Source organism: Lampropedia hyalina DSM 16112 (assembly GCF_900129055.1).
In the GTDB taxonomy this organism is placed as follows: domain Bacteria; phylum Pseudomonadota; class Gammaproteobacteria; order Burkholderiales; family Burkholderiaceae_C; genus Lampropedia; species Lampropedia hyalina.
In genome coordinates, this window is the sequence record NZ_FQUZ01000012.1 from 1 (window position 1) to 57484 (window position 57484).

Genomic DNA, 57484 nt, shown 5'->3' on the forward strand with positions numbered 1-57484 from the left:
GCCCCGGCAGGCCACTCGTCGTTGCCCACCTTGCCCGTATCGACATACGGGCGGCGGCGTGCGCCTAGATTGGCCTGCCGGGGCGCACTGGCGCGGGGGTGAATCTGATGAATGACACGCCCTAGGGAAACGAGACCAGGTCGCCATACAGTTCGCGCAGCTTGGCCTTGACGGCAGGGGCACTCTGGTAGATGGCGATGAAGCGTTGCAGGCGGGCATCGTCGCGCCGGTCGGCACGGGTGACGAACTGGAAGGCGTACAGCGGGTCGTTCTCGAAGATCAGGCCCTTGGAGGGGTCCAGCCCGGCAATCTTGATGAAGGTGGGGTAGGTGGCGGCGGCATCCACGTCGTCCAGCGAGCGGGCGATCTGCGGGCCGTCCAGCGAGACGATGCGCAGGGGCTTGTGGAAGGCGGTCACATCTTCCTGTGTGGCGCGGTGGTCTGCGCCGGGCTTGAGCGTCAGCAGCCCGGCTTTCTGCAACAGCAGCAGGGAGCGGCCGGTGTTCACCACGTCGCCCGAGAAGGCGATGCGGGCGTTGTCGGGCAGGTCTTGCAGCCGCTGGAATTTCTTGGAGTACAGGCCGAACGGGGTGCTGAAGGCCGGGGCGACCGGCACCAGATCGAAGCCGGTTTTTTCGTTGGTGAACTCCAGGTAGGGAATGTGCTGGAACAGGTTGGCATCCACCTCGCCCTGTGCCACCGCGCTGTTGGGGGTGTTCCAGTCGTTGAATTCGATCAGCTCCACTTTCAGCCCTTCGGCGCGGGCCAGTTCGGCAGCGATTTCGGCGGCCTGGTTGGAGATGCTGGTGGCCAGGGCAATCTTGAGTGTGCGCTGGCGGTCGTCCTGCGCCCAGGCCAGTGGTGCGCCGCTTGCTCCCAGCAGTCCCAGGGTGGCCAGTGCGAGCAGATTGCGGCGGCGGGCAGAGGTGGGCAGGGAAGGGGGGTGAGGGGCAGCAGAGTGGATCATGGCAGCAGTCCGGTAGAGATGGCGGGCAATGTAGCACGATCGTTTGCGCAGACCAAGCCATCCAACCAGTGGCAGCAGGGGCATTGGGGCGGCAGGGGGTGAATCACTTCTTGTATTTATCAATATCAATTTATCATTACAATCTGCCGCCTGAACCTTTTTCATTCGCCTGCGCATTTCACAAGGAATTCCCAATGCACGCCCTGTTCCAGCCCTCCCGCCTCACCCGTGTTTCACTGGCCAGCCTGATGGTGCTGGCACTGACTGCCTGCGGTGGCAGCAGCAGCGATGAGGAGGTGATCGAGACCCCCGAAGAAGAGCATGAGCACAGCCATATCGATTCCAGAGGCCGTCTGGTGATTGCCGAATCCGGGGCCACTGCCGTGCATGTGTTCGATCTGGACAGCCAGTCGGTTGCGCAGACTTTTGCAGCCGATCACGCACCATCGGCCATTTACAGCAGCCCGAATCACCGCTACGCGCTGCTGTTTCAGCGCAATGAAAACCAGGTGCAGTTCGTCGATGGCGGCCTGTGGCAGGAAGACCACGGCGACCACCTGCACGATTACCAGGCCGCGCCGCAGTTGCTGGGCACGCGCTGGAGCGGCGCGCGCCCCACGCACTACGAGAGCCACGATGGCTACGGGGCGATCTTCTACGATGGCAGCACCGATGGCACCACCGCCTCGTCGGTGAGCCTGCTCAGCGACAACGCGATTGCCGCTGGCACACCCGTGGCGACGCTGTCCCTGCCGCTGGCCATGCACGGCACGGCCGAGCCGCGTGGCGAATACCTGCTGACCACTTACCGCGCCCCCGATGCCAGCGGCCCCAGCCAGGTGGAGCTGTACAAGCGCGACGGCGCGGGCTTCAACTTCGTGCAGCGTTTCGAGACCACCTGCCCCGGCCTGCACGGCAGCTACTCGAACGCCAATTACATTGCGTTTGGCTGCACGGATGGCGTGCTGGTGGTGCACCAGCAGGGCGACAGCTTCAGTGCCCGCAAGCTGGCCAACCCCGCCGATCTGGGCGCGACGGCCCGCATCGGCACCATCGTTGGGCATGAAGACCTGAACAGCTTTGTCGGCATTGCCTCGCCCGGCCATCTGTTCGCCATCGACCCGGTGGCGGGCGAAATCAAGCGCATCCAGTGGGCCGAAGGCCGCACCCGCCGCGCCCACGCCATTGATGCCGATGGCGACCATTTGCTGGTGCTGGACGACCAAGGCAAGCTGCACATTCTGAAAACCGCAGACTGGAGCAAGCGTGCCACGCTGGATGCCGTGGCCAATATGCCCACCGCCGCCCCCTTCCCGGCACTGACCGCCAGCCATGCCGAAGACCAGGTGTTCCTGTCGGATGTCACCGGCAAGCAGATTTCCGTGATCGATGTCGAAACCGCCAGCATCAAGCTGAAATACCCGCTCAACTTCACCCCCGGCAGCCTGACATGGCTGGGTCTGCCCGAGTACGAGCACAGCCACTGACCCGGTACGCAGCGCACAGGAATCTTTACATGAACCACTCGCCACTGCCGGATGCGCGCCGCGCATCCCTTCCCCCTCGCCACGCCCTCTGGCATGCCTGCCTGGGAGCCTGTCTGGCCACGACCCTGCCGCTGGCTGCATCCGCACAGGCCGCCCACCATGACCACGACCATGCGCACGAGGCTGCTCCTGCTGCCACGCAGTCACTGCCCACGGTGCAGGCCACGGCCTCGCTGCTGGATGTGCCGGTGGACCAGGCCGCCACGCCCGTCGAACTGCTGGGCGCGGACGAGTTGCGCACCCGCCGCGCCGCCACGCTGGGCGCGACGCTGGACGGGCTGGCCGGAGTGCGCAACAACCACTTCGGGGCCGGGGCAGGCCGCCCGGTGATTCGCGGCAGTGACGGCCCGCGCGTGCGCGTGCTCTCCGATGGTGTGGAAGTGCAGGACGCTTCCACCTCCAGCGCAGACCATGCCGTGGCACTGGAGCCGCTGCTGGCCACTGAAATCGAAGTCTCGCGCGGCCCCGCCACGCTGCTGTACGGTGGCGGTGTCACCGGCGGCGTGGTGAATGTGCGCGACGGCAAAATCCCCACCGCCGTGCCCGAGCGCGGTGTGGAGGGTGCGGTGGAAGTGCAGAAGGAATCCAGCGCGCGCGAAGGCGTGGGGCTGTTCTCGCTCACCGGTGGCGCGGGCAATGTGGCCCTGCACGTCGAAGGGCTGAAGCGTTCCGCACAGGACTACGACACCGGCAGCGGCTGGAGCGAGGGCAGCCGGGTGGTCGGCTCGCACAACCGCAGTTGGTACGGCAGCGTGGGCGCATCGTGGCTGCACGAGCGCGGCTACCTGGGGCTGGCCTACAGCAACCTGCGCAGCCGCTACGGCCTGCCGGGGCACAGCCACGAATACGCAGACTGCCACCTGCACGGCAATTCATTGCACTGCGGCAGCCATGACCCCGACCCCACCGCGCCCGAAGGCTGCCACTGGCACGGCACGGAACTGCATTGCACCGAAGAGCATGGCGACGACATCCCGCTGGTGGACATGCGCAGCGAACGCTGGGACGTGCGCGGCGAATGGCGCGAACCTGTCCCCGGCATTGCCCGCGCCCGTTTGCGTGCAGGCATCACCGATTACCGCCATGATGAAATCGAACACGGAGCCATCGGCACCACCTTCACCAACAAGGCACATGATGCCCGGCTGGAACTCGAACACCAGCGCGTCGGCGCACTGCGTGGCCTGGTGGGCGTGCAACTGAACGAACGCAAGTTCGCCGCCACCGGCAACGAAGCCTATGTGGAACCCAGCACCACCCGCCAGACCGCCGTATTCGCGCTGGAGGAATACCAGCTTGGCGAAGCCGTGCGGCTGGAGCTGGGCCTGCGCTACGAATGGCAACGCGCCCGGCTGGAAGGCAGCCGCCGCATCGTCCGCACCCGCCACGACATGGGTTCCGTCTCTGGCGGGGCGAGCTGGAACTTCGCGCCCGGCCATGTGCTGGCCCTGAGCCTGTCGGCATCCGAGCGTGCGCCCACCGCCGAGGAACTGTTCTCCAGCGGCGTGCATCTGGCATCGAGCACCTACGAGCGCGGCAACTCGCGCCTGAAGTCCGAACGCTCCCGCAACTTCGACCTGAGCCTGCGCAAGACCGCAGGGGCCACGCGCTACCAGCTCACCGGCTTCTACAACCGGATTGCCGACTACATCTACGCCGCCACCACCGACCAGCACGAGAACTTCCGCCTGATCGACTACCGCCAGCGCGATGCCACCTTCAAGGGGCTGGAAGCGCGCCTGAGCCACCAGTGGAACCCGCAATGGCGCACCGGTATCTTTGGCGATGTGGTGCGTGCCAGCTTCCAGAATGGCCAGGCCGTGCCGCGCATTCCCGCCCACCGGCTGGGGCTGGATGCCCAGTGGCAGTGGCAGCACTGGACGGCCGGGGCCGAGGTTTATCGCAATTTTGCCCAGAACCGCATTGCCAGCTACGAAACCCGCAGCCCCGCCTACACCATGCTGAACCTGAAGGCGGCCTACCACGGCCATTACGGCCAAGGGCAGGACTGGGAGCTGTACGCCACGCTGGACAACGCGCTGGACAAGCTGGCCTTCAACCACACGTCCTTCGTGAAAACCCAGTCGCCCCTGCGCGGCCGCAGCCTGCGCGTGGGTCTGCGTCTGGGATTCTGAAACAGGCATCTGCCGCTTCGGCGGCAATGCCCCGGTGGATGGAGAGGCGTGTATGGCCCTCCACCCCCTCCATCCTTGCGTCAGCTCCGGTGTGGCAGTGCGTAGATGATCTGGATGCCAAGCCCTATCGCTGCCATGCCCAGCAGCACACTGGCGGTGACATACCCGGCTGCAATCCATGCTTCACCACGCCGCAACAGCGATACAGTCTCCAGACCGAAGGCCGAAAACGTGGTGAAACCGCCCACCAGGCCGGTGAACAGGAAAATCCGCGCCTGGGAGCTGAACGCGCCATGCCTTTCTGCCATGCCGACCAGCAGCCCCATGACGAGACAGCCCAGAACATTGACCCCCAGCGTGCCCAGTGGCCATCTGGACTGCGCCGTCAGTTCCAGCAGCCAGCCGCTCAGCTTGTATCGGGCAATGGAGCCGATGCACCCGCCCAGGCCCACGATCAGGATGTCTTTCATGGTTTCGTCCGTTGGGATGGTTCACAGCGTCCCGTAGCTGTGCAGGCCGGAGAGGTAGAGGTTCACGCCCAGGAAGGCGAACGTGGTGATGGCCAGGCCAATCAGTGCCCACCAGGCGGCCACGGCACCGCGCAGCCCCTTGAGCAGGCGCAGGTGCAGCCAGGCCGCGTAGTTGAGCCAGACGATGAGTGCCCAGGTTTCCTTCGGGTCCCAGCTCCAGTAGCCGCCCCAGGCTTCGGCGGCCCAGAGCGCGCCCAGCACGGTGGCAATCGTGAAGAAGGCAAAGCCCACGGCAATGGCCTTGTACATCACATCGTCCAGCACCTCGAAGGATGGCAGGCGTTGCGCCAGCGGGCGGCGCAGTGCGACGATGGCGGCCACGGCCAGCGCGGCCACGCCCCAGTACAGCATCCAGAAGGCCGCGCCCTCGCTGGCCACACTGCGGCGGAAGGCGACCGGCTCCAGGCACAGGGCCATGCCCAGCAGCCACAGCGGCGCGAGCTTCCACCAGCGGCCCTCATGGGCGTGGTGCTTGAGCAGCCAGGCAAAGGCCACCATCGCGGCAATGGCGAACGTGCCATAGCCGATGAAGTTGGCGGGGACGTGGATTTTCATCCACCAGCTTTGCAGCGCGGGAATCAGTGGCTGGATGACGTGGGCATCCCGCGCCAGGCTGTACCACAGCAGAAAGCCCACGGCGGCACTGACGATGAGCAGGGTGAACGCGCCCAGGCTGCGGCTCTGGTAGCGGCTTTCGTAGTACAGCGAGAACAGCGTGGTCGTCCAGCAGAACAGGATGAAGACTTCGTACAGGTTGCTCACCGGGATGTAGCCCAGGCCGGGGCCGAGCAGGTGACTCTCGTACCAGCGCACCAGGGTGCCGGTCAGGGCCAGCACAGAGGCCAGCCAGGCCAGCTCCGCACCGATCTGCATCATGGCCGGGGGTGTGCCCGTGCCTGTGCTGCCGTCGTGCCGCTTCGGCGCGGAGCCAAGCAGCCCGATCCAGTAGAACACGGTGCTCATGACAAACAGCAGGCACATCCACAGAATCGCGGACTGGCTGGAAAGCGCGTATTTCAGCAGCAGCACGGTTTGCGCCCGCTCGATCTGCCCCGTGCCATCCTGCTGGTACAACGTGACGGCCAGCCCAGCCAGCACTGCCACCCCCAGCATGAAGCCCTGCAAGGGCCGCCAGTGCCAGCCCAGCCACACCAGCGCGGGGGCCGTGCCCAGCAACACGGCGCGGTCGTAGCCATCCATCTGCGCGCCGTGGCGCAACAGGGCGGCTGCCGTGGCCAGCAGCACCAGCAGGGCAAACCCCCAGTCGCGTGGCCGATGGTGGGGGAGGGGCAGGGCGGGTTCGGTGATGGCGTTCATGGGGCAGGGGGCACATGGGGGGCTGGTGGTGCAGCAGAAAACAGCCGCTGGCGCAGTTGCTCGAATTCGCGCCGGGTGTCCAGCGTCTGGCGGTTGCTCGACAGGGCCATGCTGGCATGGGTCAGAGACGGGGCAGCGTGGGCCGATGGTTCCGGCAACCAGACCCACAGCCGCCGCTCGCGCACATACAGCATGGCAAAAATGCCCACGATCAGCAGCACGCAGCCGCCATAGACCACGCCGCGTCCGGGTGATTGGCTCACCTGAAAGGCACTGGCCTGCACCTGCTCGAAGTCTTGCAGGGTGAAGAATACCGGCTCCGGGTAAAAGAAGCCATCGCTGAGGGCGGCGAAGGCCAGCCGGGTGAAGGTCTGGGTGGTGGCATCGTCGGGCAGTGGCGGAAGGTTTTCCTGCGCGCGTGCCAGTTGCAGCAATTCCCGCAGCACCCCATGCAGCATGCGCACCAGCACCTGGGCGGCGCGATCCTGCTCGGCGGGCGGCACTTCGTTTTGCAGAAACTGCGACAGGGCCAGCACGCCCGCAGTCGCCGTGCCCGCTTCGGCACCGGCGAACAGATTCAGTGCCCGCGTGGCCGACTGGCGCAGTGGCTCGCGCAGCGCAGCCTGGGCCTCGGGCAGGGCCTGCTGGACATAGCGGTCGATGGCCTGCTGCCGCAATGCCGGGGTGTGCAGGGCCTGCCACAGGCGCAGAAAGCCGTCGAGCTGGCCGTGTTCATCCTGAGGAATGCGCCAGTAGGTGAATTGCGCGTCACTGGGCGCACGCACGCCCAGCGTGAACACCGGCAGGCCATCGCCCAGATCGATCGGGCGCATGTAGTTGCGAAACTCCACGGCCTGCCCGGCACGGTCACGAATGCGATAGCTCAGGCTGGGGCCGACATCGTGCAGCTTCTGTGGCTGAATGGCCGGGTGGCCCGCGCCCCATTGCGCTTGCAGGCGGTGGCGCAAATCCACGGCCCGCACATCCACTGCCGCACCGCTGGCCGTAGACGAGGCCGCAGCGGCAGCGGCCAGATTCTCCACATTCAGCGTATCCAGTGCCAGCCACTCCACCTGGGCGGCATCCCAGCCCGGAACGCCCGAAATGGGGGCGGAACTGCCGATCACGCCCTGCCACGGCGTGGCCTCCATGCCGGGGCGCAGTGGGCGCGCCAGCACCTGCACCCGCGAGCCACCATCGTCAAAACCAGCCTGAAAAACCTCCACCCCGTGGGTTTTCAATGGGTGATTGACGGCAATGCGGTGCTGCGACACGGCCCCGGTGGCGCGGTCGTGAATGCGCACCTCGCTGGCAAACAGGCGCGGCGTGCCGTTGGCGTGGTACTCCACGTCGAACCGCTCCAGTTCGATGCTGAAGGGCAAATCCTGCAACACCACGCCATCGGCCAGCGTGAGGATGGCGGTGTTGGAGCGTGTGCCCTCGGCCACCATCACATTGCCCCGGTAGGCCAGCGTGCCCACGCCCATGCGGTGCCGGGGGGCTTTGGCGGCTTCCAGCCCATCACCCTCAAAGGCGGTCTTGCCTTCCAGGGCCATCTGCACGCGCATCGGCAACTGGCTGTCCAGCAGGCCGCCCACGCAAATGAGCACAATGGCCGCATGGGCGGCAATGTAGCCCAGCCGGTTCGCGCCGCCCGCCTTGGCCGCCAGCATCCACCCGGCAGGGCGGGCGGTAGTGCGGTGTACCAGCCGCACCTTCCAGCCCAGTGCCTGCAACTGCTGCTGCATCTGTGCCGCCAGCGTCTGCGCTGTGCCGGGCAGGGAGGCTTGGGCGCGGTGGGGCATGGCCTGGAAACTGCCCACCCGCACATGCTCCTTGAAGCGACGCCACTCCGACAGGTACCGCGGCGTATTGCGCACCACGCACAGTCCGGTGCTGACCGCCAGAAACACCAGAATCAGCAGAAACCACCACGCGCTGTACACGGCATGGAGCTGCAACACCATGAACAGCTGTGCCCAGAACGGCCCGAACTGGTCGATGTAGCGCGCCGTGGCCTCATGCTGGGGCAGCACCGTGCCTGCCACCGATGCCAGAGCCAGCAGCACCAGCAGCGCGATGGCAAAGCGCATGGACGAGAGCAGCTCGTACACACGCCGTCCCGTGGACGTGCCCTGGGATGCTGGCGGGGGATAGCGATGGGTTCGTTGCATGGGAAGGAGAGAGCCTGCCAATGGCAGAAAAAATCCCTTTTCCCAACAGTGGAGAAAAGGGATGCTGCGCAGTGCCGGGTGCGGCAGGCGATGCGGTGGGTCAGTCGCCGAACATCTTCTGCTTGAGTTCGCGGCGTTGCTGGGCCTCCAGCGACAGCGTGGCCGTGGGGCGGGCCAGCAGGCGGCGCAGGCCAATGGGTTCGCCGGTTTCCTCGCAGTAGCCGTATTCGCCCGCATCGATGCTGGCAATCGACTGCTCGATCTTCTTGAGCAGCTTGCGCTCGCGGTCGCGGGTGCGCAGCTCCAGCGCGTGTTCTTCCTCGATGGTGGCGCGGTCTGCCGGGTCGGGCACTACCGAGACTTCCTCGCGCAGGTATTCGGTGGTGGCACCGGCCTTGCGCAGCATGTCGTCCCTCAGATCGGACAGTTTCTTGCGGAAGAATGCCAGTTGCTCACTGTTCATGTAATCGTCTTCCGGCATGGCCAGCAGGGCCGCTTCGGTCAGGGTGGCGGAGGTGTCGTCCAGCGCGCCTGCGTCTGCGGATTGCGTCGATTGGGTGGTTTTGTTTGCCATAGTGGTCCAGTCATGCCGCGTGCCTGCGATGGTGTGGGCACGTACATCATCGTCTCTTTTGATTTCATATCGCCCCCGCACCGCGTGGGGCGGGCAGGCGATGCCGGGTGAACAGACTCTGGTAATGTGCCTTGTTCGGGCAGGCATTGTAGCCACAATGTGCAATGGCCGACAGCCATGCCCCTGTGGGCCGATGGAACTCGAAAAATCCACCTGCCCGAGCCAGCCACAGGCCGGCCACCGTCGTCAGATCGCCGTCAGACCTGCGACTGATCCAGCCCCTGCTCCAGAATGTCGCGCGGCAGGTCGATGCCGATGAACACCATCTTGCTCACGCGCTCCTCGCCATCCTTCCAGGCTGGCCCCAGGTCGCTGCCCATGAGCTGATGCACGCCCTGAAAGATCACCTTGCGGTCGGTGCCCTGCATGTCCAGCACGCCCTTGTAGCGCAGCATTTTGGGGCCATAGACGTTCACGATGGCCCCCAGAAAATCCTCCAGCTTCACCGGATCGAACGGCCGCCGGGCGCGGTACACAAAGCTCTTCACATCATCGTCGTGGTGATGGTGGTGCGGATGCTTGCAGTGTTCGCCGTGTTCATGGTCGTGCCCGTGGTCATGTCCGTGGTGCCCATGTTCTTCGTGGTGGCAGTGCCCATGCCCGTGGTCATGGCCGCAATGCTCGTCGTGCACATGGGGTTCTTCCTCGCGCAGAAAATCCGGGTCGATGTCCAGCCGCGCATTCAGGTTGAAGCCGCGCAAGTCCAGCACCCGCTCCAGCGGCACTTCCCCGAAATGCACGGCCTCGATGGGCGCGCGCGGGTTCATGTGCTTGAGGCGGTGAATCAGTGCCTGCACCTGCGCCTCGCTGACCAGATCGGTCTTGGTGAGGAAAATCTGGTCGGCAAAACCCACCTGCCGACGCGCTTCCTGCCGCTCGTCCAGTTGGGTTTGCGCGTGCTTGGCATCCACCACCGTGATGATGGAATCCACCAGAAAGCTCTCGGCCGCTTCCTCGTCCATGAAGAACGTCTGCACCACCGGCCCCGGATCGGCCAGCCCGGTGGTCTCGATGATGACGCGCTCGAAATCCAGTTCGCCGCTGCGGCGTTTCTCGGCCAGATCGTGCAGCGTGGCGCGCAAATCCTCCCGGATCGTGCAGCAGATGCAGCCATTGCTCATCTGCACGATCTGCTCGCGGCCTTCGCTGACCAGAATCTCGTTGTCGATGTTTTCCTCGCCAAACTCATTCTCGATCACCGCAATCTTCTGCCCGTGCGCCTCGTGCAGCACCCGGTTGAGCAGCGTGGTCTTGCCCGCGCCCAGAAAGCCCGTGAGAATGGTGACAGAAATTTGTGCCATGCCAGTGTTCCGTTTCGTGAAGGTGAATTCAGGTCGCACCCAGCGACATCCCCTGCCATACATGCCGTGTGGCAGGGGATGTCGCTGGGTATGGGGCGTTGATGATACGCTTTTATCAGCCTTCTTTCCCGCCCGCCGCATCATTCCCGGCCGCGCCCTTGCGGGTGCCGGTGGTCTTGCTGGCTGTCTTGCGTGTGGCCGTGGCAGAGGTCTTGCGCGGCGCACGCTTGCGGGCCGGGGCTTGCCCCTCTGGCGTGGCAGCGGACGATGCCGTGCGTGCTGTCCTCGCCGTGGTGCCACCGGCTTTCTGGCCTGCCTCGGCAGATTCGCCTGCCACGGGTGACAGCCCTGGAATCGACGCGCTGGCATTCGCAAAATTCTGCGCCATATCATCCAGCGCGTGCGTGGCAATCGTCTGGAACTGCTTGCTCAATGCCCCCCACCACTGCATGGCCTGCGCCTGGACAATGCGCAGGTCTTCGGCGGCCTGCTCCGACAGCAGCCCTTCCTGCTGTTCGTCTTCTGCCGCTTCGGCTTCCTCGGCAGCCGCTTGCTCGGCGGCCTGACGCACCTCTGATTTGGTGGGGGATGCCTTGGCCGCATTCACCCCGGCAGAGGCACTGGCCGCCGCCGTGCTGGCCGCTGCCACCACGCCATCCTGGAACACCTGCGCCACCTGCTGCGCCCCGGAATTCATGCTCTTGAGCGTATCCAGCGTCAGTTTCTGCACTTCCAGAGCCTGAATCGTCGCGCTCAGCGCGCGGCCATTCTGATCGAGCCAGAACTGCACGGTCTTGAGTTCCTCGATGCGCTTTTGCACCTCCTGCGAATCCAGCGTGGGAGCCAGCCAGTTGCTGAACAGATTGTTGGCCGCAGCAGGCGTGCCCGGCGCAGTGGCGGCACCGGGAATCAAGCCCTTGAGAAAATCAAAGCCCGGCACGAACTGGCCGAAATCAAACAGTTTCTTGTCGCTCATTTGTCACCTTTCCTTGTGCTATTGATGCCATCGCGGCAGGCTGGCCAGGCATTCGCCCTGGCCAGCCCCCACAGGCACCAGTGTAAGGTCTGCCGGGGCGCACCGGCACAGGGACTAATCCAGGGAATGACAGGCCCCGTGCCAGCGGGCACAGTATCATTGCCCGCCTGCCCATTCCTCTTGCGGCCCCTGACCGCCTCCATCGCCCATGTCCGCCTCCCTCAACCTCGCCCAAATGCAAGCCATTCACCACACCCACGGCCCCAGTCTGGTGCTGGCCGGGGCGGGTTCGGGCAAAACGCGCGTCATCACCCACAAGATCGCCCACCTCATCCAACAGGGGCTGCTGCCCCAGCGCATTGCCGCCATCACCTTCACCAACAAGGCCGCCGCCGAAATGCGCGAACGCGCCCGCCAACTCATTGGCCGCTCGGCCAAGGACGTGCTCATTGCCACCTTCCACGCGCTGGGCGTGCGGCTGCTGCGCGAAGACGGCCACACGCTGGGCCTGAAACCCCAGTTCAGCATCCTCGACAGCGACGACGTGCTGGGCATCCTCAAGGACTGCGCCAGCACCACCGATACCGCCACCGCCCGCCAGTGGCAATGGGCCATCAGCCTCTGGAAGAACAACGGCTGGAATGCCGCCACCGCCCTGGCACAAGCGCGCGACGACGACGAACAGCTCATGGCCCGCATCATGCAACGCTACGAAGAACGCCTCACCGCCTACCAGAGCGTGGACTTTGATGACCTCGTCGGACTGCCCCTGCAACTGCTGCGCGACCACCCCGACGTGCGCGAACGCTGGCAGCAACGCCTGGGCCATGTGCTGGTGGACGAATACCAGGACACCAACGCCACCCAGTACGAACTGCTCAAACTGCTGGTGGGCGAGCGTGGCCACTTCACTGCCGTTGGCGACGACGACCAGTCCATCTACGGCTGGCGTGGAGCCACCCTCGACAACCTGCGCAAACTCCCCCAGGACTACCCCGATCTGCGCGTCATCAAGCTGGAGCAGAACTACCGCTCCACCAGTGCCATCCTGCGCGCGGCCAACCACGTCATCCAGAGCAACCCGAAACTCTTCCCCAAAACCCTGTTTTCCGAACTGGGCGAAGGCGAACCCGTGCGCATCATCGATGCCGACACCGAAGAACACGAAGCCGAACGCGCCGTCGCCCGCATCCAGAGCCTGCGCGCCGCCAGCAACCCGCCGCCCGCGTGGAAAGACTTCGCCATCCTCTACCGCGCCAACCACCAGGCCAAACCGCTGGAAAAAGCCCTGCGCCGCGCCAATATCCCCTACAAGGTCTCTGGCGGAACCAGCTTCTTCGACCGCAGTGAAATCAAGGATTTGTGCGCCTGGTTCCGCCTCTGGAGCAACCCCGACGACGACCCTGCCTTCCTGCGCGCCATTGCCGCCCCGCGCCGGGGCATCGGCCACCAGAGCCTCGCGCAACTGGGCGAATTCGCCACCCGCCACAAAACCAGCCTCTTTGCCTCCCTCTTCAACCAGATGCTGCCTGCCGCCATCAACGCCCGCGCCCTGGCTGGCCTGCTGGAATTTGGCCGCCAGCTCAACGACCTGCAACACCGCGCCAGCCACACCCAGGGTGCGGACGATGCCGCCCGCTTCCTCAGCGACTGGCTGGCCGAAATCGGCTACGAAGCCTTTCTGCGCGACCAATCCGACACCGACGCACAGGCCAATGCCCGCTGGAACAACGTCCTGGAATTCTGCGACTGGATGGCCGAACGCGCCGGAGGCCGCCCCGACCCGGCCATCGCCCACCTCATCAGCGAACGCAAAAGCCTGCTCGAAGTCGCCCAGACCATCGCCCTGCTCTCCACCATCTCGGAACGCGAAAAAGAACAGGACATGGTCACCCTCTCCACCCTGCACGCATCCAAGGGACTGGAGTGGCCCCACGTCATCCTCGCCAGCGTCACCGAAGGCGTGCTTCCCTTCCAGCCCGGCAGTGCCGACAGCCCCCTGGACGAAGCCGACGACCCCGAAGCCGCCGCCCGCATCCACGAAGAACGCCGCCTCATGTACGTCGGCATCACCCGCGCCCAGCGCACCTTGGCGGTGAGCTGGACAAAACGCCGCAAAAAAGGCCGCGACATCATCACCGCCCGCCCCAGCCGCTTCATCGCCGAAATGCAGCTGGACACCCAAACCGCCAAGGAAAACCCCCGAGACAAACTCCGCGCCCTGCGCGAAGAATTCGCCCGCAAGGCCCAGCAGGCAGCGGGGTAGGGCAGCATTTTTCATGAAAGAAAATGAACCGCAGCCCCCAGTCCATATACGCTTGCCCGGTACAAATAGAATGGTGCTGGAGTGGGATGGCAGCACCGTACTTGATTGAGCCAACGCACAGGTTTGGTAGCCACCGGCGACAAAGATGCTCGTTGTTTCATCCGCAAAATTTTAGGTGGTCTGAATTTCTGGCGGCCAATGTCTTTTGCTATGTACGACGTTTACAAAAGGTTTTTCAGGCTGTGTTGATGGGCTAAGATTGTGCTGTCTAAATCTAATTCAGCAAAAAGCACATGACAAGCTCCCGTGCGGATGCAAGATTTATCAGGAGCCACAAATAAGCGATGGCACGCATACTTTTGATTATGACGATTGTTCTAGGTTTTCTTGGATGCAACCAAGCCAGAGCTTCAGCAACTGGGCAATATCTTGCTGATCTCAGGCCTTCTGATATGCTCTATTTACAACTGATCCAAGTGGGCCAAGATATCCAAGGATCCATGCTCTTTGTGTCTGCAAAGAAGCGTGGAGAAATTGAGTCTGCGCAGTTAGGAGTTAGAGGAATCATTGACGCAGACATGATGACTCTAACCTTGTCTCCATCGGGAAGCATTCTGCAAGGACGCAAGAAAGGGCGTAGCATTTCAATCGATTTTCCTTCGGATGGACAGATAGTAACATTGTTATTTACTCCAACAGATGCCAAATTTTATTCGGAACTTGTAGCCGCTTGGAAAAATGAGCACAGGATATCCTATCAGCGGCAAGAGGCTATTCGTTCGAGTAGAGCCGCTATGGAGAATACGATACAAAAAATCAAGGAAACTGGACTGCCATCAGCAACCGAAAGCTTAAACAAATCTTTTGATAATCTTGAAAAATATGTGGTGGATATACAAAAAATTGGCACTTCCGTTATCACAAGAGCAGAAAGGGCCGCCATCTCTTGCGACGAGGTTTATGGGCAGCTCAAAGATATGTTTTACGATTCACTTCATCATGGCATTTACTATGGCCCTTTTTCTGATTCGGTTCGGGAGTACGGGCGTGCTTCACAGGAAATCTCGGTACGAGTAAAGAACAGTCAGGAAATCATAGAGCAACTCTCAATGGAATATCAAGCATGGCGTAATAGCCTAGAAAAGGCTGGCTCTACACCAGATGGGCCGTCGATAAGTGACATTGAAGTTGTTATCTCAAACTATAAAAAGAAGATCGAGGCCGCAAATTCTGCGCGCGAAACGTCTATTAAAACCGCCAGGAATCTCCACGCCGAAGGAGATGAAATATATCAGCGAGCACGCAGCAGTTATGAGCGAGCAACAAGAACTTGCAGATAGAATAGGTGGGCGGCTTTTACCGCCACGTCGCCCAACAAAGTGCTCCAGCCGACAGCCTCGCCTTTGGCGAGTCTGCGGCTTGGCTTGAATGTTAGATTTCATAGGTACAAATATGTGCGAATCTGAAAACACAGAAAAAATCTCAGCAATTAGAAAATTCGATATCGCATTGCGAATGCGAGATTTTGAGATTACTCAACTCGCACAGCGGAATAATTTCTTTATGATTTTTCAAGGTGTATTGTTTGCTGGTCTTGTTCAGTCTAGCCATACAAAGCCTATTGTTAGTTTCATGGTTTGTATGGTCGGCTTCCTTGTTTCTATCTTTCAAGTGGGGATGGCAAGTGGTGCAAAATTCTGGCAGGAATATTGGGAGCAAAAGCTCTCAGATTATGAAGCTTTGGCGAGTTCCGCCGAATCCGCTGAGCTATTCCATGATGACGTCAATAAATACAAAAAAACTGTCGAAGACCGAATGGACAAACGTGGGGTATGTGGACTGCTAAAAGATTTGATTATGTATCGTTTTTCTGTAAGCCGTATCCCAATTTACGTTGGCATAGCGTTATCAATGATATGGGGATTGCTCGTAATTTGCGCACTTCGCGGATACCCGCCTTTTTCAATTCCAAGCTTTATTGTTGGGTTTTGAAATCTAACCCAGCCATAAGGAGGTCCCCGTCAAGGATTGGCGCATGATGTCTTTGCCTTAGTGCTGGCAATACGCCTGTCATTGTTTCCAAAGGGCATGCGCGCTGCCAGTTGGCGTATCCACTGTTGCTCTGCACAGGCTTTGCTGGGTTCCATGTTCATGGCTCTTTTTCGGCCATCCCGCCTTATGCCAATGGGGCACTGCATCGGGGTTTTCCGCGCCCCTGCCACGCGATTGCAGCCCCATCCGGCGCAATAATGGCGTTTTCCTGTCCAAACCATTTTTGTTGCGAGAAGGGGGATTCCATGCGCCGTCGATTCAATTTGTCTGTGGGGTCGCGCAAGCTGCTGGCGGGGCTGGCCTGCTGTGCCAGTTGGCTGGGGCTGGCGGCTGCGCCTGCACTGGCGCAGGAGGCTTCGGGTTTTCCGCAGCGCACCATCACGCTGATCGTCAATGGTGGGGCGGGCAGTTTGCCTGATATTTTTGCCCGTCCGCTGGCCGAGCAGTTGCAGCAGTCGCTGGGGCAGACGGTGGTGGTGGACAACCGCCCTGGCGCGGGGGGCATGGTGGCCTTGCAGCAGCTCAAGGGCAGTGATGGCAGTGGCCACACGCTGGCGATCGTGACGAATGCCCATGCGGTGTGGAGTCCATACATTTTCCCCAAGCTGACCTATGACCCGGCGGTGGACCTGAAGCCGGTCAGCCCGATTGCGGTGCTGCCGATGGCCCTGGTGGTGAACCCCAAGGTGCAGGCGAAGAACCTGAAGGAGTTGTTCGCGCTGGCGAAGGCGCAGCCGGGGGTGCTGAACTATGCGTCGTCGGGCAATGGCAGTCCGCCGCATGTGCTGTTCGAGGTGTTGCTGAGCCAGGCGGGCAAGCCGGACATTGTGCACATTCCGTTCAAGACCGGGCCGGACGCGCTGATGTCCACGGTGGCCGGGGACACGCAGATTTATTTTGCCGGTTCCGCGCTGGTGGAGCCGATGCTCAAGGATGGCCGCCTGCGGGCACTGGCGGTGAGTCCGGCGGTGCAGAGCGAGGGCTTCGCGCAGGTTCCCACGCTGGAGCAGGAAGGCCATGCCGGGTTTGAGAGTGCGGTCTGGATCGGGCTGGTGGCGCACAAGGATACGCCCGATGCCGTGGTGGCGGTGCTCAACCGCGCCGTGACCCAGGCCTTGCAGGCCCCCGCCTATCTGGCCACGATGCAGGCCAATGGCTCGATTCCGTACCCGGACAGCGCGGCCGGTTTTGCACAGCGCATTGCCAGGGAGCGCAGCGAATGGGCACCGCAACTGGAGCGGCTGGGCATCCGGCCCAATTGACGAGGTTTTTCCAGGCCGTGCCAGCCCCTACAATCGTGCGATTATGACCATGACCGATTCTTCTCTCGCAACGTCCGGCACGGCTTCGGTGGCGGACGATTCCACGGCGCGTGCCGGTAATTTTCTGCGTGCTGCCATTGACGATGATTTGCAAAAGGGCACTTATGCCCATCGCCGCTGGGGCGGCAGTCCGGGTGACGGCGCGCACCATGGGGCCGGTGTGCCCGACCCGGCCCGCATCCGCACGCGCTTTCCGCCCGAACCCAATGGCTACCTGCATCTGGGCCATGCCAAGAGCATCTGGCTGAACTTCTCGTCGGCGCAGGAGTATGGCGGTGTCTGCCATCTGCGCTTCGACGATACGAACCCGGAGAAGGAGGAGCAGGAGTACGTCGATTCCATCCGTGACGTGGTGCGCTGGCTGGGCTACGATAGCCGCTTTGCCGATGTGCCGGGCCAGCCCGGTGCGGTGCAGGATCATGTCTATTACGCCAGCGATTATTTCGATTTCATGTACCGTGCCGCCGAGTATCTGGTGGAATCGGGCCATGCCTATGTCGATGAGCAAACGCCGGACGAGATGCGTGCCAACCGGGGTGACTTCAACACGCCCGGCACCGACAGCCCTTTCCGCAGCCGCAGCCCTGCCGATAATCTGGCGCGTTTGCGTGCCATGCGCGATGGCCAACTGGCCGATGGCGCAGCGGTGTTGCGGGCGAAGATCGACATGGCCAGCCCTAACATCAACTTGCGCGACCCGGCCATCTACCGCATCCGCCGCGCCACCCACCACAACACGGGCGACAAGTGGTGCATCTACCCGATGTACACGTTTGCGCACCCCATCGAGGACGCGCTGGAACAGATCACCCACAGCTTCTGCACGCTGGAGTTCGAGGACCAGCGGCCTTTCTACGACTGGCTGCTGGAACGCCTGACCGAAGGCGGCCTGCTGCACAGCCCGCCACCGCGCCAGTATGAGTTTGCGCGGCTCAATGTCACCCACGTCATCACCAGCAAACGCCGCCTGCGGCAACTCGTGGAGCAAGGGCATGTGGATGGCTGGGACGACCCGCGCATGCCCACGCTGGCCGGTCTGCGCCGCCGTGGCTATACGCCGGATGCACTGCGGCTGTTCTGCGAACGCTCGGGTGTGAGCAAATCGGGTGGCTGGATCGACTATGCCGCGCTGGAAGGCGCGTTGCGTGACGTGCTCGACCCGGTGGCCCCGCGCGCGCTGGCGGTGCTCGACCCCGTCAGGCTGGAGCTGACCAACTGGGACAGCGTGTTCGGCCTGGGGCATCTGGAAGTCTGCCACGCCCCACTGAACCCGCACGACCCGGAAGCCGGGCAACGCGCCTTCACGCTGGGCCGGGAGAGCTGGGTCGAGCGCGAGGACTTCATGGCCGTGCCCGGCAAGGGCTATCGCCGCCTCTACCCGCCCCATACCGGTGGCGACGGCCAGCCCAAGGAGGGCAACAAGGTGCGCCTGAAGTACGGCTATGTGGTGCAATGCACCGGCTTCGAGCAAGATGCCGATGGCCGCGTCACCAAGGTGCTGGCCGAGATCATCCCCGATACCAAGAGCGGCACCCCCGGCGCGGACAGCGTCAAGGTCAAGGGCGTGATCGGCTGGGTGGGCGCACACGAGGCGACACCGGCAGAGTTCCGGCTCTACGAACGCCTGTTCCGTGCCGAGCACCCCGGTCAGGCCGAGCTGGAAGATGAACTCAACCCCGACAGCCTGCAAGTCATGCACGGCTATGTGGAAGCGGGGCTGTTGCAGAACCTGTACAGCGAAGAGCACGCGCCCCAACCGTGGCAGTTCGAGCGGCTGGGTTATTTCATCCGCGACTGCAACGCGCCGGTTTCGGACACCCAGGTGGTCTTCAACCGTGCCAGCGGCCTGAAAGACGGCTGGAAGTAAGGGGCAGACGCCATGCCATTGCCCGCCCGTGTCCGCCTGGTTGAAGTCGGCCCGCGCGACGGCTTGCAGAACGAGCCGCAGCCGGTGCCCACCGCCGTCAAGATCGAACTCGTGCACCGCTTGCAGGCCGCCGGTGCGCGGGACATCGAGGTGACCAGCTTTGTCTCGCCGCACTGGGTGCCGCAGATGGCGGACAACGCGCAGGTCATGGCCGGTATGGAGCGACCGGCGGGGGTGCGCCATGCCGTGCTGATTCCGAATCTGCGCGGCTTTGAGCGTGCCCTGCCGTATCGGCCCGATGAGGTGGTGGTGTTTGGCGCGGCCAGCGAGACCTTCAGCCAGAAAAACATCAATTGTTCCGTGGCGCAGAGCATCGAGCGTTTCGCCCCCGTGGTGCAGGCCGCGCGGGCCGAAGGCATTGCGGTGCGCGGGGCCATCTCGTGCGCACTGGGTTGCCCGTATGAAGGTGCCATCGACCCGGCCCAGGTGGGCGAAGTGGCAGGCCGGATGAAGGCCATTGGCGTGCAGCATGTGGGCGTGGCCGACACCATCGGCGTGGGCACGCCCCGCGCAGTGCAGCGGGCACTGGAAGCGGCCTTGCGGCACTTCGACCTGGACGATGTATCCGGGCATTTTCATGATACCTATGGGCAGGCCCTGGCGAATACCTACGCGGCCCTGGAAATGGGTATCTGGCAGTTCGATGCTGCCGTGGCCGGGCTGGGGGGCTGTCCTTATGCCAAGGGCGCGACCGGCAATGTGGCCACCGAAGACCTGGTTTATATGCTGCACGGGTTGGGCATCGACACCGGCATCGATCTGGACGCGCTGGTGGATGCGGGCCTGTACATCAGCCAGTGCCTGGGGCGACCCTCACAGTCGCGTGCGGGTACGGCCATTGCCCGCAAGCGGACATGAGCCAGATGCCGATGCCGGTTTCGCCCCCACTGCCAAGCGCGTCAGTGCAGCGCGTGGCGGCGGCCTTGCAGCAGTTGCAGCACCCCCACGCGCCACAGTGGCTGGCGCAGGAGGCCCGCACCGCCGAAGCAGCGGCGCAAGTGCTGGGAGTGCAAATGGGGCAGATTGCCAAGAGCGTGATTTTTCAGCGGCTGGCCGACCAGACGGCGGTGCTGGTGGTGACGGCGGGCGACCGGCGCGTGGACGTGAACCGGGTGAATGCCTTGCTGGGCACGGTGGGGCCTGCCAGAGCCGCGTTTGTGAAGGCGCAGACCGGTTTTGCGATTGGCGGTGTCAGCCCGGTGGCCCATGCCCGGCCACTGCTGTGCCTGCTGGACGCATCGTTGCAACGCTTCGATACCCTGTGGGCGGCAGCAGGCCATCCGCGTGCCGTGTTTTGTTTGCAACCCGATGATCTGGAACGCATTACCGGCGCGCCCTGGGCCGAGGTGGCGGCATCGGAGGTACCAGCGTGAACCGCGCGGATGCGCCTGCCCCTTCGCGGGCGTTGCTGCGTCTGGCGGCTCTGGCGCGGCAGCGGATCGGGCTGGCCGCTGCTGCACCTGCGGGGCACTCGGTGCCGATGTTGCCGTCTCCCTGTGTGGGCGTGTGCCGTCTGGCCGAATCACCCGCCACGGAACCCGTGGAGTCGCCCCTGTGCGTGGGCTGCTGGCGCAGTCTCGATGAAATCATGGCGTGGCGCGATGCGCCCGAAGCAGAGAAACAGCGTATCTGGCAGGCGATTGCGCAACGTGCTGGCATCCCGCCGATGTTTTGATGCTTTGCAGACCTTTCTTCAAGGTCTGGAATGGGCAGACTCAAATGACACGACCTCGGCCCATGCGGCCTCCAGCGCGTCCTGGGCCTCGGGTGCCTGCACACCCAGTCGCACCCAGCCCGGCAGTCCGAACGAGCTGCAATCGCGCAGCTTGATGCCTGCCTTGCGCAAGCGCAGCAGTGCCTGCGGCAGATCGGCCACAGGCGGTCTGGCCAGCAGGTAGTTGGCCAGACTGCCGTCCATCACTTCCCAGCCCATGCGTGCGCACAGGGCCTGCTGCCAGTGCCGGTACTGCGTCAGGCGAATGCGGCTGGCATCCAGCCAGCGTTGGCAGTCATCCTCCACCCACGCCATCAGCATGGCCACGCCGTGGCTGCCCAACGGCCAGGAGGGAGCCAGTGCGTTCAGTTGCGCTACCATTGCCTGCACGATGGCCGTGCCACGGGAGTCGGGCAGTGGCGCAATCGCATACGCCGCACGCACACCCGTCAGGCCCAATGCCTTGTTGGGGCTGTACATTTGCCAGCACGATGGCTGCATATTCCGCCCCCGGTGCAGCCAATCGCGGGCGGTTCTGCTGTCCAGTCTCAGGGGCAGATAGGCGCAGTCGCACACGCGCCATAGGGCATTTTCTGTGGCGTTCGGCTCTGCCAGCCAGCAGGCCAGTGCAGCGTCGCTCTGGCCGGTGGGGCTGGCGGGTTCACAGGCCCATTGCAACACCGTGCCCTCATGCCTTGGGAAGGTCTGCACACGCCGCACGGCATCCATGCCTCGTGCCTGTGCCGCGTGCGCATACTCGCCATAGCTGTGGAGCGGCAACAGCACCCGCTGGCTGCCCTGCGATTGCGCCCAGGCGGTCAGACGCTGAATCAGTTCGCTGGCACTGGCTCCCAGCACCACCCGCCACGCGGCCACCCCGTGCCAATCGGCCAACTGCTGGCGCAAGTGCGTGTACTCTGGGTCGGGGTAGTGGCAGGCATCGGCCTGGCGCACCGCCTCCAGGGCCGCAGGGCAGGGGCCTGTGGCATTGCTGTTGGTGGAAAAGTCGTACAGAGGCACGCCCTGACCATCGGCACCGCCGTGAATGCGCGTGGGCACTACCACCATCTAAGACCTCCCGCCACAGCCGCCATAGCCGTCACGGCCAGCGCAGCCCCTGCGATGGCCGCCAGCAGCCACACCGCACGCTGGCCCGCTTGGCAGGCACGCGCAATGTCTGCTGGTGCGGGGAGCTTGCCTGTGGCATTGAGTGTGTAAACCACTGGTTTAGCCAGACGCAAGCCCAGCAGCAATGCCATCGCCGCCATCGGCCAGCCGCCATTGGGCGAAGGCGTGTGCCGTGCTTCCGTGCGCAGACTGCGCCAGTGTGTGCCGATGCGGGCATGGGCTGCCAGCAGCAAAACCGCCGTCAGGCGTGCCGGAACCCACGACAGCACATCATCGGTCCGCGCGGCCCATTTGCCCGCCCACAGCCAGTCGCGCCCGCCACGCTCTCCTGTATAGCCCCACATGGCATCGGCCGTGTTGGCCATGCGGTACAGGGCAGCCCCCGGCAGGCCCAGCAGCACAAACCAGAACAGCGGGGCCACCACCGAATCATTCAGGTTCTCTGCCAGGGTTTCCATCGCCGCCTCGCACACCTGCGGTTCATCCAGCGTGTGCACATCCCGGCTGACCAGCCGTGCCAACTGTGTTCTGCCAGCGGTCAGGGACTGTTGCAGGCTTATCTGCACGGCCAGCACCTCGTCGTGCAGCATGCGCCAGGCCATCATGGGCTTGAGCAGCAAGGCCAGCCCCACAGACTGCCACAGCAGGGCCATCACCCCATCCGTGCCCGGCAGCAGCCTGCCCATCGAAACCAGAGCTGCCTGTAACACAACCGCAGTGCCCACCACCAGCAAGGCCAGCAGCCACCATGCCGCCGCCCCCAGCCAGAACGTGCGCCACGGGTTTGGCAGACCTTCCCTGGCCTCACACCGTGGTGCTATGCGCTGGCCCAGGCGATGCAGGGCCTTGCCCATCCACACCACCGGATGCACGGCCGCTGGCGGCTCACCGCGCCACCAGTCCCACCCCAATGCCAGCAGCAACGCAGGGATGGCGGCGGGCCAGGCCAGGCCGAAACCCAGCGAAAAATCAAGCGACTGTGCCCCATTCATCTGGTTCTATCGGGTTCTGCGAGATGGTCAGGCCGATGGATAGTGCACCGACAGAATGCTCAGGTACTGCACGCCAGCCGGGGTGCGCAGTGCCACTTCATCGTCCACGCGGGCCTTGAGCAGGGCGCGTGCCACGGGGGAAATCCAGCTGATGCGCTGGCGCAGCGAATCGGCCTCGTCTACGCCCACGATGGTGATGGTCTGCATCTCGCCGTGCTGGTTTTCGTAGGTGACGGTCGCGCCGAAGAAAATCTGGTCTTTGCCTGCATGAATGCGGGCATCCACGACTTCGGCGATTTCCAGCCGTTTGGTCAGGAAGCGCACGCGCCGGTCAATCTCGCGCAGGCGTTTCTTGCCATACAGGTAGTCGCCGTTTTCCGAGCGGTCGCCGTTCTTGGCTGCCCAGTGCACGGTTTCCACAATCTGCGGGCGTTCCACTTCCAGCAACTGGCGCAGTTCGGCGTGCAGGCGTGCGTGGCCTTCGGGCGAAATGTAGTTCTTCGTGCCACGCGGCAGGGCGACGGCATCGGGCGGCAGATCGTCGTCGTCGCCCTGGGTATCTTCTTTGGTGAAAGCCTTGTTCATGCCGCCCAGTGTAGGGCCTGTGCCGACCACCGGGAACGTTAGGGTGGGTTGTGCCAGAATGGCAAGGCATTGACATACTCGAACGTGTTTACGATCTCGGCGCGAAGCTGTATGGCTACGCCATACCCTATGGGTTGCACCTCAAGAGGCGCATCTGCGGCGTTGAAAATCCTCGCCGGGCCACCAGCCCGTCTGCGGTTTTCGCCTTGCAGCTACGCCTCTTAAGGCACAACAGCACTCGCGCCGAGATCGCAAACACGTTCTTAGACGGAGACATACCCCATGCACTTTTTTGACGAGGCCATGGCATTGCGCCCATTGGATGATGGCAGCCTGGAGGGCACAACCTCACCCGCCTACTGGAACATGGTCGGCCCGTATGGCGGCATCACGGCGGCCGTGCTGTTGCAGGCCGTCTGGCAGCACCCGCAGCGACTGGGCGAGCCGCTGAGCATCACCATCAACTATGCGGTGGCAGTGGCCGAGGGCCGGTTCCGCATCCGCGCCACGCCGGTGCAGACCAACCGCTCCACCCAGCACTGGATTGTGGTGCAGGAGAGCACCAATGCCCAGGGCGACACCGTGGTGGCAACCACGGCCACCGTCATAACCGCTGTGCGCCGCAATACCTGGTCGGCCAGCGGCTCTGCGGTGGCTCCCGTTGCGGCGGCTCCGCAACCACCGCAAACCCAGCCGGTCATGGCGGCATTGTTTGCCGACATGCAGTGGCGCAGGCAGTACGAAACCATCTTGCTCGAAGGCCATCTGCCGCTGCATTGGGAAGGGCAGGAATCCGCCGAAGATCGCAGCCTGCTGTGGGTGCGGGACGTACCACCACGGCCCCTGGACTTTCCGGCCCTGCTGGCCATGTGCGATGTATTCTTTCCGAGTATTTTGCTGCGCCGCGCCACGCTGGCCGCATTCGGCACCGTGACCCTGACCGTCTATTTCCATGCCGATGCCACCCAGTTGGCCGCAGTGGGCAGCGATTACCTGCTGGGCCAGTCGCAGGGGCGCGAATACCGCAACAATTACGCCGACGACGAGGCCCGCCTGTGGAGCCGCGACGGCGTACTGCTGGCCACCGCCAGCCAGATGCTGTATTACAAGCAGTGACGCCGTTCTTTCAACCTTTTGTTCTTTTGCCATGACACACGACATTCTTTCGCACCAGGAGGGCGCGGTACTGACGCTGACGCTGCACCGCCCCGAGAAGAAAAACGCCTTCACCCAGGCCATGTACCAAAGCCTGACCGAACGGCTGCGGCAGGCCGCGCAGGATGCCAGCGTGCGGGTGCTGGTCATCCAGGGGCAGATCCACTGCTTCAGCGCGGGCAACGACATTGCCGACTTCGTGGCCAGCACCGAGCAGCCCGGCAGTGGCCTGCCCGATGCCACGTTTGCCTTCATGAAGGAGCTTGCGCAGTTTCCCAAGCCGCTGGTGGCCATTGTGTGCGGCCCGTGCGTGGGCATTGGCACCACGCTGCTGCTGCATTGCGATCTGGTCGTTGCCGGGGACAACGCCGTGTTTGCCCTGCCATTCGTGAACATCGGGCTGTGCCTGGAAGCAGGCTCCAGCCTGTTGCTGCCCGCGCTGATGGGCTACCACCGCGCGGCCGAGGCCCTGCTGCTGGGCGAGCCATTCTTTGCCGAGGCGGCCATGGATGCCGGGCTGGTGAACCGCATCGTGCCGCCCGACGAAGCCAACGGCATCGGTCAGGCACTGGCGCAGAAAATCGCGGCCAAGCCGCTGGAGCCGCTGCTGGCCACCAAACGCCTGCTCAAGGCCGACCAGTTGCCCGAAGTGTTGCGGCGCATCGATGCCGAGGCCGAGGAACTGGTACGGCTGCTGCAACAGCCTGCCGCCAAGGAGGCATTCCGCGCATTCCTGGAAAAGCGCAAGCCGGATTTCTCCGGCCTGTGACCATGCTCTGCAAGAAACGGCAAGCATGATTCAAAACATTCAGTCCCTGCGCTTTCTGGCAGCGGCTCTGGTGCTGCTGCACCACATGTACAACCCCTGGGTTCCCGAACCGCTGGCGCGCATGGGGTTTGCCGGGGTCGATATTTTCTTTGTCATCAGCGGCTACATCATGGCCGAGACCACGCGCAGCACAGAGCCTGGTGCAGGCAATGCACTGCGGTTCCTGTTCAAACGCTTTTCGCGCATCTACAGCGGCTGGTGGCCTTTTTTCCTGGTGTATCTGGTACTGGCCTACCTCTCCGGGGGGGTGGAAGACCGGGTCAGCCTGCCCGGCTCGTTCTTTCTGGTGCCACAGGACTTGCCCCAGAATCTCGAAGGCATCACCTGGACGCTGAGTTTCGAGCTGTATTTCTATCTGCTCACGGGTATTTTGCTGGCGTTCACGCGCAAGTGGATGCCGCATTGCTTCGCCATGGCCGGTGTATTGCTGATCGCCCTGAATGTGTACCACTACGGCATCGGCCTCTACCAGCCCGAGAACGCCCACATTGCCAAGCAGAACATGTGGGTGCCGTTCTATACCTCGCCGCTGATTCTGGAGTTCATTGCCGGATTCCTGTTTGCCGAATGGTTTGCCCGCAGGCGCGAAGCCACGGTGCTGCCCTGGGTGGTGACGGCGGGGGTGTCGCTGGCGGCCTGCTATGCCTTGCAGGAGCATTTCGGCGTGGAGTTTGCCGGATTCTTCAAGGTCAGTGAACGGGTGGTGCTGTATGGCTCTTTCGCCCTGTCGTTGATTGCGATTGCCGTCAATCTGGAAAAAATGGGCATCACGCCGCTGCGCATGGTGCAGAAGATGGGCGATGCGTCCTATAGCATCTACCTGTCCCATCCGGCCATCATCGCGGTCATGGGCCATGGCTTTCACCATTGGGGCATCGCTGGCAAGGTGTCACTGGAGCTTTGGATGAGCCTGTGCGCGGTGCTGGTGGTGGTCTTTTCGGTGCTCAACTACCGCTGGGTGGAGCGGCCACTCTACCGGCTGTTTCTGGGCCTGGCAGGCCGGAGAAAGCCGGTGGGATGAGTGCTCTGGGGCATTGCCCGCAGCGGATTGCAAAAGCCAGCGGCTTGCGGCTTTTGCCGCAGTGACGTACTGCGGGGAATGTGCTGGCGCAAACGGGACGGACCATGCACTGATCCGGTTCCCGTGGCTGTGCTCCCGGAGCCGAAGAATCAGGCTGGTCAGGCCGCTTTCTTCTGCGAGTCGATCTGGGCGACCCACTCGCGTGGGGCCATCGGGAAGCCCAGGCGTTCGCGGCTGTCGTAGTAGCTGCGGGCGACGCTGCGGGCCAGGTTGCGGATGCGGCCAATGTAGGCGGCGCGTTCCGTCACCGAGATGGCACCGCGCGCATCCAGCAGGTTGAAGGTGTGTGCGGCCTTGAGCACCTGCTCGTAGGCGGGCAGTGCCAGGGCTTTGTCCATCAGCAACTGGGCTTCCTTTTCGTAGGCGTTGAAGGCCAGGAACAGGAATTCAGCGTCCGAGTATTCGAAGTTGTAGGTCGATTGCTCCACCTCGTTCTGGTGGAACACGTCGCCGTAGCTCACGCCTTCCGAGTAGGTCAGGTCATAGACGTTTTCCACGCCTTGCAGGTACATGGCCAGACGCTCCAGCCCATAGGTGATTTCGCCGGTGATGGGGCGGCAGTCGATGCCGCCGACCTGCTGGAAGTAGGTGAACTGCGTCACCTCCATGCCATTGAGCCAGACCTCCCAGCCCAGTCCCCACGCGCCCAGGGTGGGGTTCTCCCAGTCGTCTTCGACAAAGCGGATGTCGTTCTTCTTCAGGTCGAACCCCAGGGCTTGCAGACTGCCCAGGTAGAGATCGAGGATGTTGGCCGGGGCGGGCTTGAGCACGACCTGGTACTGGTAGTAGTGTTGCAGGCGGTTGGGGTTGTTGCCATAGCGGCCATCCTTGGGGCGGCGGCTGGGCTGCACATAGGCGGCCTTCCAGGGTTCCGGGCCGATGGCGCGCAGGAACGTGGCCGTGTGGCTGGTGCCCGCGCCGACTTCCATGTCGTAGGGCTGCAACAGGGTGCAGCCCTGCTGGTCCCAGTAGTTTTGCAGGGTGAGGATGATTTGCTGAAAGGTGAGCATGGTGGTTCAGGAATGGGGCAGGCAGCACCTGTTGGCGAAAGGCCGATGCGGATGAAAACCCCGGATGGTGCTGCGCAAAAAATGCCGGTTCATTCTAAGCCAAAGCCAGTGCCTGCCATGGCAAGGGCTTGTCAGGTTGCTGACTGTTGAATGGAGCCTCTTGCGCATGTCTTTCATCAGGGTTTGCAGCCAGCAAACGAAGGCTGCGTCCATGACTGTTTGTAGTCATGCCGTCCACAATCCTTTACCGAGACATCATCGACCCAAGCCCCAAACAGGGTATTGGTGGAAATGAGAGACAGGGAAGCAAATAGGTTTGAACCATTGCATGGCAATGATTCAGGGGGGAGTTTTATTGCTTGCTACGGTGGGGAAGCCCTTGTAGCCTGAATTAAGCTGTGTCGCGAAGCGGTGTCGGCTTTAATGAATTGTTCGCCCTCTTGTTTCCGTGTTTTGCAATCAGGAGCATCCTAGAATCCGTTTTACAGCTACATCCAGTTCTTCACCGGAGGGTAGATTTGGACCAGAGATGAAGCGTTGTGAAAATTCGTCCAACGAAACGCGAATTTTTCGCTTATTGACAAGAATACGCTGCTGACCATGATTCGCAGGTGGAGATAAATCGTAAGTATGGATAGTCAGGACATTCGCACCCTTGGTGGTAACAAGCGGAATGTCTGCACCAATAATGTCCTCGAACTTGCGATACACAATATCGGGAAGCACGAAATACAAGCCAGCCTTAACCAATTTGGAGTTGGAATACACGACACCTTTTCGGATGATTTGTGGAATTAGTCGTTTATGAACATTTGCCCAATTCATACCGTGCTCAGATGATGGGATTGTCTTGGTATTTGGAGTCAAGTTTTTATAGGCGTACCACGCATCGCGGTAGTTGTTTGTGATGTCAATACTTTGAACTTCAATTCCGACGTATTCAATCAATTGGTTGTTTTCAATCTTTGCCAGCACCCAGTCCATTGAAAGGCTGCGACCAATCTTCACCTCCTTGCCAGATTTTTGTCCCAGAGCGACGACGAAAATACCGCTTTCGTCTCGATGTCTGATGTATTCATCAAATAAAACAAACCGCGCCATCTTTCCAAATGCATCTTCTGCGACTGCACGTAGCGTTGCATAGTCTTTTTCATAAAGCCGATTCGGGCAGATGATGCAATCACCATAAGCTGTGGTGACACTACATGTTCCATAAACGACGGAAGAGTCATGGTTAGACTTGCTGCACGCCTTATTGATGAAAGGACACGCACCCAGATTCCATAAACTACGAACGGATTGCGTCAAATCATCTGGAGCGTAACCGAATATTTCCACAAGATCTTTGTTCGTTGGGCGTACGAGTGACATCATAGGTTACCCAGGAGTTTCGCAATCTCGTCGCCGACAGCCTTTCCAAGCAGAGGTGGAACTGCATTGCCAACCTGCTCGTATTGCTGCGTGATGCTGCCAGAAAATTGATAGCTATCAGGAAAGGATTGAATTCGCGCAGCTTCGCGAACAGATATAACACGGTCTTGCGTTGGATGAAAAAAACTACCCCAATGTGGGTCACACTTAGTCAGCACGGTAGAGCAAAGCGCGTCTGGGTGGAGTCGACCATAGCGTTTGGTGTGATCGCTTCGACGCGCACGCTTCAATCCAGCCGGAAGCAAATCAAACGGAATGTCACGCCAACTCCCCCCCTGCGGAATAAACTTGAGTCGATCTAAATTTACTTGTGCCACTCTTGCAGAATAATGTCCGGTTAGTCTAGCGCATCCGTCTCTCAAATATTCTTGATATACATTTTGTGGTGGCAGAACATAGCTCTCGGGGCTGATTGACGCACCATTATCAATGGCTGGCAAATCAGACATCGCATCCCAAACCGTCGTATGTGGCTTAAGTTCCTGTGCGAATAGAGGAGGCACAGAAAGGCACAACTCGCGTGCGCCAGTAAAATTTGCTATCGCTTTGGCATTATATTGAGGGTCAGGAAAAGAAATTTCATGTTTGAAGTTGCGGATGCCGATGAAAACCGTGCGAAATCGCATTTGTGGAACACCGTGATGCCCGGCGAACAAAATGCGATGCTTGACGGTGTAACCCATTGCTTGCAGTTCTTTGTAGATTTGCTCAACCACAGTGCCGCGCCCTAGCGAAACGATGCCAGGAACATTTTCAATCAGCACGGCTTTGGGTTTAATGGACGATACAACACGCAAGAAATCCTTGAATAGATGGTTGCGTTCATCATCCAATGTCCGTATCGGTGCATTGATGGAAAAACCTTGACAAGGTGGGCCTCCAGCAACCAAATCTACCTCTCCGCTAGATACCCCAAGTTTGTGCTTCAAATCCGTTTCGCTAACTTCTCGCACATCACCCACGACGACTTTCGTTTCTGGGTGATTGAGTTTGTAGGTTTCGGCAAATTGAGGAATCCACTCATTTGCCAACAAGGGCGAAAAACCAGCTTGCTTGAGGCCACAGGATAATCCCCCCGCCCCGGCGAATAGATCAATGCTCTTCATGTCGTGAAAAATCTCCGATTTCTGTATACCTCATATGCTGCATTATGTTCGCTGAGCTTATTCGTTAGCGCGTACTTTGACCGGTGCCATTGATGACCGACGCTACGGAAGACACCATCTGCTGGATCGTGTTCGTTTTCGAATCAATCGCTAGCTTGTCGGCAAGCGACGGACTGTACCGAAGAATGTCGTCTTTCGTAATTTCGTGCCAAATCGGAAGAATTACCTTCTCGCCGATCATCTGACGCGCGGTGAGGCCTTCAAGTTCGTACTGAGGCCAGTTCTTGGAAAAGAACGCGCGCGAGAGTACTACGATGCCATATGACGAATTGGCAAGGCCGTGGTCTATTGACTTGCTAAGACTGTCACCCACCTTCAACTCAAACTCGTCGTACCAAACTTTGAAACCATGTTGGGCGAGCGCGGCGGCCAAGGGCCGAACAAGAGCCTCTTTGTCTTCACTCGCATGAGACACAAACACATCAAACGCTGTCTTTCGCCCACCCATTCGAAGCGAATTTATATCTGCCTTCTCAAGCCATCGGATGGCATTTTTGCGCCAATTTTCATCGTTCTCAATTTCCAAGGTGATGATCACTGAGTGGACTGACTCATTCTGGTATCCACGTAGAAGAGGATCCATTCGCTTCAAAAAGTCCTGCTCGATAGCGTCTCGGTCGGCTTCAATTTGCGCGTAGTGCGCGGAAGGCAATCTCAGAGTAACCGTATAGCCGTATGTACCACCATTCCAGTTATCGTAGTCTGTTTGCTCAACTTCAGATTTTGATTTGGCGAGTACAGCGACCTCTCTTCTTGCTCCTTGCATAGCGTAGATCTGAGCGAGCGTTCGAAGAATTCCTTCCATGTCGCTGGGAATTTTTGCCACAAGGCCTCCATTAGTGAACTGCGCACGCTAACGCAGAGGTAAGCAGCGCAGGCAAGCGCAGCTTGCCGGAGTCGGCTTGACCGCCGGGTTAGGCGTCTGAAAGGGTGAAAGATGAAGCTATATCACGCAACAACTCAGAAGAAAGCGAAGCAGTACAGGCAGACCGGAGCCATATTGGCACCTGTGCGCGGATTTACAACCATGCAGGCAGCAATGGCCTGGGCGATGAAGGTGGGGCGAGGCTTGGTGGAACGACGGTAACGTGACAGATTGGCGCTGCGTTTTCTCAGCCATTGGCGCTGCATAACTACATTTAGACGCACAACCATAGCCCACCAGCACGGTCTAAAAAACTTTTTGTAAACGTTGCCCATAGCAAAAAATATTGGCAATCTGAAATTTAGACCGCCTAAAATTTTGCAGATGGAACAACGACCACCTTCGTCACTGGTGGCTGCCAAACCTGTGCATTGGCTCGATCAGGTACGGTCGGCCATTGCACTCCAGCATCATTCTATTTCGTACTGGGCAGGCGTATATGAAATAGGGCATGTCATCCTGCATATCGATGAGCTGCTGTGCCTGCCGATGTCGCGCTGCTGTGGGAGGCCGCCGCATCCCTGGTGAGCCAGAGTGCGTTTTTCCGGCGGGTGCAGCAGCCATAGACGGCATGCCTATAATGGCCGTTCGGTGCGCATGGCATCTGCGGCATCGCAACGTTATCAAGCAATCAAGGGGTTATTGTGGTCAGGCTTCTGATGATCGACAACTACGACAGCTTCACCTACAACATCGTGCAGTATTTCGGGGAACTGGGCGCGGATGTGCAGGTGTTTCGCAACGATGAAATCACGCTCGAAGGCATCGAGGCCCTTGCGCCCGAGCGGCTGGTGATTTCACCGGGGCCATGCTCTCCTGCCGAGGCGGGCATTTCGATTGCGGCCATCCGGCACTTTGCGGGCAAGCTGCCGATTCTGGGCGTGTGCCTGGGGCACCAGAGCATTGGCGCGGCATTCGGTGGCCGCATCGTGCGCGCCAGGGAATTGATGCACGGCAAGACCAGCACCATCACCACCACCCAGCAGGGCGTGTTTGCCGGGCTGCCGCGCCAGTTCACCGTGAACCGCTACCACTCGCTGGCCATCGAACCGGCCAGCCTGCCCGCAGAGCTGGAAGTGACGGCCTGGACGGACGATGGCGAGATTCAGGGCATTCGCCACAGAACCCTGGACATCGAAGGCGTGCAGTTCCACCCGGAAAGCATTCTCACCGAGCATGGCCATGCCATGTTGAACAACTTCCTGGTGCGTTCTGCACCGGCCCCGATGGCGGCCTGAGGTGCGGCCGGTCCGCCTGCACCGGGCGGTGGCAGGGCAGGGGGCATCTGTTGCCCGGATGGATGGGCCTTCCAGCGGCATGGTCTGGGTGTGATGACGCACCCAGACCATGCCGCTTTTTCTTTCACCGATACCGTGCCTGCAAAGTTGGCGCGATTTTTGTATGCAATCCGTGCATCTGGCGGGATACCGCCTGGCTTGCCGATGGTGCAGTCGCGCAGGCCACGACATGGTTTGCAGCAGCTTCTGTGAAAGGAATACATCGTGAAAATCATCATCATCGGCGCGGGCATGGGTGGCCTGACGGCGGGCATCGCGCTCCAGCGTGCTGGCCATGAGGTCGAGGTCTTCGAGAGAGTGCAGGAAATCCGGCCTGTGGGGGCGGCCATTTCGCTGTGGTCGAATGGGGTCAAGTGCCTGAACTACCTGGGGCTGGAGCAGCAGGTGGCTGCGCTGGGCGGACGCATGGATTTCATGGCCTATGTGCAAGGCCACAGCGGCAAGACGATGACGCGCTTCAGCCTGGAGCCGCTGGTGCAGCAGGTGGGGCAGCGGCCCTATCCGGTGGTGCGGGCGGCCTTGCAGGAGATGCTGCTGCAAGCCTGTGGCCGGGACAGGGTGCACCTGGGCCGGGCACTGGTGGCCATCGAGGAGCAGGGCGACGAGGTGGTGGCCGTGTTCGCCGATGGCAGCCGCGCGACGGGCGACCTGCTGATTGGTGCGGATGGCACGCACTCCATCGTGCGCAGCCATGTGCTGGAGCACCCGCCGCAACGCCGCTATGCCGGTTATGTGAACTGGAATGGTCTGGTGCAAGCATCGGCGGACATGGCCCCGGCCGACCAGTGGACGACCTTTGTGGGCGAGGGCAAGCGCGTCTCCGTCATGCCGGTGGCGGGCGGGCGTTTCTATTTCTTCTTCGACGTGCCATTGCCGGGTGGTTTGCCGTATGAACGTGCCGATGCCCAGCGGCTTCTGCGCGGTTACTTTGACGGCTGGGCGCAGCCGGTGCAGACCTTGATCGACCGCATCGACCCCCAGACCACCAACCGCGTGGAAATCCACGACATCGAGCCGTTCATGACCTGGACGCGGGGGCGCGTGGCCCTGCTGGGCGATGCCGCGCACAGCACCACGCCCGACATTGGCCAGGGGGGCTGTGCGGCGATGGAAGACGCGGTGGTGCTGGCCATGTCCTTGCAGACGCACACGCTGGGCGTGCCGGATGCACTGCGGCGTTACCAGAACCGCCGCAACCAGCGCGCGGCCGATCTGGTGCTGCGCGCGCGCAAGCGGTGCGACATCACCCACGGCAGCGATCCGGCCCTCACGCAGGCCTGGTACGACAGCCTCTGGCAGGAGGATGGCAGCGGCATCATCCGGGGAATCGTCGCCAATATCGAAGGCAATCCGCTGGGGTGACAGGGATGGGCGGGCGTTGCAGGTGTGCTGTTTTTTGCAACGGATGATGAAAATATCTCTGATGGACTGCAACATGGAAACCCCCTACAGTGAACGCCAGAACCCACTGAACCAGAGCCTGGAGCGACCATGAACATGCCATCCACTACCGCCACGATCATCCCGATGAAACGCGCCGCCACACTGCCGCCGCACTGCACCTTCGAGCCGGAGGACTGGCGGCGGCTGGCCCGGCACTGGTATCCGGTGGCCCTGGCCAGCGAGGTGGGCGAGGCTCCCTGCAAGCTCACGCTGCTTGACGAGAATCTGGTGGCCTACCGCAGCCACGGCACGCTGGTGGTGGCGCGGGATGTCTGTCCGCACCGGGGCGTGCCGCTGACGATGGGCCACCACGATGGCGAAGGCGTGGTCTGCCCCTACCACGGCCTGCGCTTCGGGGCGGGTGGACGCTGCAACCGCATTCCCGCCAGCCCGCACCAGCCGATTCCGGCCAAGCTGCACCTGATGACCTTTCCGGCGGTGGAACGCTATGGGCTGGTGTGGACTTGCCTCGACCCGCAGGAAGGGGCCGATGCGCCGCAGATTCCAAACCTGCCGCACTGGGATGACCCGGATTTCGTGCAGGTGGTCTGCCAGCCTTTCGACATTGCCGGTTTTGCCGGGCGGCAGATCGAGGGTTTTCTGGACGTGGCGCACTTTGCCTGGGTGCATACCGAGACCTTTGCCGATCCCGACAACCAGGAAGTGCCCGATTACCGCACCCACGAAACGCCCACCGGCTTCGTTGCCGACTACTACAGCAGCATGTCCAACTACGCCAAGGACGCGGGCATCCCCGAGCCGGAGGGTTTTGTCTGGCTGCGCCACTTCGAGGCGCATCTGCCGTTCACGGCCACGCTGACCATCCATTTCCCCGATGACCGGCGGCAGGTCATCATGAATGCCGCCTCGCCCGTGTCGGCACGCAAGACCCGGCTGTTCGTGCCGATTGTGCGCAACGTGAACAAGCACATTCCAGCCGGGGAGATCCAGGCGTTCAACCGGCGCGTGTTCGATGAAGACCGCATCATGGTGGAGGCCCAGAAGCCCGAACGCCTGCCACTCGATCTGACGCTGGAAGCGCACATTCCGGCCGACCGCAGCTCCATTGCCTATCGGCGCGGCCTTCAGCGCATGGGTTTTGGCGATTTCTTTCTGGTCTGAAAGGAGGGTGCTTCAGATGACTCCCACATTGGCTCACATGGATGTCGTGGTCGATGCCCTGATCGCCCAGGGACAGGGCAATCTGGCCGTGCGGCTGGTGGCCGCCGAAGGCCAGCCGGCATTGCCTTCTTTCGAGGCCGGGGCGCACATCGATCTGCACCTTCCCGGTGCATTGGTGCGCCAGTATTCGATTGCCAGTGCGCCAGAACAGCGCAGCCACTACCTGCTGTGCGTGCGCCGCGAGGCCGCATCGCGTGGTGGCTCTGCGTATGTGCACGAGCGTCTGCGCGTGGGCGAGAGGTTGCGCATCGGCACGCCGCGCAACCTGTTTCGGCTGCACACGGCGCGGCACAGCATTCTGCTGGCAGGCGGCATTGGCATCACGCCGCTGCTGAGCATGGCGCAGGGGCTGGATGCGGCAGGCCAGTCCTTCGAGCTGCACTACTATGTGCGCCACCGCCGCGATGCCGCCTTCGCCCGGCAACTGCAAAAAGGCTTTCGCCACGGCACGGTGCATCTGCATTGCAGCGCGGAAGGCGACAGTGCCCGCCACGGCCTGCCGCAAAGCCTGCACACACCGGATGTCGCCAGCCACATCTACACCTGTGGTTCGCACGGCTTCATGGCGCATGTGCAGGAGACGGCGCAACGCCAGGGCTGGCCTGCCGCCCAGTTGCACCAGGAGGCCTTTGCCCCGGCCCCAGCCAGCGAACCGGCAGGCGGGGCGCAACAGGAGCAGGCGTTCGAGGTGGAGCTGGGTTCCAGCGGGCAGGTGTACACGATTCCCGTCGGGCGCAGCATTGCTGCCGTGCTGCTGGATGCCGGGGTACCGGTGCCGCTGTCCTGCGAAATGGGCATTTGCGGAGCCTGCCTGACCCCGGTGACAGCAGGCCAGCCCGACCACCGCGACAGCGTGCAGAGCGAGGCCGAGAAGGCCGCCGCCGTGCCCTGCATGGCACTGTGCTGCTCGCGCAGCCATTCGCCCCGGCTGGTGCTGGGCCTGTGAGCCGCAGACCTTTGTTGCAGAGCAGGGGGTTACGACCCCCGGTAGGTGGAATAGGCCCAGGGGCTGACCAGCAGCGGCACATGGTAGTGCTGCTCGGGCTGCGCAATGCCGAAGTCCAGCCGCACCGTGTCCAGGAACGGTGGCGCGTCCTGTGGTGTGCCCTGTGACCGGAAGTAGGCGGCCACCTCGAATGCCAGTTGGTAACAGCCTGCCTGCAACTGCCCGTCCTCGAACAGTGGCCGGTCGGTGCGGCCGTCGCCATTGAGCACATACCGGCCCAGCAGCGTGGCAGTGCCTGCATTGGTGCGGTACAGGGCCACGGCCATGCCTGCGGCAGGGCGGCCATTGGCGGTGTCCAGAACGTGTGTGCTCAATCCCATGAGAGGGCCTTTCGTGGTGCGTGGCAGTGACGGGGGTGTGTACTGGCGCAGCAGTATCCGTGCCAGGGCGGCACGGCAATTGCTTGCAGGAAGGTTGCGGGAAAAGTGTATACATTTTTTCCAGAAACCCCCGACCGAGCCAATGCCCCCCATGCCGACTTCTCCCCTGCACACTTCCTCGACCAGTGCCATCGTCCTCTCGCTGACGCAAGCGATTGTGGAGCACCGCCTGCTGCCCGGCACCAAGCTCACCGAGCAGAAGCTGGGGGCCGAGTTCGGCGTGTCGCGCACGCTGGTGCGGCAGGCCCTGCTGCAACTGGCGCAACAGAAGCTGGTGACGCTGGAGCCTGCACGCGGGGCCTTCGTGGCCAGCCCTTCGGTGCAGGAGGCGCGCGAGGTGTTTGCCGTGCGCCGCATGCTGGAGGTGGAGATGGTGCGCCAGTTCGCCCGGCAGGTCACGGCCACGCAGCTTCGCGCCCTGCGCCAGCACGTCAGGCGTGAACAGGCGGCCGTGCAGCAGCACAACATCCACGGGCGCACCGAGCTGCTGGGCGACTTTCATGTGCGCATGGCCGAGTTGATGGGCAACCAGGTGCTGGCGCAGATGCTGGGCGAGCTGATTTCGCGTTGCGACCTCATCACGCTGATGTACCAGAGCAGCAGTGCCGCCGCCCATTCGCACGACGAGCACGCGCAGATCGTGCAGGCTCTGGCCGCACGCGATGCCGAACGCGCCGCGCAGCTCACGCACGATCACCTGCTCCATGTGGAAGCCAATCTCGGTCTGGAGCTGCCCCGCCGTTCCCGCAAGACCCGCCACACCCCCGCCCAGCCATGAACCACCTCTACCGCGCCACCGACCCCTATCCCCGTGACCTGATCGGCCATGGCCGTCACCCGCCGCAGGCGCAGTGGCCGGGGCAGGCCCGCATTGCCGTGCAGTTCGTCCTCAACTACGAGGAAGGCGGCGAGAGTGCCACCCTGCATGGCGATGCCGGCTCCGAGCAGTTTCTCTCCGAGATGTTCAACCCGCCCAGCTACCCGCAGCGGCACCTGAGCATGGAATCCATCTACGAATACGGCGCGCGGGTGGGCGTGTGGCGCATTCTGCGCGAGTTCGAGCGACGCGGCCTGCCGCTGACCGTGTTCGGTGTCGGCATGGCCCTGCAACGCCACCCCGAAGTGGCGCAGGCGTGTGTGGAGCTGGGCCATGAAATTGCCTGCCACGGCTGGCGTTGGATTCAGTACCAGACGCTGGACGAGGCCACCGAGCGCGAGCATTTCCGGCTGGGTATGCAGGCCATCGAGCGGCTCACCGGCCAGCGGCCACTGGGCTGGTACACCGGGCGCGACAGCCCCAACACCCGGCGCATCGTGGTGGACGATGGCGGCCTCGAATACGACAGCGACTACTACGGCGACGACCTGCCGTTCTGGATGCAGGTGGCACGCAGCGATGGCCAGACCGTGCCGCATCTGATCGTGCCCTACACGCTGGATACCAACGACATGCGTTTTGCACTGCCGCAGGGCTTTGCCCAGGCCGAGGATTTTTTCTGCTACCTGCGCGACAGCTTCGACGCGCTGTATGCCGAAGGGGCCGAAACCCCGCGCATGCTCAGCATCGGCATGCACTGCCGCCTGCTGGGGCGGCCGGGGCGCATCGTGGCCTTGCAGAAGTTTCTCGACCATCTGGCCCGGCACGACCGCGTCTGGGTGTGCCGCCGCATCGACATTGCCCACCACTGGAAAACCGTGCATCCCTATCAGGAACCCGCCCCATGACGACCTCTCCTTCCCGCTCCGTCCTGACCCTGTCGCAACTCAACACCGCCACCCTGCCGCAGGCCGTGCAGATGCTGGGTGGCATTTACGAGCATTCCCCCTGGGTGGGCGAACGCGCCCTGTCGGCCCGCCCGTTCCGCACGCTGGCACAGCTCAAGTACACGCTGGCGCAGACCGTGGAGCAGGCCGGGCGGGATGAGCAACTGGCACTCATCCGCGCCCACCCGGAACTGGCGGGGAAGGCCATGCAGGAGCACAGCCTGACCGCCGAATCCAGCCACGAACAGGGCAGGGCGGGCCTGACGCAATGCACACCCGCAGAGCTGGCCCTGATTCGGCAACTGAACGCCGACTATTCGCACCGCTTCGGCTTTCCGTTTGTGCTGGCCGTGCGCGGGCCGCGTGGCACGGGGCTGTCACGGCAGGCCATCATCGGGACATTCCAGCGGCGGTTGCAGCATCCGCCGGAGTTCGAGCGTGCCGAAGCCCTGCGCAACATCCACCGCATTGCCGAAATCCGCCTGAATGAGCGGTTCGGCTGGGAGCCGCTGCTGGGCAACCGCTGCTGGGACGCGCTGGAGTTGCTGGCGCAGTTCACCGACGCACCCTGTGCCGACACCGGCCCACTCACCGTCACCTACCTGACCGATGCACACCGCGCCTGCGCCCGCCAGATTGCACAGCAGATGCGCGACAGTGGCTTCGACCAGGTGCAAATCGATGCCGTGGGCAATGTGGTGGGCCGCTACCTCAGCCCCGATGCCCATGCCCGCACCCTGCTGACCGGCTCCCACTACGACACCGTGCGCAACGGGGGCAAGTACGACGGGCGGCTGGGCATATGCATTCCCATCACCTGGGTGGCGGAACTGGCGCGGCAGGGCCAACGCCTGCCCTTTCATCTGGAAGTCGTGGCGTTCTCGGAGGAGGAAGGCCAGCGTTACCGGGCCACCTTCATCGGCTCCAGCGCGCTGGCCGGGCGTTTTCAGCCCGACTGGCTGGACTTGCAGGATGCCGATGGCATTCCCCTGCGCCAGGCCATGCAGCAGGCCGGGCTGAACCCCGATGCGATTGCCAGCCTGCGGCGCGACCCGGCGCAGTATCTGGGCTATGTGGAAATCCACATCGAACAAGGCCCGGTGCTGGGCGAACTGAACCTGCCGCTGGGCGTGGTCAGCTCCATCAACGGCAGCGCGCGCTTTGTGGGCACAGTCACCGGCATGGCCAGCCATGCGGGCACCACGCCCATGAACCGCCGCCACGATGCCGCCACCGCCGTGGCCGAACTCATGGTCTATCTGGAGCAACGTGCCGCAGAGGATTGCGACTCGGTCGCCACCGTCGGCATGCTGCATGTGCCCGATGGCTCGCCCAACGTCATTGCTGCGCAGTGCCGCTTCACGCTGGACGTGCGCGCTCCCCACGATGCCCAGCGCGATGCCCTGGTGGCGGACATCACGGCGCAACTGGCCCGCATTGCCCACCAGCGCGGCGTGGGCTACACGCTGGAAGAAACCCTGCGTGCGTCGGCTGCGCCCAGCGCGCCCGACTGGCAGCACCGCTGGGAACGTGCCGTGGCCCACCTGGGCCTGCCCGCACACACCCTGCCCAGCGGGGCCGGGCACGATGCCATGATGCTGCACACCATCCTGCCCCAGGCCATGCTGTTCGTGCGCGGCGAGAACGCGGGCATCAGCCACAACCCGCTGGAGAGCAGCACCAGCGACGACATGCAATTGGCCATCGATGCCTTCGCCCGGCTGCTGGCCGAACTGGCCGCTGAGTGCCATGCCTGACCTTGACCCACCGACACCCCCACCACGCCATGACCCTTCCACAGCCTACCGCCCCCGATCTTCACGCACGGCTCGATGCCTGGGTGGATGCCCATTTCGACGAAGAAATCGCCTTCTTGCAGCAACTCATCCGCGTGCCCACCGATACCCCGCCCGGTGACAATGCGCCCCATGCCGAGAAAACCGCCGCATTGCTGGCGCAATGGGGGCTGGAGGCCCAGCCACTGCCCGTGCCGCCGCCCATCGTGCGGGCCGGTGGCATGCAGTCCATCACCAACCTCATCGTGCGCCGGGCATACGGCCAGCCGGGAGCCGATGGCCAGGCGCATCCGGTGATCGCGCTGAACGCGCATGGCGACGTGGTTCCGCCCGGCGAAGGCTGGACGCACGACCCCTATGGCGGCGAATGCGTGGGTGGCCGCATCTATGGCCGCGCGGCGGCAGTCAGCAAAAGCGACTTTGCCACCTACACGTTTGCCCTGCGCGCGCTCGAAGCCGTGGCCCGTCCCGGCCGGGGCCAACTGGAACTGCACTTCACCTACGACGAGGAATTCGGCGGGGAACTGGGGCCGGGCTGGCTGCTGCAACAGGGCCACACCCGCCCCGACTGGCTTGTGGCCGCAGGCTTTGCCCACGAAGTCGTCACCGCCCACAATGGCTGCCTGCAACTGGAAGTGACCGTGCACGGCAAGATGGCGCACGCGGCCATTCCCGACACGGGCGTGGACGCACTGCAAGCCGCCCACCGGCTGCTGGCGCAGTTGTACGCACAGAACGCGCAGTACCGCGCCATTCGTTCCGAGGTGGACGGCATCGGCCACCCCTACCTGAATGTGGGCCGCATCGAAGGCGGCACCCACACCAACGTCGTGCCCGGCAAGGTGGTGTTCCGGCTGGATCGCCGCATGATTCCCGAGGAAGACCCCACAACCGTCGAAGCCGACATTCGTGGCCTCATCACCGCCACCGCTGCCAGCATTCCCGGCGTGACGGTGGACATCCAACGCCTGCTGCTGGCCAGGGCCATGCGCCCCCTGCCGGGCAGTCAGCCGCTGGTCGAAGCCATCCAGCGGCATGGGCAGGAGCTGCTGGGCCATCCGGTTGCGGCACGCGGCACACCGCTGTACACCGACGTGCGCCTGTATGCCGAGCAGGGCATTCCGGGCGTGATCTACGGAGCCGGCCCGCGCACCGTGCTGGAGTCGAATGCCAAGCGGGCCGACGAGCATCTGGAACTGCAAGACCTGCGCAATGCCACCAAGGTGGTGGCGCGGGTGCTGGCCGATCTGTTCCAGACCCTGCCGGGCTGATCGCCAGACCCTAGCCCTGCACCAGCCATGTGCGTGGGTGCAGACATGGCGCACGCCAACTGTGCGCCATGCCCTGCCGGTGCACACTGGCGCGAGGGTGAATCTGATTGATGACACGCCCTGGTCCGAATGCCGCTTACTGAACGCCGTCATTCCGGCGAAGGCCGGAATCCAGTGACGACATGGAGAAAAAACACGTTCGTTTTTCTTGGCTTGCTTTGTCACTGGATTCCGGGTCAAGCCCGGAATGACGGGAAACAGGCTTAAGTAAGTGCCATTCACCCTAGTGCAGATTGCATACAATTTTTCCATGCTGCACCGCACATTCCAGCAAAACAGGCATTGATTTTGCGTAGGGAGAGAAAGCATCCGCTTTCCCCTGACCCACCAAGGAGTCTCTCTATGCAAAAACGTCTTTTTCTCCAAACTGCCCTGTGGCTTGGCATGGTCGCCGGTGTGACCGGCACGGGTCTGGCACAGGCGCAGATCACGCCGATCAAGTTCCAGCTCGACTGGCGGTTTGAAGGCCCGGCAGCCTTCTTCACCCACCCGGCGGCCAAGGGCTACTTCAAGGAGGCTGGGCTGGATGTGAGCGTGGATGCAGGCAATGGCTCGGGCGGAGCCGTCACCCGCGTGGCATCGGGGGCCTACGACATCGGCTTTGCCGACATGGCCGCGCTGATGGAGTTCCACGCCAACAACCCGGATGCGCCCACCAAGCCGGTGGCCGTCATGGTCGTGTACAACAACACGCCTGCCTCGGTGCTGTCGCTGAAGAAAACCGGCATCCAGACCCCGGCCGATCTGGGCGGGAAGAAGCTGGGCGCGCCGGTCTTTGATGCCGGGCGCAAGGCATTCCCGATCTTCGCCCAGGCCAATGGCGTGGGCGCGGTCGAGTGGATCAGCATGGACCCGCCACTGCGTGAAACCATGCTGGTGCGCGGGGACGTGCAGGCCATCACCGGCTTCACCTTCACCTCGCTGCTCAATCTGGAGGCACGCGGCATCCCGACCGCAGACGTGGCGATACTCGCCTACCCGGACTACGGGGTCAAACTCTATGGCAACGTCATCATTGCCGCGCCCAAATTGCTGGCCGAGAAGCCCGAAGCCGTCAAAGCCTTTCTGCAAGCCTTTGCCAAGGGAGCGCGGGAGGTGATTGCCGACCCTGCCACCGCCGTGGCATCGGTCAAGGCCCGCGATGGCCTCGTCAAGCCCGAGCTGGAAACACGCCGCCTGCAACTGGCGATTGATACCGTCGTCAATACCGCCGATGCTCGCCGGGAAGGCTTTGGCCAGGTCGATGCCGACCGCCTCGCGCTGATGGCAAGGCAAGTCACCGAGACGTTCGCCACCAAGACCCCCGTCGATCCTGCCGCCGTCTGGAACGGCAGCTTCCTGCCCGGCCCGGACGCACTCGACATCCTGCCTAGGCCCTGAGCACGTCTTCACCGCCGATCGGGTGCCGCGTGCCTGCATCCGATCCACTCCACCCATCCGCACCAGGAGCCTTTTTGCATGACCACTTCTCCCGCCCCCCACCCCTTTGTGCATTTTCAGGATGTCTGGCTGGCCTACAACGACGAACTGCTCCAGGCCAACCAGTTCGCGGTGGAAGAGATCAACCTGAAAATCCGCGAAGGCGAATTCATTGCCATCGTCGGGCCATCGGGCTGTGGCAAATCCACTTTCATGAAGCTGACCACCGGCCTGCGCATGCCCTCCATCGGCAAGATATGGATCGACAACCAGCCCGTCACCGGCCCGCTGAAAATCTCCGGCATGGCCTTCCAGTCGCCCTCGCTGCTGCCGTGGCGCACCACTGTGGACAACGTGCTGCTGCCGCTGGAAATCGTCGAACCCTATCGCAGCAGCTTCTCGCAAAAACGCAAGGAATACGAGGAACGCGCCCGCCGCCTGCTCCAGAAGGTGGGCCTTGCGGGCTACGAGGACAAATTCCCGTGGGAGCTTTCCGGCGGCATGCAGCAGCGTGCCTCCATCTGCCGCGCCCTCATCCATGAACCCAAGATGCTGCTGCTGGACGAGCCATTTGGCGCGCTCGATGCCTTCACCCGCGAGGAGCTGTGGTGCATTCTGCGCGACCTGTGGACCGAGCAGCAGTTCAACGTCATTCTGGTCACGCACGATCTGCGCGAATCGGTTTTTCTGGCCGACACCATCTACGTCATGAGCAAAAGCCCGGGCCGTTTCGTGGTGCGGCGCGACATCGAACTGCCCCGCCCGCGCGATCTGGAAGTCACCTATACCCGCGAATTCACCGACATCGTGCTGGAATTGCGCGGCCACATCGGAGCCATCCGCCAGGGCCACGCTGCGGCCACCGATGCCCCCGTCATCGGCCAGTGAACGCCACGCCAAGGAATACTTTCATGAAAAACACCAAGCAACTCGAACGCTGGTCGCCCTGGATTCTGCTGTTCCTGACGCTGTCGCTGTGGCAGTTCGTCTGTTCGGCGTTTGGCATTTCGGAATTCATCTTCCCCAGCCCGCTGCAAATATGGCAACAGTTTCTGGAATACCGCACCGTGATTGCAGGCCACGCCTGGCGTACCTTCTGGGTCACGATGGCGGGCTTTGGCCTGTCGATTGTGGTGGGAGTGCTGCTGGGCTTTCTGATCGGGTCGTCGCGTCTGGCCTATGCTGCCATTTACCCGCTGATGACGGCCTTCAACGCCCTGCCCAAGGCGGCATTCGTGCCGATTCTGGTGGTCTGGTTCGGCATCGGGCCAGGCCCTGCCATCCTCACGGCCTTTCTCATCAGCTTCTTCCCGATCATGGTGAACATTGCCACCGGTCTGGCGACGCTGGAGCCGGAACTCGAAGACGTGCTGCGGGTGCTGGGCGCAAGACGCTGGGATGTGCTGGTCAAGATCGGGCTGCCGCGCTCGCTGCCGTACTTCTTCGCCTCGCTCAAGGTGGCCATCACGCTGGCCTTTGTCGGCACCACCGTATCGGAGATGACGGCATCCAACCAGGGCATCGGCTACTTGCTGATTTCTGCGGGTTCCACCATGCAGATGGGGCTGGCCTTTGCGGGCCTGCTGGTGATCGGTGTGATGGCCATGCTGATGTATGAACTGTTCAGCCTGATCGAGAAACACACCACAGGCTGGGCGCGGCGCGGTTCGCAGGGCTGATGCAGTCGCCATCCCAATGCAAGGGGCACTGAACATCCGGTTCAGTGCCCCTATGGTTGTGCGGTATGTCAGGAGACAGCGAAGAACAGCGCGAAGGCCAGGGCCAGGATGCCCAGCGTCCAGGACACATCCTTGCGGTGGCCCGTGGCCAGCTTGATGCCCACATAGCTGATGATGCCCAGGCCGATGCCGGCGGCAATCGAGTAGGTCAGGGGCATGGCCAGGGCGCAGACCACGCCGGGGACGTATTCGGTCATGTCGTCCCAGTCGATCTGGGTCAGGGCCTGCACCATGATGCAGGCCACATACAGCAGCGCGCCTGCCGTGGCATAGCCGGGAATCATGCCCGCCAGTGGCGAGAGGAACAGCGCGAACAGAAAGCACACGCCCACGACCACGGCCACCAGCCCGGTGCGCCCGCCCACCGATACGCCCGCTGCACTTTCCACATAGCTGCCGGTGTTGGAGGTGCCCAGTGTGGCACCGACCACGGTGGCGGTGCTGTCGGCCATCAGGGCCTTCTTCATCTCGCCCAGCCTGCCATCCTTCTCCAGCAGCCCGGCGCGGTGGCCCACGCCGATCAGGGTGCCTGCGGTGTCGAACAGGTCCACGAACAGCAGCGTCATGACCACGATCCAGAAGCCCAGTTCGGTGATGCGGCCAAAGTCCATTTGCAGGAAGGTGGGCAGGATGCTGGGTGGCATCGAGATAATGCCGTTGAACTGCGTCAGGCCGAAGGGAATGCCCGCAATGGCCACGACCAGAATGCCCAGGACGGTTCCTCCGGCGATTCTGCGCTGGTTCAGCACCGTCACCAGAATGAAGCCTGTCACCATCAGCACTACGGCCGGGGCCGTCAGGTCGCCCAGCGTCACCAAGGTGGCCGGGTGCTGTACCACCAGGCCGCCGCTTTGCAGGGCAATGATGCCCAGAAACAGACCGATGCCTGCCGAGGTGGCCATCTTCAGCCCCATCGGGAAGGCGTTGATGATGGCTTCGCGGATTTTGAACCAACTGATCAGCACGAACAGGATGCCGGAGCAGAAGACCGCGCCCAGGGCTTCCTGCCAGCTGAACTGGTAGGTGAGCACCACGGTGAAGGTAAAAAAGGCATTCAGCCCCATGCCGGGTGCCATGGCAATCGGGAAGTTGGCATACAGCCCCATGACGAAACAGGCAATGGCTCCTGCCAGACAGGTGGCCACGAACACCGCGCCCTTGTCCATGCCGGCCTGCCCCAGAATCTGTGGATTGACGAAGATGATGTAGGCCAGCGTCAGGAACGTGGTAATGCCCGCGATCACTTCGGTGCGCACCGTGGTGCCGCGTTCCGAGAGCCGGAAGAATGCGTCCAGCTTGCGGTGCAGGAGTGGGGAGCCGGGCAGGCTGGCCGAGGGCCGGGGAGTGGCGGTGCTGGCAATCTCGTTCATGGACGCGCCTTTCGAGGGGATATGGGGGTTTGGAGTTATCGGGGCAACGCACCCACTCTAGGTACAATGGCTGTTGATGTCCATGTCATATTTTTGGATTCTCAATTGAGAAAAACAGGACAGGTTGCGGGCCTGTGGCCTATCTGAATTCCCTTTTTTCACCTTGTTCTGCCATGTTGCCCTTTACCCGCTTTTCCCGCTATTTCATCGAACTGGCGCGCCAGGGCAGCCTGCGCAAGGCCGCCGAGGTGCTGCATGTCTCTGCATCGGCCATCGACCGGCAGTTGCTGCTGGCCGAGGAGGAGCTGGGCATGGCCCTGTTCGAGCGTCTGCCTTCTGGCCTGCGGCTGACTTCGGCGGGGGAATTGCTGCTGCACGATTTGCGCCGCTGGCACAAGGACTACGCCAGGACGCTGGAGCGGCTGGGGGAGTTGCAGGGACTGCGGCGCGGCCATGTTTCGCTGGCCCTGATCGGTGCGCTCAGCAGTGGCCCGGTGGCCCGCACCATCGCCCGGATTGGCACCGACTATCCGGGGCTGAACTTTTCACTGCGCTTTCAGGAGAACCGCGAGATCGTCGCGCTGGTGGGGGCGGCCGAGGTGGATTTCGGCCTGATGCTGGCCACCGATGCCGTGCAGGGCGTGGAGTTGCGCCCGCTGCTGCGGATTCCGCTGGGCGTGGCCATGCTGCCTGCGCATCCGCTGGCACAGGAAGCGCAACTGGCTTTCGGCAAGACGATGGGCCACCGGCACATTGTCGCCGCCGCACCGCTGATGATCCATCCACAGGTCGCCTCCCTGTATGCCCAGCACCAACTGCCGGCCCAGCAGGCCATCGAATGCAATGATGTGCGCATGATCTGCTCGCTGGTGCGGGAGGGCGCGGGCATTGCGGTGCTGAGCTATCTGGACGTGGCCGATGAGGTGGCACGCGGCCAGTTGGTATTCGTGCCGCTCAACCCGCGCCAGGTGCGCCCGGTGCAGCTTTCATTGTGCGTGGCCCCCCAGCGGCAACTCTCCCGTGCGGCGCAATGGGCGATGGCCGAGATGACACAGGCTTTTCAGGGGCTGGAACTGCCCTGAGATTGGGAACACGTTCTTACCCCGGCAGCCATTGCCCGTTCACCATCACCCGCTCCACCAGCCGGTCGTCGCCCAGCACGATCATGGCGAACAGCAGTTCTTCCAGACTGTCGGCCTGGGCGGTGCGGCGGGCCAGCAGGGGCGTGGCCTGTGGGTTGAGCACGATGCAGTCGGCCTCGCAGCCCGGTTGCAGATTGCCGATGCTGCCTTCCAGCCCCAGTGCGGCAGCGGCACCGGCGGTATGCCGGTACCACAGTTGCGACGGCAGCAGGCTCACGCCCTGCTTGGTCTGGCCCTCGCGCCCCGCAAAATAGGCCGCCAGCATGGTGCGAAAGGGGCTGAAGCTGGTGCCACCGCCCACATCGCTGGCCAGCCCGTAGCCCATGCCAATCGCATCGGCCTGGGCAAAGTCGAAGAAGCCACTGCCCAGAAACAGGTTGCTGGTGGGGCTGACGGCAGCGGCGGTGTGGCAGGCTTTCATGCGCTGGCGGTCGGTGGTGTCGAGGTGGATGCAGTGGGCATAGATGGCCCGCTGGCGCAGCAGACCAAAATCCTCGTACACGCCCAGATAGGAGCGCGATAGTGGAAACAGCTCGGCCACCCAGCGCACCTCGTCCCGGTTTTCGGCCAGATGGCTCTGAATCCAGGTGTCCGGGTAGCGCGCCGCCAGTTCGGCGGCCCCGCGCAACTGCGCATCGCTGCTGGTGGGCGCAAAGCGCGGTGTGATGGCGTAGCCCAGGCGATCCTGCCCGTGCCAGCGTTGCAGCAGGGCTTTGGTGTCCAGCAGGCTTTGCTCGGTCTGGTCGCGCACGCCATCCGGGCTGTGGCGATCCTGCATGACCTTGCCCCCCATCATGCGCATCTGCCGCTGGCGCGCAGCCTGAAAGAAGGCCTCGACGGATGCCGGATGGCTGGTGCAGAAGGTCAGGGCGGTGGTGACCCCGTTGCGCAGCAGTTCGTCCAGGAAGAACTCGGCAGTGGCGGCGGCGTGTGCCGCATCCGCGAAGCGGGTTTCGGCAGGGAACGTGTAGTGCTCCAGCCAGGGCAGCAGGCCCTCGGCGGGGGAGCCGATGATGTCCGTCTGGGGGTAGTGGATGTGCAGGTCCACAAAGCCCGGCGCGACGATGCGGTCGGGCCAGTGCGCCACCGGCAGCAGCGGGTACTGGCCCAGCACCGCCGGGGCACTGCCCACCTCCAGCAGGCGCGCCTGCCCGGTTGCATCGGTGCCGAACACCAGTGCGCCATCGTCTTCCCAGATGGGCTGGTGGTTGTCGAAGCGCAGCACGCGGGCGCGGCAGGCATGGGTGGGGGTGGCAGGGCGGGGATTGAGCATCGTGGAACGTCAGAAGTGGTGGCGCAGGCCCACGGCATAGCTGGTGCCGCTGTCGGTGCCGGTGAAGCGGTCGTGCATGACGATGGCGTACACGTCGGTGCGCTTGGACAGGGCATGGTCGTAGCCCAGCGTCAGGGTCTTGCGGGTCTGCTCGGGTGTGGCGGGCAACTGGTAGCCGGTCTGGGCGTAGGATGCCAGAAATTTGCCCGCACCCACCGGAATGCTCACCCCGGCCTGCACGGTGTCGGCCTCGTCGTCGATGGCGGCCATGTCTTCTGCCGCGCCATAGCTCAGGAATGCCTTGACCACCTGGAAGTCATAGGAGCCGCCCAGCATCCAGTCGCTGGTCTGGAAGGGGCGGGCATTCACATTCGGGTTGGTCAGCTCGGCCTGTTCGTAAAAGCCCGCCAGCGACAGCGGCCCCTGGCTGAAGGAGCCGCTGATGGCCACGTTGCGCTTGCTGTCCTGCGCATCGGGCAGGTTGCTGAACTGGTAGTGCAGGTTCAGCGTGAGGCCCCCCAGCAGTTTGGGCGTGCTGTAAACCACCTGGTTGCTCCAGCCGGTATCGGCCTGTGCGGTGCGGGTGTAGCCGGGCACGCTGTTCATGTCCATGTGCTGGATCAGTGGCGAGAACGTGAACGATACACCAAAAGGATTGACCTGCAACGAAGGCCCAAAATTGGGCGCGCTGCTGCGCCCCAGCTTGATGCCGCCAAAGTCTCCGCGCAGGCTCACGTTGGCATCGCGCGCATACACGGTATCGCCGTTGAAGCGGCCGGGCGAGCCGCTGTCCAGCCGCAGGAACGAGCCGAAGGCAAAGCCCGCCTTGAGGCCGTTGCCCAGGTCTTCTGTGCCCGAGAAACCCAGCCAGGAGGTGGTCAGCCCGCCAGAGCCGACCTTGCCCTGCCGCTCGGTGCCCGCGTACTGGATGGAGCCGACATACACGTCGGCGGTGCCACTGATGGTGACGCTGCTTTGGGCCATGGCGGTGCTGCTGGCCATCAGCAGGGCGAAGGTGCACAGGACGGTGTTTTTTTGCATACAGGAAAGCTCCGAGGTACAGGCGGCCCCAGTGGCCGGTCTTGACTTTTTGTATGCAGTTTCTATGCCAGGCAGGGGCGCACTGGCGCGGGGGCGAATCTAAATGATGACACGCCCTAGGCCCAGCAGGATTTGGCCCGCGCTCCTATACTTGCCGGTTTTCACTTTGCAGGCAGGTGTGCCTTGACCGACCAATCCTCCCTTCCATCCGAACAGGCGGCCGATTCCGTGGCGGCCACCGGGGTCATGCGCACACCCGGCTTTTTCCCGTTTCTGCTGGCGCGCATGGCCACGGTGTTTGCCGTGCAGGTGCAGGCCGTGGTGGTGGCCTGGCAGGTGTACGACATCACACGCGATCCGATGTCGCTGGCCTATGTGGGGTTGGCGCAGTTCCTGCCCATGCTGGTGCTGCTGGTGCCGGCAGGTGACCTGATCGACCGCTTCAACCGCAAGGCGATTCTGGCCATCAGCTGGGTCATCGAGGCGGTGTGCAGCGGGGTGCTGCTGTGGCTCTCGCTCACACAGAACCACAATGTGGCGTGGTTCTACGCGGTGCTGGTGCTGTTTGGCTGCGGCCGTGCCTTCACGGGGCCTGCCCTGCAAAGCATCCTGCCGCAGATCGTGCCGCGCACCCAACTGGCGCAGGCGATTGCCACCAACAGCATGCTGCTGCGCGTGTCCACCATCGGCGGCCCGATTCTGGGCGGCTTTCTCTACAAATGGGGCGGCGGTGGCCTGACCTATCTGGTGTGCGTGGTGTGTTTTCTGGTGGGCCTGCTGCTGCTGCACTTCGTGCCGATTCTGTATGCCGACAAGCCCAGTGCCGAGAGCATCCGGGATCGTGCCGACGGCCTCTGGACGCGCTTCGGGGCGGGCATTCGCTTCATCTGGTCGCACCCCATCATTCTGGGCACGATTTCGCTGGACCTGTTTGCCGTGCTGCTGGGCGGGGTGATCGCGCTGCTGCCGATCTACGCCCATGAGGTGCTGCATGTGGGGCCGGAGGGGCTGGGGCTGCTGCGCAGTGCCATGGGCTTTGGCGAGATTGCCGCCGGGGCCTACCTGAGCCGCCGCCCGATCAACCGGAATGTGGGCATGGTGATGTTCGTGGCCGTGGCGGTGTTTGGCGTGGCCAATCTGGTGTTTTCGCTCTCCACCTGGTTCTGGCTGTCGTTTGCTGCGCTGATGGTGGCCGGGGCCGCCGACATGCTGAGTGTGTATATTCGCATCTCGCTCATCAACTTTGCCACCCCCGACCACATGCGCGGGCGCGTCAATGCCGTGAACATGCTGTTCATCAGCTCCTCGAACGAGCTGGGTGAATTCCGCGCCGGCACCAGTGCGGCGGCATTGGGAGCGGTGCAGGCGGCCGTGTTCGGCAGTGTCTGCACGCTGGCGGTGGTGGCCGCGTGGATGCGCATTTTCAGGCCGCTGCGCACCGTCAGCCGTTTCGAGGAGGCAGCGCATTTCCTGCGTCCGCCCCATCATCATTCTTGAAGGAGACTTGAGCCATGTCCATCTGGAAAAAAACCATTGACCTGCACGCCATCCAGGAGCAGGGAAAGAACACTGCCGCAGAGAGCCTGGGCATTGAAATCACCGCCATTGGCGACGATTATCTGCAAGGCCGCATGCCGGTGGATGCCCGCACCAAGCAGCCCTTTGGCCTGCTGCACGGCGGCTCCAGCGTGCTGCTGGCCGAGACGCTGGGTTCGCTGGGAGCCTATTACGCCAGCGCGCCAGGCCACCATGTGGTGGGGCTGGACATCAACGCCAACCACCTGCGTGCCGCCACTTCCGGCTGGGTGACGGGCGTGGCGCGCCCGATCCACATGGGCCGCACCACCCACGTCTGGCAGATCGACATTGCCAACGAGGCCGGCAAGCCGGTGTGCGTGTCACGCCTGACGATGGCGGTGCTCAAGCCCGACTGATGACACGCCCCAGGGCGCACGGGCGGCTGCATGAATTGCCACATGCAGCAGGTATCATGGCCGGTTGTGTCACTTGCCGAAAACAGGAAGCGAAGCCATGAAGATCATCATCCTCGGTGCCGGGCGTGTCGGGCAGGCGGTGGCCGACAGCCTGGTGATCGAACGCAACGACATCACCGTCATCGACACCGACCGCGAACGCCTGCGCGAGCTGGAGTTGCGTTACGACCTGCGCGGCGTGCTGGGCAATGGCGTGGACCCGGCGGTGCTGGCCGAGGCGGGCGCGAACGATACCGAACTGCTGATTGCCTGCGCCTCCAGCGACGAGACCAACCTGGTGTGCTGCAAGGTGGCGCAGCAGGTGTTCCGCATTCCCACGCGCATTGCCCGCCTGCGCTCCAATGCCTGGCGCAGTGGTGACGAACTGCTGGGGCCGGAGGGCTTTGCGGTGAGCTGTGCCCTCAAGCCGGAAGACTCGCTGATGCGCTACGTCAGCAAGCTGGTGGAGTTTCCCGGAGCCTTGCAGGTGCGCGAGTTTGCGCATGGCCGCGCGCTGCTGGTGTCGGTGCGTGCGCGTGCCACCGCGCCGATGGTGGGGCGCACGATTGCCGAAATCCGTGCCCAGATGCCCACTTTGCCCATGCGCATCGTGGCCATCTACCGCCGCTATGCCGAGCAGCCCGACCGCTTCATCCACAGCAATGGTGACACCCGCATCGAGCCGGACGACGAAGTGTTCGTGCTGGCCGCGCGGCAGGACATTGCGGGCATTCTGCTGCTGCTCAACAAGCCGGTGCAGGCCCCGGTGCCGACGGTGCGGCGCATCATGATTGTCGATGGCGGCATCGTCGCACTGAAGCTGGCGCAGACCCTGACCCAGCATCGCAAGGGCTACTACCGCATCAAGGTGGTGGAGCGCGACGAGGAGATGAGCATCGCATTGTCGAGCCAGATGCCCGACGATGTGCTGCTGTTCCGCGCTGAAGGCACGGACGAGAGCTTTCTGGAAGAGGAGTCGGTGGAAGAAACCGACCTGCTGCTGGCCCTGTCCAACGACGACGAGAACAACATCATGACCTGCCTGCTGGCCAAGCGCATGGGCGCGCGCCGGGTGCTGGCCCTCATCAACCAGCGCAGCTACGCCGACCTGATGCACGGCACGCAGATCGACATTGCGCTCACGCCCGCACAGGCCATGCTGGGCGAGTTGCTGACCTATGTGCGCCAGGGCGACGTGCAGGCCGTGCACAGTCTGCGCAAGGGCGTGGCCGAAGCCCTGGAGATCGTGGTGCGCGGCGATGCCAGAACCTCGCGGGTGATCGGCAAGAAAGTCGGCGAACTCAAACTGCCGCGCGACGTGCATCTGGGCCTGATTGCCCGTGGACTGGAAGCCCTGGATGCCCAGCGCACCGCACCGTGCGCCCTGCCGGTGACTGCGCCGCCGGTGCCGGACGTACCCCCCGTGCCCGCCTCACCCGTGGCGGCGGCGGTCGCGGCATCGGCGGGCGGCACTTCCTCTGCCGCAGCCACCAGCCCTGCCGTGCCACTGGTTGCAGAAACGCAGAAGGCAGGGCAGGCTGCCGCCGAGGCCCAGGAAGTGCAGAAAATGGCCGCTGCCCTGGTCTCGCAGGTGCAGGTGATCTTCCCGCACCGCGACACGGTGATTCAGCCCAACGACCACATCGTGTTCTTCGTGCCGCACAAACGCCTGGTGCGCGAGGTGGAGAAAGCCTTCAGCGTCAAGCCCACGTTCTTCTGACATGCCCATCGACTCCATCGCCTCTTCCAGCCATACCCGCCCCGTGATGCGCCTGCTCGGTGCCTTGCTGGGCGGATTCGCACTGGCCATGCTGGTGCCGCTGGCCGCTTCGCTGGTGCTGCACGAAGGGCTGTGGCCGCAGTATCTGGCTTCCATGCTGCTGTGTCTGGCCGTGGGGCTGGGTGTGTTTCTGCGCCTGCGCCACGACCGGCGCGAGTTGCAGCCCAGCCACGGCATTTTGCTGGTGGCGGCGGTGTGGCTGGTGTTGCCGCTGTTTGCGGCCGTGCCGTTCATGCTGGTGAGTGCGCGGCTGGAATCGCTGGACATCTCTTTCACCCACGCCTATTTCGAGGCGGTGTCTGGCCTGACCACCACCGGCTCCACGGTGCTCAGTGGCCTGGATGCCCTGCCGGTTTCGCTGAACATCTGGCGCACCTTCATGCAGTGGATTGGCGGCATGGGGATTCTGATTCTGGCCGTGGCCATTCTGCCGATGCTGGGCGTGGGGGGCAGTCAGCTCTTCAAGGCCGAAATCGCCGGGCCGGTCAAGGACACCCGCCTGACCCCGCGCATCGCCCAGACCGCCAGCGGCCTGTGGGTGGTGTATGTGCTGATGTCGCTGGCCTGCTTCCTCGCCTACTGGGCCGGTGGCATGTTGCCGCTGGACGCGCTGATGCACATGTTCACCACCGTCAGCCTGGGCGGCTCCTCGCCGCACGAAGCCAGTTTCGGCTATTTTGAATCGCCGCTGCTGGAGCTGATCGCCATCTTTTTCATGATGGTGGCCAGTTGCAACTTCGCCCTGTACTTTGTGGCCTTGCGCAAGCGCAGCCTGCGGGGTTTCTGGAAAGACCTGGAAGTGCGTGCCACCCTGGCCACGCTGGTGGCCGGTGGGCTGCTGGCGGCCCTGATCCTGTGGCTCAAGGGCAGCTACAGCGTGCTGGACTCCCTGCGCTTTGGCATCTTCAACGCCATTTCCATGGCCACCACCACCGGCTATGCCACCACCGACTTCCTGCTCTGGCCGCTGTTCGTGCCGCTGCTGATGCTGCTGCTGTCGGGCTTCGCCACCAGCGCGGGTTCCACCGGCGGAGGGGTGAAGATGGTCCGGGTGCTGATTCTGGTGCAGCAGGGTACACGCGAATTGGTGCAGCTCGTGCATCCGCGTGCCGTCAAGCCGGTGCGGCTGGGGCAGACCATTGTGGAAAACCGCATCATCTTCTCGGTGCTGGCCTTCATTCTGTTCTACTGGCTCACCATCATGGTGCTGGGCATGGCCCTGGTGCTGTCCGATCTGGACCTGATTACCGCCTTCTCGGCCGTGATTGCCAGCCTGCACTGCGTGGGGCCGGGGCTTGGAATGGTCGGCCCCGCCTCCACCTATGCCGATCTGAACACTTTCCAGACCTGGGTCTGCACCCTGGCCATGCTGCTGGGGCGGCTGGAAATCCTCAGTTTCATGGCCTTGCTGCTGCCTTCCTTCTGGCGGCGTTAGGCCAATGCTCGCCGCAGCGGGCCGTGGCCCAACAGCCCCTACAATCCTCCCATTCATTTTTGGACTGACTCTTCTATGGTTCCCCACCTTGTGACCGCCCTGACCGGCCCCATCAGCGAACTGGAACAACGCGTTCTGGAGTCCGTTCCAGCCATTGAACGCTGGTTCCGGCTGGAGTGGATGGAGCACACGCCACCGTTCTACTCGTCGGTGGATTTGCGCAACGCGGGCTTCAAGGTCGCCCCCATCGACACCAACCTGTTCCCCGGTGGCTGGAACAACCTCACGCCCGAGATGCTGCCGCTGGCCGTGCAGGCCGCGATGGCGGCCATCGAGAAAATCTGCCCGGAAGCACGCAACCTGCTGCTCATCCCGGAGAACCACACGCGCAACCCCTACTACCTGATGAACGTGGCGCAGTTGCAGCTGATCTTCCAGTCGGCCGGGCTGAACGTGCGCATCGGCTCCATCAACCCGGACATCACCCAGAACACCGAAGTGCGCCTGCCCAATGGCGAATCCCTGTTGCTGGAGCCGGTGAACCGCAGCCAGTACCGGCTGGAACTCAAGGGGTTCGACCCCTGTACCATCCTGCTCAACAACGACCTCTCGGCTGGCCCCCCAGGCATTCTGGAAGACCTGCACGAGCAGTTCCTGCTGCCGCCCATCCACGCAGGCTGGAGCGTGCGCCGCAAGACCATCCACTTCAAGGCCTATGAAGAAGTGGCCAAACGCTTTGGCAAGATGCTGGGCATCGACCCCTGGCTCATCAACCCGCTGTTCGAGTCGGCACAGCAGGTCGATTTTGCCCAGGGGCAGGGCATCGAGGCCCTGCAAGACAGCGTCACCGCCGTGCTCGCCAAGGTGCGCCGCAAGTACAAGGAATACGGCATTGCCGAAAAGCCCTTCGCCGTCATCAAGGCCGACAACGGCACCTACGGCATGGGCGTGATGACCGTGCAGGATGCCAGCGAACTCGACAGCATCAACCGCCGCACCAAGAACAAGATGTCGGTCGTCAAGGACGGCCAGCAGACCTCCGACTTCATCGTGCAGGAGGGCGTGCTCACCATTGAGAACATCGGCGGCGCGACCGCCGAACCCGTGGTGTACATGATGGACCGCTATGTGGTTGGCGGCTTCTACCGCACTCACGCCAGCAAGGGCGCGGACGAAAACCTCAACGCCCCCGGTGCCACCTTCCTGCCGCTGGCCTTCGAGCCGGAACATGTGCTCGATGCCCAGGGCCACCCCACTGCACACATCCCCAACCGCTTCTACATGTACGGCGTGATTGGCCGCCTGGCCATGCTGGCCGCCAGCTATGAACTGGAAAAAACCGATCCCAACGCAGAGGTTTACGCCTGATGCCCTGGTTTCTGCGCCGGTGATGATGCCGGTGGCAGACACGCCTGCAAGAACTCGATGAAGGCCCGCACCTTGGGGGTCAGGTAATGTCTGGACGGATAGATGGCATAGATGGGCAGTGCGTCGGTGTGCCAGTCGTCCAGCACCGTTTGCAGGCGGCCTGCATCCAGATCGGCGGCCACATACGGGCGGGGGATGAGGCTCAGGCCAAAGCCAGCCCGCAGCGCATCCATGATTGCCAGGCTGGACGAGACGCTGTAGCGTGCATCGATTGGCACGGTTTCGACGCGGTCTTGCTGCCGGAACGTCCAGACATCCGAACGCGCCAGACTGAAGCGGATGCAGTGGTGCTCTGCCAGCTCGGACGGGGTGGCGGGTCGGCCATGCCGCTCCAGATAGGCCGCAGCGGCGCACACGGCATAGGGCATGGCCGTCAGCTTGCGGGCAATCAGGCCGGAATCTTCCAGCTCCCGGCTGCCGCGAATGGCCAGATCGAAGCCATCGCGTACCAGATCGACCTGGGTGTCGCTGAGGTCCAGCTCCAGCGTCAAGTGCGGATGGCGTGCCAGAAACGCCGGAATCGCCGAGGAAAACTGTGTCATGGCCAAGGTCAGCGGCGCGCTGACCCGCAGCACACCGACAGGCTCCAGCTTGGCCTGGCACAAAAGCTGTTCGCCTTCGGCCAGGGTGTCCAGCCCCTGCTGGACGTGTGCCAGATACAGCGCGCCCTCGCCCGTGAGCGAAACGCGCCGGGTGGTGCGCTGGAACAGGCGGGTGCCGAGGTGGGCTTCCAGTTCCGCCACGTTCTTGCTGATGGCCGCAGGCGACAGCCCCAGCCGCCGCCCGGCAGCGGCAAAACTGTTCTGTTCCGCGACCTGGCGGAACACCTGCAAGGCAATGTATCGATCCATGACAGTCCTTTAGGAAACGCTGAATCATTCCTCCCGGCCGCCGCATCCCCCTCTCGGGCGGTCTGCTGCGTTGGCTTTTGGGGTCAATAGCACCACTATTGACCCCAAAAACCGCCTTGCAGCCCATCCCGATAGGGGGCGCGGCGACTCGGGCGGAATGATTCAGCGTTTCCTTTATTGATTTCTGATGGTGAATAATATCTTTGCTGTAACGCGGATTATCATTTTTCAGTGCATTGACTATGCTGACGGAAGGTCTGCAAAACCCTTCGCGCGCTGCATCCACCACAACGGCCCGCGCTTTCCAGCAGCGTTTTGCAGACATTCCTTGGGACGAATGCCGCTTGCTTATCGCCGTCATTCCGGCGAAGGCCGCAATCCAGTGACGACATGGAGAAAAAACACGTTCGTTTCTCCTGGTTTGCTTTGTCACTGGATTGCCGGGTCAAGCCCGGAATGACGGGAAACAGGCTTAAGGAAGGTCTGCAAAACCCTTGCGGTAAGCCCGCGCCCGCCAGTGGGATGCAGCGCAAGGCGGATTTTGCGGTCAATAGCGGGGCTATTGACCGCAAAAGCCAACGCAGCGATGCGCCCAGTGGCGGGATGCGGGCGGCGCAACGGGTTTTGCATACCTTCCTTAAGTAAGTGCCATTCTCCTTAGGACATCTC

50 protein-coding genes are annotated in these 57484 nt (G+C 62.8%); 31 read left to right on the plus strand and 19 right to left on the minus strand.

The genetic code is table 11. From position 1 onward, the window contains the following. Positions 1 to 121 precede the first annotated feature (121 nt). Complete coding sequence (locus BUE21_RS06285) at positions 122 to 967, minus strand: MetQ/NlpA family ABC transporter substrate-binding protein (protein WP_073355907.1); 846 nt, start codon at positions 965 to 967, stop codon at positions 122 to 124. Positions 968 to 1161: 194 nt separating this feature from the next. Between BUE21_RS06285 and BUE21_RS06290 the strand changes: the two genes are divergently transcribed. Further along, the gene (locus tag BUE21_RS06290; RefSeq protein WP_200796701.1) at positions 1162 to 2454 is read left to right on the plus strand and encodes a hypothetical protein; all 1293 of its coding nucleotides are present in this window, start codon (positions 1162 to 1164) and stop codon (positions 2452 to 2454) included. A gap of 29 nt (positions 2455 to 2483) precedes the next feature. After that, on the plus strand, positions 2484 to 4649 hold the full coding sequence (locus BUE21_RS06295) for a TonB-dependent receptor domain-containing protein (protein ID WP_084522962.1): 2166 nt from the start codon (positions 2484 to 2486) through the stop codon (positions 4647 to 4649). A gap of 80 nt (positions 4650 to 4729) precedes the next feature. Here the strand turns inward: BUE21_RS06295 and crcB are convergent, their stop codons facing one another. The 6 genes from crcB to BUE21_RS06325 form a co-directional block, all read right to left on the minus strand. After that, a complete protein-coding gene (gene crcB, locus BUE21_RS06300) occupies positions 4730 to 5119 on the minus strand; it encodes a fluoride efflux transporter CrcB (protein ID WP_073355848.1) in 390 nt (129 codons plus the stop codon). A gap of 21 nt (positions 5120 to 5140) precedes the next feature. Continuing rightward, positions 5141 to 6496, minus strand: a complete 1356-nt coding sequence (gene ccsB / locus BUE21_RS06305; protein ID WP_073355849.1) for a c-type cytochrome biogenesis protein CcsB — start codon at positions 6494 to 6496, stop codon at positions 5141 to 5143. Then, positions 6493 to 8670 carry a cytochrome c biogenesis protein ResB gene (locus tag BUE21_RS06310; RefSeq protein ID WP_073355850.1) on the minus strand — a complete coding sequence of 726 codons (2178 nt, stop codon included), beginning with the start codon at positions 8668 to 8670 and terminating at the stop codon, positions 6493 to 6495. Before BUE21_RS06310 ends, ccsB begins: the two co-directional genes overlap by 4 nt. A gap of 100 nt (positions 8671 to 8770) precedes the next feature. Continuing rightward, a complete protein-coding gene (gene dksA, locus BUE21_RS06315; RefSeq protein ID WP_084522964.1) occupies positions 8771 to 9244 on the minus strand; it encodes an RNA polymerase-binding protein DksA in 474 nt (157 codons plus the stop codon). A gap of 257 nt (positions 9245 to 9501) precedes the next feature. After that, on the minus strand, positions 9502 to 10605 hold the full coding sequence (locus BUE21_RS06320; RefSeq protein ID WP_073355851.1) for a CobW family GTP-binding protein: 1104 nt from the start codon (positions 10603 to 10605) through the stop codon (positions 9502 to 9504). 115 nt (positions 10606 to 10720) lie between these two features. Next, positions 10721 to 11581: a PhaM family polyhydroxyalkanoate granule multifunctional regulatory protein gene (locus BUE21_RS06325; protein ID WP_073355852.1), complete on the minus strand. Its 861-nt coding sequence runs from the start codon at positions 11579 to 11581 to the stop codon at positions 10721 to 10723. A 208-nt stretch (positions 11582 to 11789) separates the two neighbouring features. Between BUE21_RS06325 and BUE21_RS06330 the strand changes: the two genes are divergently transcribed. The 8 genes from BUE21_RS06330 (at position 11790) to BUE21_RS14940 (ending at position 20823) form a co-directional block, all read left to right on the plus strand. Beyond that, positions 11790 to 13847, plus strand: coding sequence for an ATP-dependent helicase (locus BUE21_RS06330; protein ID WP_073355853.1), 2058 nt, complete (start codon positions 11790 to 11792; stop codon positions 13845 to 13847). A gap of 365 nt (positions 13848 to 14212) precedes the next feature. Continuing rightward, positions 14213 to 15187, plus strand: a complete 975-nt coding sequence (locus tag BUE21_RS14460; protein WP_143164445.1) for a hypothetical protein — start codon at positions 14213 to 14215, stop codon at positions 15185 to 15187. Between the two features lie 112 nt (positions 15188 to 15299). After that, entirely contained in the window at positions 15300 to 15839 is a 540-nt protein-coding gene (locus BUE21_RS06340; RefSeq protein ID WP_143164446.1) for a RipA family octameric membrane protein, read from the plus strand. A gap of 305 nt (positions 15840 to 16144) precedes the next feature. Then, positions 16145 to 17161: a Bug family tripartite tricarboxylate transporter substrate binding protein gene (locus tag BUE21_RS06345; protein WP_234971068.1), complete on the plus strand. Its 1017-nt coding sequence runs from the start codon at positions 16145 to 16147 to the stop codon at positions 17159 to 17161. 49 nt (positions 17162 to 17210) lie between these two features. Continuing rightward, the gene (locus BUE21_RS06350; RefSeq protein ID WP_073355911.1) at positions 17211 to 19088 is read left to right on the plus strand and encodes a glutamine--tRNA ligase/YqeY domain fusion protein; all 1878 of its coding nucleotides are present in this window, start codon (positions 17211 to 17213) and stop codon (positions 19086 to 19088) included. Between the two features lie 12 nt (positions 19089 to 19100). Next, positions 19101 to 20006, plus strand: a complete 906-nt coding sequence (locus BUE21_RS06355) for a hydroxymethylglutaryl-CoA lyase (RefSeq protein WP_073355856.1) — start codon at positions 19101 to 19103, stop codon at positions 20004 to 20006. Next, positions 20003 to 20521: a YbaK/EbsC family protein gene (locus tag BUE21_RS06360; RefSeq protein WP_234971069.1), complete on the plus strand. Its 519-nt coding sequence runs from the start codon at positions 20003 to 20005 to the stop codon at positions 20519 to 20521. Before BUE21_RS06355 ends, BUE21_RS06360 begins: the two co-directional genes overlap by 4 nt. After that, the gene (locus BUE21_RS14940) at positions 20518 to 20823 is read left to right on the plus strand and encodes a DUF1289 domain-containing protein (RefSeq protein ID WP_234971070.1); all 306 of its coding nucleotides are present in this window, start codon (positions 20518 to 20520) and stop codon (positions 20821 to 20823) included. The genes BUE21_RS06360 and BUE21_RS14940 overlap by 4 nt, the downstream gene beginning before the upstream one ends. An 18-nt stretch (positions 20824 to 20841) precedes the next feature. On the opposite strand, the gene BUE21_RS06370 is transcribed toward BUE21_RS14940, so the two are convergent. Genes BUE21_RS06370 through greB form a run of 3 tightly spaced genes read right to left on the minus strand, consistent with a single transcriptional unit; the run spans position 20842 to position 23567 of the window. Then, a complete protein-coding gene (locus tag BUE21_RS06370; RefSeq protein WP_073355857.1) occupies positions 20842 to 21930 on the minus strand; it encodes an aminotransferase class I/II-fold pyridoxal phosphate-dependent enzyme in 1089 nt (362 codons plus the stop codon). After that, positions 21921 to 22982 carry an adenosylcobinamide-phosphate synthase CbiB gene (cbiB, locus tag BUE21_RS06375; RefSeq protein ID WP_073355858.1) on the minus strand — a complete coding sequence of 354 codons (1062 nt, stop codon included), beginning with the start codon at positions 22980 to 22982 and terminating at the stop codon, positions 21921 to 21923. Before cbiB ends, BUE21_RS06370 begins: the two co-directional genes overlap by 10 nt. 27 nt (positions 22983 to 23009) lie before the next feature. Continuing rightward, positions 23010 to 23567 carry a transcription elongation factor GreB gene (gene greB, locus BUE21_RS06380; protein ID WP_073355914.1) on the minus strand — a complete coding sequence of 186 codons (558 nt, stop codon included), beginning with the start codon at positions 23565 to 23567 and terminating at the stop codon, positions 23010 to 23012. Positions 23568 to 23849: 282 nt separating this feature from the next. Between greB and BUE21_RS06385 the strand changes: the two genes are divergently transcribed. Genes BUE21_RS06385 through BUE21_RS06395 form a run of 3 tightly spaced genes read left to right on the plus strand, consistent with a single transcriptional unit; the run spans position 23850 to position 26572 of the window. Further along, positions 23850 to 24683, plus strand: coding sequence for an acyl-CoA thioesterase (locus BUE21_RS06385; protein ID WP_073355859.1), 834 nt, complete (start codon positions 23850 to 23852; stop codon positions 24681 to 24683). Positions 24684 to 24714: 31 nt separating this feature from the next. Further along, positions 24715 to 25491 (plus strand): enoyl-CoA hydratase, encoded by a 777-nt coding sequence (locus tag BUE21_RS06390; RefSeq protein WP_073355860.1) that lies wholly within the window; start codon positions 24715 to 24717, stop codon positions 25489 to 25491. A 25-nt stretch (positions 25492 to 25516) separates the two neighbouring features. Further along, a complete protein-coding gene (locus tag BUE21_RS06395) occupies positions 25517 to 26572 on the plus strand; it encodes an acyltransferase family protein (protein WP_073355861.1) in 1056 nt (351 codons plus the stop codon). A gap of 158 nt (positions 26573 to 26730) precedes the next feature. On the opposite strand, the gene glyQ is transcribed toward BUE21_RS06395, so the two are convergent. The 4 genes from glyQ to BUE21_RS06415 form a co-directional block, all read right to left on the minus strand. After that, positions 26731 to 27642 (minus strand): glycine--tRNA ligase subunit alpha, encoded by a 912-nt coding sequence (gene glyQ, locus BUE21_RS06400; RefSeq protein ID WP_073355862.1) that lies wholly within the window; start codon positions 27640 to 27642, stop codon positions 26731 to 26733. Positions 27643 to 28101: 459 nt separating this feature from the next. Then, positions 28102 to 29013, minus strand: coding sequence for a NotI family restriction endonuclease (locus BUE21_RS06405; protein WP_073355915.1), 912 nt, complete (start codon positions 29011 to 29013; stop codon positions 28102 to 28104). After that, a complete protein-coding gene (locus tag BUE21_RS06410) occupies positions 29013 to 30179 on the minus strand; it encodes a DNA cytosine methyltransferase (RefSeq protein WP_073355863.1) in 1167 nt (388 codons plus the stop codon). Before BUE21_RS06410 ends, BUE21_RS06405 begins: the two co-directional genes overlap by 1 nt. Positions 30180 to 30243: 64 nt before the next feature. Then, positions 30244 to 31065: a toll/interleukin-1 receptor domain-containing protein gene (locus BUE21_RS06415; RefSeq protein WP_200796703.1), complete on the minus strand. Its 822-nt coding sequence runs from the start codon at positions 31063 to 31065 to the stop codon at positions 30244 to 30246. A gap of 758 nt (positions 31066 to 31823) precedes the next feature. Between BUE21_RS06415 and BUE21_RS06420 the strand changes: the two genes are divergently transcribed. From BUE21_RS06420 to BUE21_RS06435, 4 genes are all read left to right on the plus strand, one after another. After that, positions 31824 to 32402, plus strand: coding sequence for an anthranilate synthase component II (locus BUE21_RS06420; protein ID WP_073355865.1), 579 nt, complete (start codon positions 31824 to 31826; stop codon positions 32400 to 32402). Between the two features lie 264 nt (positions 32403 to 32666). Continuing rightward, positions 32667 to 33824 carry an FAD-dependent urate hydroxylase HpxO gene (gene hpxO / locus BUE21_RS06425; protein ID WP_073355866.1) on the plus strand — a complete coding sequence of 386 codons (1158 nt, stop codon included), beginning with the start codon at positions 32667 to 32669 and terminating at the stop codon, positions 33822 to 33824. Positions 33825 to 33953: 129 nt separating this feature from the next. Continuing rightward, the gene (locus BUE21_RS06430) at positions 33954 to 35027 is read left to right on the plus strand and encodes an aromatic ring-hydroxylating oxygenase subunit alpha (RefSeq protein WP_327068548.1); all 1074 of its coding nucleotides are present in this window, start codon (positions 33954 to 33956) and stop codon (positions 35025 to 35027) included. 16 nt (positions 35028 to 35043) lie between these two features. Further along, a complete protein-coding gene (locus BUE21_RS06435; protein WP_084522968.1) occupies positions 35044 to 36033 on the plus strand; it encodes a PDR/VanB family oxidoreductase in 990 nt (329 codons plus the stop codon). A gap of 29 nt (positions 36034 to 36062) precedes the next feature. Here the strand turns inward: BUE21_RS06435 and uraH are convergent, their stop codons facing one another. Next, on the minus strand, positions 36063 to 36413 hold the full coding sequence (gene uraH / locus BUE21_RS06440) for a hydroxyisourate hydrolase (RefSeq protein ID WP_073355869.1): 351 nt from the start codon (positions 36411 to 36413) through the stop codon (positions 36063 to 36065). Positions 36414 to 36564: 151 nt separating this feature from the next. On the opposite strand from uraH, the gene BUE21_RS06445 reads away from it, so the two are divergent. The 7 genes from BUE21_RS06445 (at position 36565) to BUE21_RS06475 (ending at position 44462) form a co-directional block, all read left to right on the plus strand. After that, a complete protein-coding gene (locus BUE21_RS06445) occupies positions 36565 to 37251 on the plus strand; it encodes a GntR family transcriptional regulator (RefSeq protein ID WP_073355916.1) in 687 nt (228 codons plus the stop codon). Beyond that, on the plus strand, positions 37248 to 38198 hold the full coding sequence (puuE, locus tag BUE21_RS06450) for an allantoinase PuuE (RefSeq protein ID WP_073355870.1): 951 nt from the start codon (positions 37248 to 37250) through the stop codon (positions 38196 to 38198). Before BUE21_RS06445 ends, puuE begins: the two co-directional genes overlap by 4 nt. After that, on the plus strand, positions 38195 to 39994 hold the full coding sequence (uraD, locus tag BUE21_RS06455; protein WP_073355871.1) for a 2-oxo-4-hydroxy-4-carboxy-5-ureidoimidazoline decarboxylase: 1800 nt from the start codon (positions 38195 to 38197) through the stop codon (positions 39992 to 39994). Before puuE ends, uraD begins: the two co-directional genes overlap by 4 nt. A 29-nt stretch (positions 39995 to 40023) precedes the next feature. After that, positions 40024 to 41304, plus strand: a complete 1281-nt coding sequence (locus tag BUE21_RS06460; RefSeq protein WP_073355872.1) for a M20/M25/M40 family metallo-hydrolase — start codon at positions 40024 to 40026, stop codon at positions 41302 to 41304. Positions 41305 to 41706: 402 nt separating this feature from the next. After that, positions 41707 to 42744 carry an ABC transporter substrate-binding protein gene (locus BUE21_RS06465; protein WP_073355873.1) on the plus strand — a complete coding sequence of 346 codons (1038 nt, stop codon included), beginning with the start codon at positions 41707 to 41709 and terminating at the stop codon, positions 42742 to 42744. Positions 42745 to 42822: 78 nt separating this feature from the next. After that, positions 42823 to 43671: an ABC transporter ATP-binding protein gene (locus BUE21_RS06470; protein WP_073355874.1), complete on the plus strand. Its 849-nt coding sequence runs from the start codon at positions 42823 to 42825 to the stop codon at positions 43669 to 43671. A 23-nt stretch (positions 43672 to 43694) separates the two neighbouring features. After that, a complete protein-coding gene (locus tag BUE21_RS06475) occupies positions 43695 to 44462 on the plus strand; it encodes an ABC transporter permease (protein ID WP_073355875.1) in 768 nt (255 codons plus the stop codon). 68 nt (positions 44463 to 44530) lie between these two features. Here the strand turns inward: BUE21_RS06475 and BUE21_RS06480 are convergent, their stop codons facing one another. After that, a complete protein-coding gene (locus tag BUE21_RS06480) occupies positions 44531 to 45892 on the minus strand; it encodes an NCS2 family permease (protein WP_073355876.1) in 1362 nt (453 codons plus the stop codon). 173 nt (positions 45893 to 46065) lie between these two features. On the opposite strand from BUE21_RS06480, the gene BUE21_RS06485 reads away from it, so the two are divergent. Beyond that, positions 46066 to 46974 (plus strand): LysR family transcriptional regulator, encoded by a 909-nt coding sequence (locus BUE21_RS06485; RefSeq protein ID WP_073355877.1) that lies wholly within the window; start codon positions 46066 to 46068, stop codon positions 46972 to 46974. Positions 46975 to 46990: 16 nt separating this feature from the next. Here the strand turns inward: BUE21_RS06485 and guaD are convergent, their stop codons facing one another. Next, on the minus strand, positions 46991 to 48307 hold the full coding sequence (gene guaD / locus BUE21_RS06490) for a guanine deaminase (RefSeq protein WP_073355878.1): 1317 nt from the start codon (positions 48305 to 48307) through the stop codon (positions 46991 to 46993). A gap of 9 nt (positions 48308 to 48316) precedes the next feature. Further along, entirely contained in the window at positions 48317 to 49348 is a 1032-nt protein-coding gene (locus BUE21_RS06495) for a porin (protein ID WP_073355879.1), read from the minus strand. A gap of 246 nt (positions 49349 to 49594) precedes the next feature. On the opposite strand from BUE21_RS06495, the gene BUE21_RS06500 reads away from it, so the two are divergent. The 5 genes from BUE21_RS06500 to gshA all read left to right on the plus strand — a co-directional run bounded on the left by BUE21_RS06500 (position 49595) and on the right by gshA (position 55904). Continuing rightward, entirely contained in the window at positions 49595 to 50845 is a 1251-nt protein-coding gene (locus BUE21_RS06500) for an MFS transporter (protein WP_073355917.1), read from the plus strand. 14 nt (positions 50846 to 50859) lie between these two features. Continuing rightward, positions 50860 to 51282, plus strand: coding sequence for a hotdog fold thioesterase (locus BUE21_RS06505; RefSeq protein WP_073355880.1), 423 nt, complete (start codon positions 50860 to 50862; stop codon positions 51280 to 51282). Positions 51283 to 51379: 97 nt separating this feature from the next. Next, complete coding sequence (gene trkA, locus BUE21_RS06510) at positions 51380 to 53041, plus strand: Trk system potassium transporter TrkA (protein ID WP_073355881.1); 1662 nt, start codon at positions 51380 to 51382, stop codon at positions 53039 to 53041. A 1-nt stretch (position 53042) separates the two neighbouring features. Continuing rightward, positions 53043 to 54536, plus strand: a complete 1494-nt coding sequence (locus BUE21_RS06515) for a TrkH family potassium uptake protein (protein WP_073355882.1) — start codon at positions 53043 to 53045, stop codon at positions 54534 to 54536. Positions 54537 to 54611: 75 nt separating this feature from the next. Further along, complete coding sequence (gene gshA / locus BUE21_RS06520; RefSeq protein ID WP_073355883.1) at positions 54612 to 55904, plus strand: glutamate--cysteine ligase; 1293 nt, start codon at positions 54612 to 54614, stop codon at positions 55902 to 55904. Here the strand turns inward: gshA and BUE21_RS06525 are convergent. Continuing rightward, positions 55895 to 56815: a LysR family transcriptional regulator gene (locus tag BUE21_RS06525; protein ID WP_073355884.1), complete on the minus strand. Its 921-nt coding sequence runs from the start codon at positions 56813 to 56815 to the stop codon at positions 55895 to 55897. The two genes, gshA and BUE21_RS06525, sit on opposite strands and share 10 nt — an antisense overlap. Positions 56816 to 57205: 390 nt before the next feature. On the opposite strand from BUE21_RS06525, the gene BUE21_RS06530 reads away from it, so the two are divergent. After that, a complete protein-coding gene (locus BUE21_RS06530; protein ID WP_073355885.1) occupies positions 57206 to 57460 on the plus strand; it encodes a hypothetical protein in 255 nt (84 codons plus the stop codon). Positions 57461 to 57484 lie beyond the last annotated feature (24 nt).

Bases quoted from the DNA above. Each gene is read 5' to 3' on its own strand.
- BUE21_RS06435 (WP_084522968.1), top strand. From the start codon at position 35,044: ATGACTCCCACATTGGCTCACATGGATGTCGTGGTCGATGCCCTGATC.
- BUE21_RS14460 (WP_143164445.1), top strand. From the start codon at position 14,213: ATGACGATTGTTCTAGGTTTTCTTGGATGCAACCAAGCCAGAGCTTCA.
- BUE21_RS06460 (WP_073355872.1), top strand. From the start codon at position 40,024: ATGACCCTTCCACAGCCTACCGCCCCCGATCTTCACGCACGGCTCGAT.
- uraD (WP_073355871.1), top strand. From the start codon at position 38,195: ATGACGACCTCTCCTTCCCGCTCCGTCCTGACCCTGTCGCAACTCAAC.
- BUE21_RS06445 (WP_073355916.1), top strand. From the start codon at position 36,565: ATGCCGACTTCTCCCCTGCACACTTCCTCGACCAGTGCCATCGTCCTC.
- BUE21_RS06310 (WP_073355850.1), bottom strand. From the start codon at position 8,670: ATGCAACGAACCCATCGCTATCCCCCGCCAGCATCCCAGGGCACGTCC.
- dksA (WP_084522964.1), bottom strand. From the start codon at position 9,244: ATGGCAAACAAAACCACCCAATCGACGCAATCCGCAGACGCAGGCGCG.
- BUE21_RS06385 (WP_073355859.1), top strand. From the start codon at position 23,850: ATGCACTTTTTTGACGAGGCCATGGCATTGCGCCCATTGGATGATGGC.
- BUE21_RS06470 (WP_073355874.1), top strand. From the start codon at position 42,823: ATGACCACTTCTCCCGCCCCCCACCCCTTTGTGCATTTTCAGGATGTC.
- BUE21_RS06420 (WP_073355865.1), top strand. From the start codon at position 31,824: ATGATCGACAACTACGACAGCTTCACCTACAACATCGTGCAGTATTTC.
- BUE21_RS06395 (WP_073355861.1), top strand. From the start codon at position 25,517: ATGATTCAAAACATTCAGTCCCTGCGCTTTCTGGCAGCGGCTCTGGTG.
- BUE21_RS06340 (WP_143164446.1), top strand. From the start codon at position 15,300: ATGTGCGAATCTGAAAACACAGAAAAAATCTCAGCAATTAGAAAATTC.
- BUE21_RS06485 (WP_073355877.1), top strand. From the start codon at position 46,066: ATGTTGCCCTTTACCCGCTTTTCCCGCTATTTCATCGAACTGGCGCGC.
- BUE21_RS06330 (WP_073355853.1), top strand. From the start codon at position 11,790: ATGTCCGCCTCCCTCAACCTCGCCCAAATGCAAGCCATTCACCACACC.
- trkA (WP_073355881.1), top strand. From the start codon at position 51,380: ATGAAGATCATCATCCTCGGTGCCGGGCGTGTCGGGCAGGCGGTGGCC.
- BUE21_RS06325 (WP_073355852.1), bottom strand. From the start codon at position 11,581: ATGAGCGACAAGAAACTGTTTGATTTCGGCCAGTTCGTGCCGGGCTTT.
- BUE21_RS06475 (WP_073355875.1), top strand. From the start codon at position 43,695: ATGAAAAACACCAAGCAACTCGAACGCTGGTCGCCCTGGATTCTGCTG.
- BUE21_RS06480 (WP_073355876.1), bottom strand. From the start codon at position 45,892: ATGAACGAGATTGCCAGCACCGCCACTCCCCGGCCCTCGGCCAGCCTG.
- BUE21_RS06405 (WP_073355915.1), bottom strand. From the start codon at position 29,013: ATGTCACTCGTACGCCCAACGAACAAAGATCTTGTGGAAATATTCGGT.
- uraH (WP_073355869.1), bottom strand. From the start codon at position 36,413: ATGGGATTGAGCACACACGTTCTGGACACCGCCAATGGCCGCCCTGCC.
- BUE21_RS06295 (WP_084522962.1), top strand. From the start codon at position 2,484: ATGAACCACTCGCCACTGCCGGATGCGCGCCGCGCATCCCTTCCCCCT.
- BUE21_RS06410 (WP_073355863.1), bottom strand. From the start codon at position 30,179: ATGAAGAGCATTGATCTATTCGCCGGGGCGGGGGGATTATCCTGTGGC.
- BUE21_RS06285 (WP_073355907.1), bottom strand. From the start codon at position 967: ATGATCCACTCTGCTGCCCCTCACCCCCCTTCCCTGCCCACCTCTGCC.
- BUE21_RS06495 (WP_073355879.1), bottom strand. From the start codon at position 49,348: ATGCAAAAAAACACCGTCCTGTGCACCTTCGCCCTGCTGATGGCCAGC.
- ccsB (WP_073355849.1), bottom strand. From the start codon at position 6,496: ATGAACGCCATCACCGAACCCGCCCTGCCCCTCCCCCACCATCGGCCA.
- BUE21_RS06360 (WP_234971069.1), top strand. From the start codon at position 20,003: ATGAGCCAGATGCCGATGCCGGTTTCGCCCCCACTGCCAAGCGCGTCA.
- puuE (WP_073355870.1), top strand. From the start codon at position 37,248: ATGAACCACCTCTACCGCGCCACCGACCCCTATCCCCGTGACCTGATC.
- BUE21_RS06530 (WP_073355885.1), top strand. From the start codon at position 57,206: ATGGAGAAAAAACACGTTCGTTTCTCCTGGTTTGCTTTGTCACTGGAT.
- BUE21_RS06430 (WP_327068548.1), top strand. From the start codon at position 33,954: ATGAACATGCCATCCACTACCGCCACGATCATCCCGATGAAACGCGCC.
- BUE21_RS06515 (WP_073355882.1), top strand. From the start codon at position 53,043: ATGCCCATCGACTCCATCGCCTCTTCCAGCCATACCCGCCCCGTGATG.
- glyQ (WP_073355862.1), bottom strand. From the start codon at position 27,642: ATGCTCACCTTTCAGCAAATCATCCTCACCCTGCAAAACTACTGGGAC.
- BUE21_RS06320 (WP_073355851.1), bottom strand. From the start codon at position 10,605: ATGGCACAAATTTCTGTCACCATTCTCACGGGCTTTCTGGGCGCGGGC.
- BUE21_RS06290 (WP_200796701.1), top strand. From the start codon at position 1,162: ATGCACGCCCTGTTCCAGCCCTCCCGCCTCACCCGTGTTTCACTGGCC.
- greB (WP_073355914.1), bottom strand. From the start codon at position 23,567: ATGAACAAGGCTTTCACCAAAGAAGATACCCAGGGCGACGACGACGAT.
- BUE21_RS06345 (WP_234971068.1), top strand. From the start codon at position 16,145: ATGCGCCGTCGATTCAATTTGTCTGTGGGGTCGCGCAAGCTGCTGGCG.
- gshA (WP_073355883.1), top strand. From the start codon at position 54,612: ATGGTTCCCCACCTTGTGACCGCCCTGACCGGCCCCATCAGCGAACTG.
- BUE21_RS06500 (WP_073355917.1), top strand. From the start codon at position 49,595: ATGCGCACACCCGGCTTTTTCCCGTTTCTGCTGGCGCGCATGGCCACG.
- crcB (WP_073355848.1), bottom strand. From the start codon at position 5,119: ATGAAAGACATCCTGATCGTGGGCCTGGGCGGGTGCATCGGCTCCATT.
- BUE21_RS06350 (WP_073355911.1), top strand. From the start codon at position 17,211: ATGACCGATTCTTCTCTCGCAACGTCCGGCACGGCTTCGGTGGCGGAC.
- BUE21_RS06355 (WP_073355856.1), top strand. From the start codon at position 19,101: ATGCCATTGCCCGCCCGTGTCCGCCTGGTTGAAGTCGGCCCGCGCGAC.
- BUE21_RS06465 (WP_073355873.1), top strand. From the start codon at position 41,707: ATGCAAAAACGTCTTTTTCTCCAAACTGCCCTGTGGCTTGGCATGGTC.
- BUE21_RS06505 (WP_073355880.1), top strand. From the start codon at position 50,860: ATGTCCATCTGGAAAAAAACCATTGACCTGCACGCCATCCAGGAGCAG.
- BUE21_RS06390 (WP_073355860.1), top strand. From the start codon at position 24,715: ATGACACACGACATTCTTTCGCACCAGGAGGGCGCGGTACTGACGCTG.
- cbiB (WP_073355858.1), bottom strand. From the start codon at position 22,982: ATGAATGGGGCACAGTCGCTTGATTTTTCGCTGGGTTTCGGCCTGGCC.
- BUE21_RS06370 (WP_073355857.1), bottom strand. From the start codon at position 21,930: ATGGTGGTAGTGCCCACGCGCATTCACGGCGGTGCCGATGGTCAGGGC.
- guaD (WP_073355878.1), bottom strand. From the start codon at position 48,307: ATGCTCAATCCCCGCCCTGCCACCCCCACCCATGCCTGCCGCGCCCGC.
- BUE21_RS06525 (WP_073355884.1), bottom strand. From the start codon at position 56,815: ATGGATCGATACATTGCCTTGCAGGTGTTCCGCCAGGTCGCGGAACAG.